Genomic DNA, 55952 nt, shown 5'->3' with positions numbered 1-55952 from the left:
ATACCCGAGGGTCAGGCCACGGTTCCAGAGGTCGATATGATCGCCGGTGCGACTTTCCGAGGACTCTCCCATTTGCGGGAAACAATCCTTGAAGAAAATCAGGCCGGTCTTGTCTTGCAGCTTGCGTCGGTCCGCGGCAGTTCCGCCGAGGATCAACGGGCGTCCCAGGTGATGTTTCCACAGCCAGTTCGCCAGCGATTCGGCGCCCCTGGCGTGTTCATGGGCACACTTGGGTTCGGTGTAGGTGGACTTGTTGACCTTGATGGTCAGCTCGGTATTGAGCGTGATGCTCATGCGAATCGCACATTGGTTTGCCCAGGGTCCGTCGCAAGGTTTTGCATCAGGATGGGCCACCAGCAGATCGGAATACGCTTTCCACAAATTGACAAACGAAGGCTTGGCCATGACTCAGATACCGGGTGGAAAAGAATTGGATTCGAGCAAGCACCAAACACCCCCGGCGCGTGGCGCCGGGGGCGCGTTCGATCAAACCTTGACGTTCTGACGGATGTTCCAGCCGAACTTGACCGGACCGCCTTCCTTGGTGCCATCGGCTTTCTGTGGCTGGTAGTCCACCAGCACCTTGGCGAAGTTCAGGGTGACGTTTTCGGTCAGGCGATCATCGCCACCCGAGCCGCCGGTGCTCAGGGAAGTGACCAGCACTTCTTCCAGGTTGATGATCATGTACTCGACCTGGCTTTCACCGCCGGCCTTGCGTACGGTCAGCTTGACCTTGTCGATGTGCTTGCCGCTGGCGCAGTGCATCATCAGGTTCGGCGACGCCTTGTCGACGTACTTGGTCAGGGACAGGTCCTGGACGTTGACCTTGCCCGCACCACCGCCGCTGCCCACGTGCATGTTGCCGGACTGGGACATGCCCCAGCTCCAGTTCAGGACATCGATCTCGTCCTTGTGGGCCTTGTCCATGGACTCGCCCTTGATGTCGCCGATCTTGATGAAAATATCAACAGCCATGTTTTCTCCCTGTGTGGTTTCTAACCACATTGTTTGGTTGACGCTGACCTTGCGAAATCTGTTTCTCCGAGCGGAGTCAGGGTGATCTCCAAACTGCTGAAGATCCCCTGTGGGAGCGAGCCTGCTCGCGATGGCGGCGTGTCAGGCAACGCATGTAGCGACTGATCCAACGCTATCGCGAGCAGGCTCGCTCCCACATTTCTTACTGCGTACCGTTCAACTGGTTGTTACGCGCCCTTGGCCGACGGCAGTTTCGATACCAGGCGCAGCGACACGGTCAGCCCTTCGAGCTGGTAGTGCGGGCGCAGGTAGAACTTGGAGTTGTAGTACCCCGGGTTGCCTTCGACTTCTTCCACGATCACTTCAGCGGCAGCCAATGGATGCTGGGCCTTGGTGGTCTCGGTGGAGTGCGCCGGGTCACCGTCGACGTAGTTGAGGATCCAGTCCTGCAACCAGCGCTGCATCTCGTCCTTCTCTTTGAAGGAACCGATCTTGTCGCGCACGATGCACTTCAAGTAGTGAGCGAACCGGCAGGTGGCGAACAGGTACGGCAGGCGCGCGGCCAGGTTGGCGTTGGCGGTGGCGTCCGGGTCGTCGTATTCGGCCGGTTTCTGCAACGACTGGGCGCCGATAAAGGCAGCGAAGTCGGTGTTTTTCTTGTGCAGCAGCGGCATGAAACCATTCTTCGCCAGTTCCGCTTCGCGGCGGTCCGAGATGGCGATTTCGGTCGGGCACTTCATGTCCACGCCACCGTCATCGGTCGGGAACGTGTGGGCCGGCAGGTTTTCCACTTCGCCGCCAGACTCAACGCCACGGATGCGCGAGCACCAGCCGAAGTGTTTGAACGAACGGTTGATGTTCACCGCCATCGCGTACGCGGCGTTGGCCCAGGTGTACTTGGAGCTGTCGGCGCCGTCGGTGTTTTCTTCGAAGGCGAAGGCTTCCACCGGATCGGTCTTGGCACCGTACGGCAGGCGCGCCAGGAAGCGCGGCATGGTCAGGCCGATGTAGCGCGAGTCTTCCGATTCACGCAGCGAGCGCCAGCCGGCGTATTCCGGGGTGGTGAAGATCTTGGTCAGGTCGCGCGGGTTCGACAGTTCCTGCCACGAGCCCATGCCCATCACGGTCGGCGATGCCGCCGCAATGAACGGGGAGTGCATGGCCGCGCAGACTTTCGAAAGCTCGCCCAGCAGTTCCACGTCCGGTGGCGACTGGTCGAAGTAGTAGTCGCCCACCAGGCAGCCGTAAGGCTCGCCGCCGAACTGGCCGTATTCTTCTTCGTACATCTTTTTGAAGATCGGGCTCTGGTCCCACGCGGTGCCCTTGAATTTCTTCAGGGTCTTGTGCAGGTCGGTCTTGGAGATATTGAGCACGCGGATCTTGAGCTGCTCATCGGTCTCGGTGTTGTTGACCAGGTAGTGCAGGCCACGCCAGGCGCTTTCCAGCTGCTGGAAGTCGGGGTGGTGGATGACCTGGTTGACCTGGGCGGTGAGCTTGGCGTCGATGGCGGCGATGATCGATTCGATCGACTTGATGGCGTCGTTGGACACCAGGTCGGTCTGCGCCAGGGCCTGCTCGGCCAGGGTGCGCACGGCCGTCTCGACGGCTTCGCGGGCGCGCTCGGTCTTGGGCTTGAACTCTTGCAGCAACAGCGAGGCGAACTCGCTGGTTTCTTCGGTGGCGCCCAGGTTTTGCACGCCTTCGCGGGCTGTATTGTCAGTCATGATCATTGGTCCTGTGCTGGCTTCGGCGCGCTCGCCAGGGCCTGCAACAGCGCTGGGTCCTTGATCGCCTTCATGATGATTTCTTCGGCGCCGGTCTTGCCGTCCATGTAGGTCAGCAGGTTGGCCAACTGGGTGCGCGCTTCGAGCAATTTGTTCAGCGAGTCGACCTTGCGGGCTACGGCCGCCGGACTGAAGTCGTCCATGCTTTCGAACGTCAGGTCCAGGCTCAGGTTGCCTTCGCCGGTCAGTTCGTTAGGCACATGGAACGCCACGCGCGGCTGCATGGCCTTGAGGCGCGAGTCGAAGTTGTCGACATCGATCTCGAGGAACTTGCGGTCGGCCACCGGTGCCAGAGGCTCGGCGGGCTTGCCGGCGAGGTCGGCCATCACGCCCATGACGAAGGGCAACTGGACCTTTTTCTCGGCGCCGTAGAGCTCGACGTCGTACTCGATCTGCACTCGAGGCGCGCGGTTGCGCGCGATGAATTTCTGAGAACTTTGCTTCGCCACGTTGCTGCTCCTGGTCGCTTGAGCGACGGTGTTGGCGTCATCGGGGGTACCGGTGACGTGACTGCGTGATCCGCTCGCTTTTTATTCGCTGTCTGGGCCGCGCAGGTTTTCAAATTGGCTCATGCCGTCGGGAATCAGGTTGCGCACGATGGCCGCGAAGTCGGCGTGCACCAGATTCTTGGCCCGGTTCAACAGCACCGGCAGCGGGCTGGAGGGCTCATGACGGGTGTAGTAAGCGAGAATCCGGTCCAGGCTGCGCAGCACGTCGTCGCGGTTGTTGATTTCGCCGCTGACGGTGCTGGTGCTGTTATTGGTGTTGCGCGGTGCGCTTGGCGCGCTGGCATATTCTGTTGTTGCGGTGCCGCTGTCGCTGACAGGCTCGGACAGGGCGCTGTCGCCGCTCTGTGGGGCGAACTGGCCGAGAATCTGCAGGGCTATCTTCAGCGGTTGCTTCAACGGGCCAAGGTCCACGCCTTGGGCGGAACCGACCTGGTCGCTGACCTGCTGCTCGATGGCTTCGGCGGCGCTGCGGGCTTCCAGCAGGGCGGCACGGGTGATTTCCAATTGCTCGGGGTCGCTGTCGAGCAGGGCCCCGGCGAGCTGTTCGGCGCCGAGGTTTTCATCCGGGAAACTTTGCAGGCCGCTGGCGTTGGCGGCGGCGCGCAGGCTGACGGCCCCGAAGGTCCGCGAACGGGCCAGGAGGCTTTCACGTAGCAGGCGAATGGTGACATCGGACGTCAGGCCGGCGAGGGCATTGATGCGCACGGTGGGGTCGTTGTCGTCATCGGCGTCCAGGCGCGGATGCAGCTCGGCCCAGTATTGCTTGAGCAATTCGCTGATCAACGTCAGCGAGCGGGCGAGCCCCGGAATGCCTTCCAAGGCCAGGGAGCTTTGCAGCAGGAAATGGGTGATGCGCAGGTCTTTGCTGCGTTGCAGCAAGTCCAGGCTCTGCTGCTGGATGCTGCGCCACTCAGGAGGTTCGGCAGGCAGGATCGAATCGCCCATGCTGCGCTCGGGTTGGCCCCGGGAGTCGCGTTCCAGGCGCAGGAAATCCGCGTCATATTCCAGATCTTCACCGCACGGCGAAGTCGCGGAAACGGCGGCGAGCAACAAAGGCACATCCACTTGGATCGATCTCCCTATCACCCGCTTGAAGAAGTCGGGCAGTTCACACGCAAGTTTCGGATGAAACTTCACATGTTCCTTGACGATAATGGCCCTTTAGATTCGCAATGATCTTAAAGTGCCATCATCTATATTCAAGAAGTTGTGCATTTTTGGTGTAGTACTTATCGCTTGTCAAGGTAAGCTATTTCACCAGTGTAGCCCCTCTGTAACAGTTGTGATGCGCTTAACAGCCTGCCCGACCCAGTGGTCGAAGCGGCAACTGACGTGGGGTTTTTGTCACGCAAGCCGGTTATGATCAGCAATCATGCTGGCAAAAAGCCGTTTCGCGGTGGTTGGCAAGGTTGTGGGTGGGTAGTCAGGGCATGAATCCTCACGTAACCCGCCCGCGCGCGATGTATTCAGCAAGGAGGCAAGATGCCGCTGTGTTTGACTATCACTAGTTATCACAAGATCACCCCAGGCCAGTGTTCTGAAAAGTCCATGGATCAGGGGGTGATGGCAATTGGCCGCAATATCGATAATGACTGGGTATTACCGGACCCCGAGCGTCTGGTTTCCGGCAAACATTGCGTTATCCAATACAAAGACGGGCGTTATTATTTAACCGATAACAGCACTAATGGTGTGGAATTGGTCAAGGCCGGCGTGCGCCTGCGCAAGGGCAACAGCGAGCCACTGCAAGACGGCGAAGTGATCCGCATCGGTGATTATGAAATCCAGGCGCGCGTCGATTTCAACCTGCCGGTCACCGACAGCAACCCGTTCGCCGAATCCCCCAGCAGTTTCGAGGCCTTGATGGGGCGCCAGGGCGCCGCCGCGCATACGCCGTCGCCGCTTCATACGCCATCGCCGATTCAAGTGGCTTCGCCTGCGCATTTCCAGGGTGGCTCGGCCATGGACACCTTGCCGGACCTGTTCGATTTCTTGAGCCCGTCCAGTGTCCCGCCCGCCACCCAGCCTGACCATGTTCCGGCCGAGCAACACGATTTCCGCCCACCGACGCCGATTTCCCGATCGGCCCCGCCGCCTGTGGTCGAACCCGTGATGCCGCCGCCTGCCTCGGTGATTCCGGATGACTGGGACCCGTTCAGCGACAAGCCTGTGCCTGCGCCAGTGGCGGTGGCCCCGCAGCCCGTGGCCCCGCCGCCTGTGCCGCTACCACCTGTGATTGAGCCGGTCGCGACGCCTGCTGCGCAGGCTCCGCTCGCCGACATCTTTGCTGAAATCAGCGCACCGCCGCCGGCCTCCGTGCCTGAAGCGTCGGTCACCCGCGTCGAGCCCCCGGTCGCAGCTCCAGTTGCTCCAGTTGCTCCAGTTGCTCCAGTTGCTCCGGTTGCCCCGGTCGAGGCCAACCAACCCGACTTGCTGCAGGCGTTCCTGCGCGGTGCCGGGCTGGACCAGTTGCGCCTGGACAAGGCCCAGGCCGAAGCGCAGATGGAAAGCATCGGCCGCAGTTATCGGTTGATGGTCGAAGGCCTGATCGATGTCTTGCGCGCCCGCAGCAGCCTCAAGGGCGAGTTCCGCATTCAGCAGACGATGATCCAGCCGGTGGAAAACAACCCGCTGAAATTCGCTCCCAATGTCGATGAAGCGCTGCTGTTGCTATTGCGCCACGGCAATCAGGCGTTCATGGCCCCGGACGCGGCGGTGCGTGACAGTTTCGATGACCTGCGTGCCCACCAACTGGCGGTGATGGCCGGTGTGGAAGCGGCGATCAAGCATCTGCTGGCGCGCTTCGAACCGGCGCAACTGGAAGAACGCATGGCCAAGCCCGGTGGGCTCTCGGGTATTTTCAGCGGCTCGCGACAGGCCCAGTACTGGCAGCAGTTCACCGAGCTCTACAGCAACATTTCCCGGGAAGCCCAAGAGGATTTCCAGGACCTGTTCGGTCGCGAGTTCAGCCGCGCCTACGAAGAACACAGTACGCGACAGCGACGCCGCTGAGCGGCGCCGTCCCATAACAAGATTGATCGACACACAACGGATAGCTCAAACGTCATTGAGGACGCAGGATGATTCCCAGGTTTTTACTCGCAGTCGCCACCGCGCTTCTGCTGACGGCGTGCGCCAAGGATGCGGCCAACCCCCAGCCCGAAGAAGCTGAGGCCGACACCGCCGCCATCGAGCTGCATTTCCATGCCATTGCCGGCCTCAACCCCGGCGCCACCGGCCAGCCGGCCCCGGTCCGGGTGCGCATTTTCGAGTTGAAAAATGCCGCGACCTTCGGCCGTTCCGATTATTTCGCCCTGGCCGAAAGGGCCCAGGCCACCCTGGGCGCCGACCTGATCGACCAGGACGAGGTGCTGATCCAGCCCGGCCAGCAACTGAGCCTGCAACGCGACCTCGACCCGGCCACACGGCACATCGGAATACTGGTGGGCTATCGCGAGCTGGACCAGTCGCTGTGGCGCACGGTGATGAACGTCCCGGCCCGCGAATACACCGAATACCAGATCAGCCTCGATGTGCGCGCCGTGCGCAGCGCCGTCGTCGTCCCCCCATCCAGCCCTGCCCAATAAGCAATCGGAGCCCCCATGTCCTGGAACAATCGCGTGGTCTGGTCGGAAGGCATGTTCATTGGAACGCAGCACTTCCAGCAGCATGACCGTTACCTGGAAAACCTCATCGACGCACGCAGCCGCCCATTGTCGGCCGGCGCCTGGGGTTTTTCCGAATTGCTGATCGACCAGGGCCTGCTGGCCCAGGGCAAGCTGGCGATCATTTCTGCCCGCGGTCTGTTGCCGGACGGCACGCCTTTCAACATTCCCCAGGATGACCTGGCGCCTACACCACTGAACGTCGACGACAACCTGCGCGACGGCCTGGTGTACCTGGCCTTGCCGCTCAAGCGCGCCGGCGCCCGTGACACCGTGGATGAAGGCGAAGACCTCGGCGCCGCGCGTTATGTGAGCCAGGTCTGCGAAGTGCGCGACGACAATGCACCGTTCGAAAACCGCGCGCCGGTCGCCCTCGGCTCCCGGGCCCTGCGGTTGTTGACCGAGCAGGATGGCATTGGCGACTACGCCGCCATCGGCGTGGTGCGCATCAAGGAAAAGCGCGCCGACCGCGCCCTGGTGCTCGACGATGCCTACATCCCACCGTTGCTGGATGTCATTGCCTCCAAGCCGCTGGCGGCGTTTCGCAGCGAACTGCTGGGCCTGCTGCATCAACGCGGCGAAGCCCTGGCCGGGCGGGTGGTGGCGTCCGGTGCCGGTGGCGCCTCGGAGATTGCCGACTTCATGCTGCTGCAACTGGTCAACCGTGCCCAGCCGCTGATCCAGCACCTGAGCCAGTTGAGCCCGCTGCACCCCGAGCGCTTCTACAGCGAACTGGTGAGCCTGGCCGGGGAGTTCTCCACGTTCACCGCGTCCGGGCGACGACCGCAGCAATACCCGCCTTACCAGCACGATGACCTGGCGCTCAGCTACGCCCCGGTGATGCAGGCCCTGCGCGAAGCCCTGTCGATGCTGATCGACAGCAAGGCGACGCCGATTCCGATTGTCGAGAAAGCCTACGGCATCCATGTGGCGATGCTGGCTGACAAGACCTTGCTCGACAGCGCCAGCTTCATCCTGGTGGTGCGCGCCGACGTGCCGGCCGAAACCCTGCGCGGCCGCTTCGGCCAACAGAGCAAAGTCGGCTCGGTGGAGCACATCCGCGACCTGGTCAACCTGCAACTGCCGGGCATCGGCCTGCTGCCGTTGCCGGTGGCGCCACGGCAGTTGCCGTACCACGCCGGCTCCACCTACTACGAACTCGACCGGGGCAGCGACCACTGGCAACAGTTGAGCAACTCCGGCGGCTTTGCGTTCCACATCGCCGGCCAGTTCCCAGGGCTGAACCTGGCTTTCTGGGCGATCCGAGGATAAACCGCGATGAGCAACGACGATCGTACCCAGTTCATGCCGACGCCCGGTGGCCGCGGCGCCGATCCATTTCGCCCGGACCCTGGCCGTCCGGATCCGGGTCGTCCACAGCCTGCGCCGCTGTCGATGCCGGCCGCGCCGGTCCTGACCGGCAAGGCCGAGGGCCTCAACCCGCTGGAGAGCGCCGCCGGCCCGCTGCTGGCCTTGCTGACGCGCCTGCGCAACACCATTGCCCATCCGGCACCGGCCAGTTTGCGCGCGCAACTGCTGGCCTATCTGCGCCAGTTCGAAGAGCGCGCCGAGGCCGCCGGCGTGGTGCGCAACGACGTGTTGCTGGCCCGTTACGCCTTGTGCACCGCGTTGGACGAAGCGGTGTTGAGCACCCCGTGGGGCGGCACCAGTGACTGGGGCAAGCAAAGCTTGTTGATCACCGTGCACAACGAAGCCTGGGGCGGCGAGAAGGTCTTCCAGCTGCTGGAGCACTGCCTGCAAAGCCCCCGCGAGCGCTTGTATTTGCTGGAGCTGTTGTACCTGTGCATGTGCCTGGGTTTCGAAGGGCGCTACCGGGTGATGAACGACGGTCGCAGCCAATTGGAAGCCTTGCGTGAGCGCACCGCTGGCGTGATCCGCAGCGCCCGTGGCGACTACGAGCGCGAGCTGTCGCCGCACTGGCGCGGCGTTACCGTGGCCCGCGACCGGTTGGCGCAATTCATGCCGCCGTGGATCGCCGTGGCCATCGGCGCGGCGCTGTTGCTGGCGCTGCTGTTCGGCCTGCGCATGAAGCTGGCTTCCGATGCCGAGCCGGTGTTCAAGAACATTCATTTCCTGGGCGAAATCCCGGTGCAGACCATCGACCGTCCCGTGGTGCAGCCCAAGGTGGTCGAGCGACCACGCCTGGCCGGTTTCCTCGCCGATGAGATCAGGGCCAACCGCATTGCGGTGGAAGACGCCGTCGATCGCTCGGTGGTGACCATCCGTGGCGATGAGTTGTTCGCCTCGGGCAGCGCCAGCATCAAGGACGATTTCCAGCCGTTGATGCTGCGCATCGCTGATGCGGTGCGCAAGGTCAAGGGCCAGGTCCTGGTGACCGGACACAGCGACAATCGGCCGATCGCCACCCTCCGGTTCCCGTCCAACTGGGCCTTGTCCGAAGCGCGGGCCCAATCGGTGCTGCAAATTCTTTCGGCCAAGACCGGGCAGCCCGAGCGCTTCAGCGCCGAAGGCCGCAGCGACACCGAACCGTTGGCGTCCAACGCCACCCCAGAGGGGCGTGCGCGCAATCGTCGGGTTGAAATCACAGTATTGGCGGAGGGGGTCGAGTGAAGGCGTTTTTCAGTTTTATGACCCGCTGGGTCATTCCGTTGCTGGGGCTGATCGCCCTGAGCCTGATCATCTGGTTCGTGGGCCCGCTGCTCGATTGGCTGGTGCCCGAAGGCCGGCGCTGGGCCTTGATCATCCTGGTGTTTGCGGTGTGGATCGCCTACCGGGTGTTCCGCATTATCCAGGCGCGCCGGCAGGCCGCCGAAGTGATGCGCAGCCTGGCCGCGCAAACTCCGCCCGATCCCACCAGCATCGCCACCGCCGAAGAGCTCGAAACCCTGCGCCAGCGCATGGACGAAGCCCTGGCCCTGCTCAAGAAAGCCAAGCTGGGCGGTGATGAGCGGCGCAACCTCTACGAGTTGCCGTGGTACGTGATCATCGGCCCGCCGGGTTCGGGCAAGACCACCGCGCTGGTCAACTCGGGGCTGCATTTCCCGCTGGCCGCGCAACTGGGCGCCGGTGCGGTACGCGGCGTCGGCGGTACGCGCAATTGCGATTGGTGGTTCACCGACCAGGCTGTCCTGCTCGACACCGCCGGCCGCTACACCACCCAGGACAGTGACGCGACCATCGACAAAGCCGCGTGGCTGGGTTTCCTTGGCCTGCTGAAAAAACAACGGGCCCGGCGCCCGATTGACGGTGCGTTTATCGCCATCAGCCTGTCCGACCTGTTGCTGGGCAGCGACGCCGAACGTGCCGCCCATGCCGCGGCGATTCGCTTGCGGATCCAGGAGCTGTACACCCAATTGGGCGTGCGTTTCCCGATCTACCTGATGCTGACCAAGCTCGACCTCGTGCCCGGGTTCATGGAGTACTTCGATACCCTGAGCAAGGAAGAGCGCGCCCAGGTCTGGGGCATGACCTTTGCCCTGGACGATGGCAAGAGCAACGACAGCCCGCTGGCGCACCTGCAAAGCGAATTCACCGGCCTTGAGCAGCGCCTCAACGACCGTCTGGTGGAACGCCTGCAACAAGAGCGCGACCCGGCGCGGCGCGACCTGATCTACGGCTTCCCGCAGCAGTTCGGTGCCTTGAAAGATTGCCTGCAAAGCTTCCTCGAAGGCGTGTTCAAACCCAACGCTTTCGAAGAGCGCGTGTTGCTGCGCGGCGTGTATTTCACCAGCGGCACCCAGGAAGGCAGCCCGATCGATCGCCTGATCGGCTCCATGGCCCAGAGCATGAACCTGGACCGTCAGCACCTGGCACGCCAGACCGGCACCGGGCGCAGTTACTTCATCGAAAAACTCTTCACCGCCGTGGCGTTCGCCGAGCGCGGGCTGGTGGGCGTCGATCCGAAAGTCGAGCGTCGGCGCAAATGGATTGCCCGCGGTGTGCTGGCTTCCACCGTGGTGTTGGTGCTGGTGGTCAGCACGTTGTGGTGGGTCAGCTATCGCGCCAACCAGGCCTACATCGCCCAGGTTGACCAGAAAGTCGCACCCCTGGGGCAAACCGTGCAGAACCTCAGCCCGGCGCAACGGGATGTCCTTGCCGTGTTGCCGTTGCTCAACGCCGTGAAACACCTGGCCGACGACGCCCCGAGCTGGGCCGAAGGCCTGGGCCTGTATCAGGGCGACATGCTCGAAGCCGAGTCCGGCAGCGTCTATCGCAAGTTGCTGATCGCCGTGTTCGCCCCACGCCTGCTGACGCGCATCGAAGAGCAACTGCACAGCGGCGGCAATTCGGACTTCCTCTACGAAGGCTTGAAGGCCTATCTGATGCTCGCCGACACCGAGCATTACGATGCCGACTTCATCAAGGCCTGGATCGCCCTGGATTGGGACCGCAGCCTGCCGCGCGACTTGCCGGCCGAGCAGCGCCAGGCCCTGACCGCGCATTTGCAGGCACTGTTCGAGCGGCGTCCGCCGCTGGCGCGCCTCGACCCGCGCCTGGTCGAAGACCTGCGCCGGCAGTTGCAGCAATTGCCGGTGGCCCAACGTGTGTATGACCGGATCAAACGCCAGAAACTGCCTGAAGGCATCCCGGACTTCCGCATCAACGAAGCCGCCGGACGTGACGCCGCGCTGGTGTTCAGCCGCAAGAGCGGCAAGCCGTTGGGCGAGCCGCTGAGCGGGTTCTTCACGGTCAAGGGCTATCGCCAGGGCTTCTTGCTCACCAGCCTGAGCCAGACCGGCACCCTGGCCGAAGAGCAATGGGTGTTGGGCCACGAAGAGGCCGATCAGCAGAACGTCGCCAGCCTGGCCGCCGATGTACGTCGCCTGTATTTCCAGGACTACCTGCGCCAATGGGACGCCTTGCTGGCCGACATCGATTTTGTGCCGATCACCAGTGTGGCCCAGGCCGCCGATGTGCTGCGGGTGATTTCCGGCCCGACTTCACCGTTGAAAAAACTGTTGGTGGCGGTGGCGAAGGAAACCGACCTGCAACAGGATGAACGCCTGCTGGCCGCCCAAGGTGCGCCAGTGGAAGGCGGTGTGGACAAGCTCAAGGAGCGCCTGGGCAGCTTGCTCGGCCAGGAGCAGGCAACGCAAAACGCACCGGCGCAAAGCGATGACCCGATCACCGCGCACTTCGCCGAGCTCAACAGCATTGTCAGCAAAAGCGAAGGCGAACCAGCGGCCATCGACGGCTTGCTGGCAGACATGAACGCCTTGTACGTGCAGGTCAGCGCCATGGTCGGTGCCAGTGGCGACGCCTTGCTCGGCGAAGCCAAGAACCAGGCAACAGCCGCCGCTACGCGCGTCAGCCTTAATGCCGAACGCCAGCCGCCGCTGGTGCAGGGCCTGGTCAAGTCGGTGGTCAATTCCACCACCAACAGCATGATGGGCGGGGTGCGCAATCAACTGAACGCCGCCTGGACCAGTGAAGTGGTGAACATCTATCGCCAGTCCCTGGCCGGGCGCTATCCGATGTCGCCGGGCAGTGCGCGGGACGCCACCCTCGATGACTTTGGTCAGTTCTTCGGCGTTGGCGGGGTGATGGACAACTACTTCCGCAAGTACCTGCAGCCCTACGTCGACACCTCGACCCCGACCTGGCGCTGGCAGCCGGGCGCGGCGCAGAAGCTCGGCATCGCCCCTGGCGTGCTGCAGACCTTCCAGCGCGCGGCGACCATTCGCGATGCGTTCTTCCGTTCCGGCGGCACGCAGCCGATGGTGCGTTTCGAGCTCAAGCCAGTGGCGATGGACTCGACCATCACCCAGTTCCTGCTCGACCTCGACGGCCAGCAACTGAGCTACGACCACGGCCCGAGCCGCCCGACCGCCATGCAATGGCCCAACCCGGGCAGCATCGGCGTGGTGCGGATCTCGATCATGCCGCCGTCGTCCAGCGGTCGCTCCGGCATCACCCTGGACGGGCCGTGGGCCTGGTTCCGGCTGCTGGAGCAATCGGACCTGACCGCCGGCAACTCGCCGGATCGCTTCAACCTGCGGCTGAGGGTCGATGGCGCCAGCGCCTCTTATGAGCTGCGGGCCAACAGCGCCTTCAACCCGTTCAAGAGCCGGGTGCTCAGCGGCTTCAGCCTGCCGGAGCGGCTATGAGTACGCCGGGCTTCTACGGAAAACTGGCCAGCCGCGGCGACTTCGTCAGCCGTGGCTTGCCCCAGGGGTTTATCGGCCCGTGGGATTCGTGGCTCGCGGCGGGTTTGCTCGCCAGCCAGAGCAGCCTCGGCGAGCGTTGGCTGGACGCCTATCTGGTCAGCCCGCTGTGGCGCTTCATGGTCGCGCCCGGGGTGTGTGGCCCGGACGCCGCCGTCGGTGTGGTGATGCCGAGCATCGACCGGGTCGGCCGTTATTTCCCGCTGACCGTCGCGGTATTGCTGGAGCCCGACGCGGACCCGGCGTCGGTGGTGGGCGGTGCGGACGAGTGGTTCGAGCGGGTCGAGAACCTGTTGCTGAGCACGTTGAGTGTGGAGGCCAGTTTCGAGGCGTTCAACGAACAGCTGGAGACCCTCGGCAGCCCGATGTATTTGCCGCGCACGTCCAGCAGCCGCTTTGCCAGCCTGCATCGCTTCGATGCCACCGACCCGCAGCAGCGCATGAGCGCCCTGGCCGAGGCGGCTTGCGAAGGTGTGAGCCTGTGGTGGGGCCAGGGATCGGAGCGCATTGCCCCGGGTTTGATGCGCTGCCAGGGATTGCCGGCAGCCGCTGATTTTGCGCAATTTTTGCTCGGCCAAGAAGGTGTTGTGTAGATGCGTCCAAGTGCCGGAAAAGCAATCAAGTCAGCAAGCAAGAGCCATGTCGGAATGGTCCGCCAGGTCAACGAAGACGCCTGCCTGGACCTGCCGGAAAACGGCCTGTGGGTCGTGGCCGACGGCATGGGCGGGCACGCGGCGGGCGATTACGTCAGCAGCCTGATCGTCGACAGCCTGCGCAGCATCGCCGTGGGCCGTTCGCTGGACGAATACGTCGCGGCGCTGCAAAGCGACCTGCTGCGGGTCAACGCCGCCGTGCGGGAAGAAACCGCCAACCGTGGCGTGACGATGATGGGCAGTACCGTGGTGGTGTTGGCCGTCCGCGATCTGCGCGGCATGTGCCTGTGGGCCGGTGACAGTCGTTTGTATCGCCTGCGCGACGGCGTGCTCGAAGGCATCTCCCGGGACCACAGCTACGTCCAGGACTTACAGGACAGCGGCCTGCTCAGCGAAGCCGAGGCGCGGGTCCATCCACGGGCCAACATCGTCACCCGGGCCATTGGCGTCGAGGCGCAACTGAACCTGGCGCTGACTGAACTGCTGCTGGTGCCTGGCGACAGCTACCTGCTGTGCAGCGACGGGCTGACCAAGACGGTGGAGGACGACGAAATCCGCGAAGTATTGAGCCACGACGAACCCGGTGAAATCGCCAGCAGCCTGGTGTCCCTGGGCCTGATGCGCGGCGCGCCGGACAACATCACCGTGGTTGTCGTGAAGGTGCCGTCATGAGCTTGACCCTGAACATTGTCATCCCCGGCTACGACATCGAAGGGCCGATCGGCGAAGGTGCGATGGCCAGCGTGTACCTGGCGACCCAGCGTTCGCTGGAGCGCAAGGTGGCGTTGAAGGTCATGGCCGCCGCGCTGGCCGCCGACCCGACGTTCTGCGAGCGTTTCCTGCGCGAAGGCAAGACCCTGGCGCGCTTGTCGCACCCGCACACCGTCACCATCCATGACATCGGCAACGTCGGTGAGCTGTATTACATGGCGATGGAATACCTGCCCAACGGCACGCTCAAGGAGCGTATCGCCGATGGCCTGTCGCCGGAGCAGGGCCTGACCTACATTCGCCAGATCGCCTCGGCCCTGGGTTATGCCCACGGGCTGGGCCTGGTCCACCGTGACGTCAAGCCAGCCAACATCCTGTTCCGCGCCGACGGCACGGCGGTGCTCTCGGACTTCGGCATCGCCAAGTCCCTGGACGACCGCACCCAGTTCACCCAGGCGGGATTCGCGGTCGGCACGCCCAGCTACATGAGCCCGGAACAGGCCCGCGGGCAGGACATTGATGGCCGCGCCGACCTGTATGCCCTGGGCGTGGTGCTCTATGAAATCCTCGTCGGCAAACTGCCGTATACCGGTAACGATGCGCTGTCCACGGCCCTGGCCCACCTGACCGAACCGTTGCCGGAATTGCCGGTGCACCATGGCCGTTACCAGGATGTGCTGCGCAAGCTGCTGGCCAAGGATCCGGCGGAGCGTTTCCCGGATGCGGCGGCGTTGCTGCGGGCGCTGGATAACCTGCCTCAGGAATCGGAAGCGACGCTGATCCGGCCGTTGTCGTTGCAACTGCCGGAAACCCCCAAGCCGGTTGATGACTTGGCGGGTTTGACGCCAATGTCCATCGACATTCCCAGTGGCCCGGCTTACTCACCGCCGCAGTCTCAACCGCAGCCCAAGCCCGTTCCGCCGCCAGTAAAACCGGTGGTTCAATCCTCGGTGTCGGAGCAGCGCAAGGGGCCGGTGTTCGCCCTGGCCGCCGTTGCGGTTGCCGTGGCGCTGGCGTTGGGGGGCGCGGGGTATTGGTGGTTGGCCGGTGACGATGGCAAAGAGGCGAAGACGCCAGTGGCCACGAACACTTCGGTCAAGCCGCCGGAAGTGAAGCCGCCGAAGACCCCGGAAGTGCCAGCGGTCAAGCCACCCGTTGCCCCTCCGGCTCAGCCGCCCGTGGCGACCGAGGCCGATGGCGGCCAGCGTCCGCTGTTGATGGCCGGCAAGAAAACCCTGTTCCAGCGCGTGCTCAGCAAACCGGGGGCGAAGCTCGCCGACGCACCGGGCGCTGCGCCGGGTAAGGCGCTGCCGGCGTTTTCCGTGCTGTACGTGTATCAGCGCAAGGATGTGGACGGCAGCGCGTGGGTGCGTGTCGGCGCCGCCACCGATGGGCGCAGCGACGGCTGGTTGCCCGCGGCCCAGGTCAGCGACTGGAAGCAAAGCCTGGTGCTCAAGTTCACCGAACGTTCCGGCCGGGCGCCGGTGATGTTCCTGCGTCAGCCTGGCGAAGTGGAAAAACTGCTGGCTAACCCTTCGGCGGCCAAGAACGTGCTGCTCAAGGCCCAGCAGAGCCCGCAGGAGGACCAGCAAGTGCTGGCCCTGGAACCGGCCGCCAGCGCCGTGCCGCAGAGCCAGTTCTATCTGTTGCCGATCTTCGATTCCCGCGAAAGCATGGATGAGAACGGCCAGCCGGTGCAGTTACTGAATGTCGCTTCCATCGATCCTGGCAACACCCCCAAGGCTTCGAGCAACACGCCGATCACCACCGCCAACGCCGACGCGTTCCGTACCGCCGTGGTGCTGGTGGTGGACACCACGGTGTCGATGCAGCCCTATATCGACCAGGTCCGCGACGTAGTCCACGAGCTGCAGACCCGCATCGCCGAGCGTGGCGAGTTGGACAGCGTCAGCTTCGGCATGGTGGGTTTCCGCAGCAGCATCAAGAAAACCCCGGGCCTGGAATACGTCGCCAAGACCTTGATCACCCTGGAACAGGGCCGCGACCCGCAACGCTTCATGGAGCTGGCGCGGCAGGTCAAGGCGTCGACAGTGTCGAGCCATTCGTTCAACGAAGATGCGTTTGCCGGGGTCATGGAAGCCGTCGAAGGCATGGACTGGTCCGGTTACGGCGGGCGCTTGATCCTGCTGGTCACCGACGCCGGTGCCTTGCGCAAGAACGATCCGTTTGCCGCCACGCAAATGAACGAGGCCGAAGTGCGCCAGGCGGCGCTGGGCAAGCAGATCAAGATATACGCTTTGCACCTGCTCAGCGACGCCGGCAAGAAAACCCATGCCGGCGCCCAGAGCCAATACCGCACCCTGACCGCCGACGCCAACCCGCAGATCGGCGACCTGTACATTCCAGTGGCGGGCGCCGACGTGCGCAAGTTCGGCGAGCGGGTCGACGAGATCGGCTCGGTGTTCGCCGACCTGGTCCATCAGGTGCGCAGCAACAAGCCGCAAGCCGTGCCGCTGCTGAGCGCCGCGCCGAGCCTGGCCGACAAGTCGGCCGCGGTCGGCTACGCGATGCACATGGACTTTCTGGGGCGTAAATCTGCCAGCCAGGCGCCGCAACTGGTCAGTGCCTGGACCGCCGACCGTGACCTGACCAACCCGGCGCTGCCAGCGTTCCAGGTCTGCGTGATGCTGACCAAGCTGCAACTCAACGACCTGCAGCAATCGCTGAAGCTGATCGTCGACGCGGCCCGCAAGACCCAGAGTTCGCCCAAGGATTTCTTCCAGGAAATCGCCAGCGCCAGTGCCTACATGAGCCGCGATCCGTCGGCCTTGCGCAAGGGCGGCAACCTGGCCGACGGCGGGATTCTCGGCGAGTACCTCGAAGGGCTGCCGTACCGCAGCAAGTCGCTGAACATGACCCAGGACTTGTGGCTGTCCTTGAGCGTGGCCGAGCAGGAAGATTTCATCGACGAGTTGGATTCGAAAATCCGTCTCTACGAAACCTTCCACAACGACGTGGCGAACTGGGTGCGCTTCGGTGATGCCGAGCCGGGTGACGCCTTGTACCGCGTTCCGTTGTCGACGCTGCCGTGATGCTGGACATGAGCGCAGTGCACAAAAGCCGGGGCGCCGGCAGCCAGCGCTACAGCCTGGTGATTCCACGGCTGCAACTGCGCGGCGGTGAACAACTGGCGGTGGTCGGGCCCAGTGGCTGTGGCAAGAGCACTTTGCTGGATCTGCTGGCGCTGGTGCTGGCACCGGATCAGGCTGGGCGGTTCGACTTCAGCCCTGCCAATGCGCCCCTGGACATCGCCAAATTGTGGCGTGGGTCGCAACAGGGCACCTTGGCCGAGCTGCGCAGTCGTCACCTGGGTTATGTTCTGCAAACCGGCGGCCTGTTGGGCTTCCTGGACGTGCGCGACAACATCGAGTTGTCGCGAAAACTGTTGGGTTTGAAGGATGACGGCAGCGTGATGCGCCTGGCTGGGCAGTTGGATATTGCCGATCAACTGGACAAGAAACCGGCGGATTTGTCCGTCGGCCAGCGCCAGCGGGTCAGCTGTGCCCGGGCGCTGGCCCATGCTCCGCGGCTGTTGCTGGCCGATGAACCGACCGCCGCCCTCGATCCGCTGAACGCCGAGCGCGTCATGCAGTTGCTGGTGGCCCAGGCCCGTGAACACGGCGTGTGCTGCGTGGTCGCCACCCACGACGAAGCGCTGGCCCGTGCCAGCGGTTTGCAGGTGCGGCGGATCAGTTGTCGCCGCGATGCAGACGGCGGTGTCACCGCCACCCTCGGGGAGGCTTGCTGATGCGCGGCGCGCTGGTGGCTTCCCTGGCCTGGCAGGATTACCGCAACGATGCCTGGCTGTCGGCCTGTTCGGTGTTGGCTTTGGTGGCCGTGGTGGCGCCGTTGCTGGTGCTGTTCGGCCTGAAGTTCGGTCTGGTCAGCAGTCTCACCGAGCGCTTGCAGAACGATCCGGCCACCCGGGAAATCATCCCCTTGGGCGGCGGTCGCTTCAGTGCCGAGTTCGTCGAGCAATTGAGCCAGCGCGGCGACGTTGCGTTTGCCTTGCCACGTACTCGGCAGATCGCCGCCACGGCAGATTTGAGCAGCGATGCTTCGGTCGTCACGGTCGAGATGATTCCCACCGCGGCCAACGATCCGTTGTTCGATCACCTGCCGGTGCCTCAGGGTTTGGATCAAGTGGTGCTCAGCCAGACTGCCGCTGAAAAGCTCGGGGCCAAGGCCGGCGATTGGGTGCAGGCCAGTTTTGGCCGGCAGGTGGCCGGTCGCAGCGAGGCGCAGCGTACGCGGGTGCAGGTGTTGCACGTGTTGCCGTTGGAAGCCTTTGCCCGGGACGGCTTGTTTGCGCCGCTGGCGTTGCTGGAGGCGGCCGAGGATTACCGCGACGGTCGTGCCGTGCCCGCGTTCGGCTGGCCGGGGGATGCGGTTGGCGTGAGCGGGCAGCGGGTCTACCCGGCGTTTCGTCTATACGCCCGCAACCTCGGCGACGTCGAGCCGCTGCGCCAGTATTTCGCTGGGCAGAACCTGCTGGTGTCGACCCAGGCCCAGACCATCGCACAAGTGCAATCGTTGAGCCGCAATCTGTCGATCGTCTTCTGGATCATTGCCGGGTTGGCGTTGGCCGGTGCGTTCGCGGCGATTTTTGCCGGCGCCCTGGCGGCGGTCGAACGCAAGCGCAGGGAGCTTTCAGTGTTGCGCCTGCTGGGGGTTTCCACGGCGGCGCTGTTGTTATTTGTAGTGTTGCAGGCGCTCTACAGCGCCACCTTTGCGGCCCTGCTGAGTGCCGGCCTGTACGGTCTGGCGCAGTCGGGCCTGAACCATTTATTTGCGCAGATGCCCGGCGAGTACGCCAGCCATCTGCTGGTGCGTCATTACGCGTTGGCCCTGGTGGCCGTGCTCGGCGTCAGCGCCGTGGCGGCGGCTTGTGGTGGCTGGCGCGTGGCGCGCATCCAGGCGTGTGAAGGAATTCGCGATGTATAAGTTATTGGGCGCCGCCGTGGCGCTGAGCCTGGCCGGTTTGGTCTGGGCCGATGAAGGCAGCGACAAGCTCGACAATCCCAAGCCGTTGCCCGATGACGTCAGCCTGCCGCTGCCGTGCGAAGGGCAGATGGTGTTCCGCTACGTCTATATCCTCGCCCAGGGCACCCTGGATGACCGTGAAATCAGCCTCGGCTATCCGTTCAGCGAGGGCGAGGCCGGTTACCAGCAGTCGTTCATTTCCGGCTACCGGCGCGACTTCATCAACGGCCAGTTCACCCTCAAGGACCTGCCCACGGACTGGAACAAAACCATCACGCCGTTGATGCCCAAGACCGACGCCAAGACGCCGCTCAAACCGATGCTGTACTTCATCGGCAAGTACGAAGTCACCGTTCGTCAATACGCCCAGGTCATGGCCCAGGCGCAATCGTTGGCCAGTGGCGAGCCGGCCCCGGCCTGCGAAACCTTGCAAGCCGATTTGCCTCAAGGCGTGGCCGGGCGTTTGCCCAAGGTGAAACTGTCGAAGTTCGAGGCTGAGCGTTTCTCGGCGGTGTACAGCGCCTGGCTGATGAAATACCACAAGGACCTGCTGCCGGTGAGCGGTCGCGGCACCTCCGCCGAAGACGGCGGGCTGGGTTTCGTACGTTTGCCCACTGAAGTGGAGTGGGAATTCGCCGCCCGTGGCGGTCAGGCCGTGAGCCGTCAGGACCTGGAAGGGCGCCTGTTTCCCCGGCGCCTGGAAGGCAGCGAAAGCGACGGGCCGCTGGCCGATTGGGCGGTGTTCAACCAGGTCGCCGGCGGCACCGGCCAGGCCGCGCGGCTGATGCCCATCGGCACCAAGCTGCCGAACCCCATTGGCCTGTTCGACGTGGTTGGCAACGCCGCCGAAATGGTCCAGGAATCCTTCCAGTTGGTGCACGCTGGTCGCCGCCAGGGCGCCTATGGCGGCTTCGTGGTCAAGGGCGGCAACTACCTGGAAGGCGAGGGCACGCTGTTCACCGGCATGCGCCGCGAATACCCGCTGTTCGCCGCCGATGGCACCGAGCAAAGCAACGAAACCACGGGCTTCCGGGTGGCGGTCGGGGCGTTGTCGGCGCCGCGTTCGCGCTACAAGGAATTGTTTGCCCAGTGGCAGAAAGAAGGCCGGCTGGCGTCGCTGACCGATGCCATCGACGATGCCGAGGACCCGACCAAGCGCCTGGACAGCATCATCGCCGCCAGCGTCGACCCACGCCTGCAAGCCGAACTGGGCCTGGTCAACGAAGAACTCAAGCGCAACGTCTCGCTCATCGCCCAGCAGCGCGAGGAAGCGGCGGGCAACCTGATTCAGTCGTCGGCCCTGGTGGCCGAGACCGTCAACAACTACAACATTCGCCTGACCAATCTGCAGAACAGTCGGCAAGTCGCCCTGGATGCCAAGGACGAGGCCAGCGCCCAACTGTTCGCCACGGCCATCGACAACGGTCGCAGTGCGCTGGATGGCGCGGTGGCGATCTACATCGACAACCTGGCCACCGGCACGCGCTACACCGATGCCGTGATCCAGGCGCAGTTTCAACGCATCAAGGAGGAGCTGGAGCGCAAGCCGGTACTGGGCAAGAGCCTGGTGGCGCGCGCAACGTTATTCGTTCGTCACGTCGGGGACTATCGTCAGCAAAAACGCGCCGACCCGGCGGTGATATTGAAGGAATTGCTCGCATCGAACGCTCAGCGGTCTTGAGTATTCGTTGTCAGCGAGCTTGGAAGGGACTCAGGCGGCGATAGGGCCGAGCTGAGCTGGTCAAAACTTAAAACGAGAACACAACTATGCTTTTCTCCCGTAAACCTTTTGCTTCGGGTTCCAAGCGTCACTTGCTGATGGTCGCTGTCGGCTTCAGTACCGTACTGACCGGCTGCGCCACGTCGCCGACCTCCAAGGTCGCCTCGAGCACCAAGGTCGAGTACTACCCTAACTGCTACGAGCCGGTGCAGCACCTGCGCTCCACCGAAGGCAACATGACCAAGTCCGTGGTCACCGGCGCAGCCGTCGGCGCGGTGGGTGGTGCGCTGCTGGGCGTCCTGACCGCCGACAAGGAAGATCGTGGTCGCAACGCCGCCATCGGCGCTGCTGGCGGCGCCCTGGCCGGTGGTGCAGCCGGTTACTACACCGAGCGCCAGAAGCAGATCGCCGATGACAACCAGCGCATCGCGTCCTACGCCGCCGACGTCAACAAGAGCGTCTCCGACATCGACCGTAGCACCGCCTACGCCCGGACTTCGCAGCAGTGCTACCAGAATGCGTTCAGCAAACTGGTCGCCGATCGCAAGGCCAAGACTGTCAACGACACTGAAGGTCGCAAGCGCCTGGCGGAAATCGTCGCTGGCCTGAAAGAGTCGAACGACCTGATCGTTGCGGTCAACGGTAAAGCTTCCGAAGACTTGAACAATTACACCCAGGCCTATGAGAAAGATCTGCAGCAAGTGGGTGTGCAGCGTACTGACGTGGTGACTGTGGCTACTGCTGACACTACGCCGGTCGTGGCTCCGACCAGCACCAAGAAAAAGAACAAGAACGTACAACCGGCGAAGAAGAAAGACCTGCCGACTGTACCTAAGGAAGCGGTGACCACCGAGAAGACCCTGCAGACCGCCAAGGCCAAGCAGGATGAAAGCAAGCAGGTTGCCAGCGCGGGTACCACTCAGGTCAACAGCATGTGCAAGAACCCGGACCTGGGCGATTGGGCGCCGGTTCCTTGCCCGAATGTTTGATTGAGTGACTGTGGCTGATCATTGATCAGCCGCCAAAACCTGTGGGAGCGAGTTTGCTCGCGATAGCGTTGGTTCAGTTGGCATTGATGTCGACTGACACTCCGCCATCGCGAGCAGGCTCGCTCCCACTTTTGTTTTGTGCTGGCTGAAATATCTGTGCCATCTCCTCAATCCCCTGTGGGAGCAAAGCTTGCTCGCGAGGCGGCCTGATAGCCGGCCTGTCTCTCCCGGTTGTACTTCGATCAAACTGTGGGAGCGAGCCTGCTCGCGATGGCGGCCTGACAGCCGGCCAGGATTTTGTTGACCGGGTACATATCCATTGCTGCGGTAACGGCCACTTATGGTTCCGCTCTTACAGCGGGTCACTTTCGAAAAGCCCGGAAGCCGGCCCAGTCGAAAGTAACCAAAGCGCTCATGCCCCACCACTCGGCACCTCGCCTAGGCTCGGTGTGCCCTCACTCCGGCATTGCTCCGTGGGCCCGCCGCGAAGGGCCATCCATGGCCCAGCGCGGCTATCCCGGCATCCATGCCGGGATGCCCACTCCGCAATACCTGCGTTCGGCCATCGTGGTTAACGGGGCGCCGAGATCAACGTCCACCACGAGGCGGCCTTATAGCCGGCCTGGCTCTTGTGGGGTGTACACCCATCAGACTTGTTTGAGCTGGACCTGTGGGAGCAAAGCTTGCTCGCGAGGCGGCCTGATAGCCGACCTGCTCTTGCGGGTGTACCCAGTCCAATTGTGGGAGCGGGCTTGCTCGCGAAGGTGGCCTGACAGCCGACCTGTTTTTCCCGGATGTACCCCGATCCATTTGTGGGAGCGAGCCTGCTCGCGATGGCGTCGGCTCAGCCTGCCTCAATGCAAAGCTCTACCCGTTGGCGCCAGGCGCCGCCGTTTCCTTTGCTTCCAAATGATCCAACGCCCGCTCAACCAACAACTGCACCCCATCGGCCATGCGGCTGATTGCCAGGGCGACGCAGCGGCGTGAGTCATCCACGTCGTCAGCCAGGTCGGCGGCGATGGTGCTGATTGATTGCAGGTCTTCGGAGGCGTTGGCCAGCAGGGTTTCGGTGTCGATGTGAGGGGAGACGATGAAGAGCTGGTTTTTGTCGGGTTCAGGTGGGGAGGAGGGCTGGGGCTTGAGGTAGTAGTCGAGGGCGCGGGTGGCGGCGTCTTCGAGCTTTTTTTCTTCCTGCGCTTCGACGCGGGATTTGTGGCCGCTTTGCGGGGGATTCGGAGTTGCTTTGAACATAATGAAGCTTCCTGGAAGTGGAGCCGGCACCCTCCGATTGCACGTCGAAAAATAGGTGGCAGCTGTACGTAGGTGTGCAAGACCGGTCCAGGAACCCGGCAGACCCGAAAGTCTCCCACGCGCAGCCGCCATAACAGTCGGCGAGCATAAAAAAATGCTCGGCGAATAGCCATAACGAATGCGTTCCTAGATCGGACTTGCACGTCCGTGTCACCGTTTTTTGCGATGACGAACAGAGGTTAGCCGCACCTCAAAGCGCTGCCTAGTTCATGAACAGCCCGGCGTGTTGAAGGAAATGTCCGAGGGTTTGGCGGGGAAAAAGGGTCAAAAGATCGCAGCCTTCGACAGCTCCTACGGAAATTGATGTAGGAGCTGCCGAAGGCTGCGATCTTTTGATTTTTTCGTGACTTGGCAGTCATCTTTCGCGAAAACAAGCTTATCTTCCGCTAAAGCGATCCGATGATGGCGTTACGCCGAAGAATCGCTAAACTGCCAGCCATTCATCTTTCATCACGAGGCGGTGCCCATGAAATTTCGTTTTCTGTTGTGGATGCTGGGGTTGTTGATGGGCAAGGCCAGCCGGACCAATCCGGCGTTCCAGCAGCAGTTGGGCGATAAGGAACTGGTGTTTCAACTGCAAACCCTGGACGGCAAGGTCGCCCGGCATTTCACCGTGAAAAACCAGCGCATCACCAGCCGGTCCGGCACTTACCCGGAGCCTGCCTTCGCCATCGCCTTCAAGGACGCCGCCTATGGCTTCGCCACGATGCAGGCCAAGAACAAGCAACTGGCGTTCATGACGGGGATTCAGGACAAGTCGATCCAGATCAAGGGCAACCCGGCGTTGGTGATCTGGTTTCAGGGGCTGACCAAGTATTTGAAGCCGAAGAAGGCGAAAGCGAAGGTTTGAGCGGTTGCTGACATCTGTGGCGAGGGGATTTATCCCCGCTGGGCTGCGAAGCAGCCCTGAAACCTGCTATCCCGGTTATGCAGGCTCACCACAGTCAGTCTTTTGGGCCTGCTTCGCAGTCCAGCGGGGATAAATCCCCCTCGCCACAAAGCTCAGTTGCCTGCATCAGCGGTCAGTGGCTGAACTGCGAAGCCAGTTCCCGCAACAACACTTCAGCCTCGAGCACTTTGCTGACCACGTCATTGACCTTGTCCCGAGACAGGCCTACGCGTTCGAGCAGTGCATCGGGGATTTCCTCGTCCGGGCCGGAGCCGATACCGCGCGAGCGCAGCAGGCGCACGGCCAGGCACACCAGGTTCGGGTAGGCGGCGTATTCGCCGTCGTAGTGCGGGTCGTGCTGGAAGCGCAGGGCGGTGGCCAGTTCGTCGGGCATGTCCCAGTAGCGCATCAACCAGGCGCCGATCTGCTCGCGACTGATGCCCAGCAGGTGCTGTTCCACGTAGCTGTGGCACAGGTGCGGGTTGACCTCCAGGTGCCGGCAGATCAGCGAGAAGTGCGGTGGGAAGACGTGGGCCAGCAACAGGTAGCCGAAGTTGTGCAGCAGCCCGGACAGGTAGGTCAGGCCGCCTTCCGGGCGCTGGGCGCGGGGCATGGCGCGGGTCAGGCCTTCGATGACGGCGGCGGTGTAGATCGACTGGTGCCAGTACGGCGTGGTGTGTTGCGGGTGGTCCTTGGGCAGGCTCAGGGTCTTGCCCAGGGCCAGGCCCAGCGCCAGGTTGATCACCAGGTCGAAGCCCAGGACGCGGACGATGGCGTCTTCTACCGAGCGAATCTTGCCGGGCGAGGCGTAGTAGGGCGATGCGGCCCAGCTCACCACTTGCGCGGCCAGGGCCGGGTCGGTTTCCACGACACCGGTGATGTCGTCGATGGTGGCGTCGGGGTCGACCCGCAGCTTGATGATTTTTTGCGCGGTTTCGGCCAGCGGCGGGATCTCGATGGTTTCTTCCAGCCGTTGCTGGATGCGCCGCGCGGTAAACGCTTGCACAGCCTGGGTGATTTCCGCGCGGTCGTCGTGCGGGCGGTCCAGGTTGGGGGTGATGTTGCTCACGGCTTCGCCGAATGTCGCGGCGCTGGCCTTGGTGAGCATGGTCTTGAACGCTTCGCTGGTGACTTCCAGCAGCAATCCTGGCTCGCCGGAGTTGATCAACAGCTTTGGTTCGCGCAGCAGGCTTTCTTCGTACAGGCACGGCGAGCTGGTCAGTGCCGGCAGGCCGGGCAGCAGGCTCAGGCTGTGTTTGCCGAGCATGCGCTCCAGGCGTTCGGTCGGCACCGCCGTGAGCTTGCGGCCGGTGAGTTCGGCCAGGCGATTGAGGTCCAGCAGCTGGCTTTGCGGAAACAGCACCATGAGCGCGCCAACGGCATCGTGCAGCAACACTGCCTGCACTTTGCGGGCGGGGTTGAGGCCGGGGCGTTCGAGCACTTCGTCAAAGCCGATGCCTAATTTCTCGAGCAGCAGCCGAATAACAGACGGAGCGTGCGGGGATTCGGGGACGAGGGCAGCTTCTGTCATGGTCTGTATCCGTTTTCCTACAAGTTGGTCAGTATAACCAGCTTGTCCAGTACGCGCGTCCGGAAAACTGAGCGCGTGCTCACACTTGGCCGTATTGCTGCCCATGACGCAGCCAGCGATCCAGCAGCGGGCTGACGTGGTCGGGCCAGCGTTCCAGTAGCGCCTGGGCGGCGTCGCGTACGGCAGGGAGCAGATCGGCGTCGCGCATCAGGTCGGCTACCTTGAATTGAAGCAGACCGGTCTGGCGTGTGCCGAGCATTTCACCGGGGCCGCGCAATTCGAGGTCTTTTTCGGCGATGACGAAGCCGTCGTTGGTTTCGCGCATGATGCCCAGCCGCTGCCGACCGATCTGCGACAGTGGCGGGTGATACAGCAGCACGCAATGGCTGGCGGCGCTGCCCCGACCGACGCGGCCGCGCAACTGGTGCAACTGCGCCAGGCCCAGGCGCTCGGGGTTCTCGATGATCATCAAGCTGGCGTTGGGCACGTCCACGCCCACCTCGATCACCGTGGTGGCGACCAGCAGTTGCAGGGCGCCGGCCTTGAATTCAGCCATGACGGCGGCTTTCTCGGCGGGTTTCATGCGCCCGTGGATCAGCCCGACCTTCAACTCGCCGAGGGCGGCGGTGAGGTCTTCATAGGTGGTTTCAGCGGCCTGGCAGGTCAGTTCTTCCGACTCTTCGATCAGCGTACACACCCAATAGGCCTGGCGCCCTTCGGCGCAGGCGCTGCGTACGCGCTCGATCACTTCGACCCGCCGGGTATCGGTGACCAATACGGTATTGACCGGCGTGCGGCCCGGCGGTAGTTCGTCGAGGATCGAGGTGTCGAGGTCGGCGTAGGCGCTCATGGCCAGGGTTCGCGGGATCGGCGTGGCGGTCATGATCAACTGATGTGGACACATCCGGCCGCCCACGCCTTTCTGCCGCAGGGCCAGGCGCTGTTGCACGCCAAAACGGTGCTGTTCGTCGATGATCACCAGGGCCAGGTTCTTGAACTGCACTTCGTCCTGGAACAGCGCATGAGTACCGACCACCATGGGTGCGCCTTCAGCGATCTGTGCCAGGGCGGCTGCGCGATTCTTGCCCTTGAGCTTGCCGGCCAGCCAGGCGACTTCGATACCCAGCGGTTCGAGCCAGCGTTGGAAGGTGATGAAATGTTGTTCGGCGAGAATCTCGGTGGGCGCCATCAACGCCACCTGGTAACCCGCCTCCAGAGCCTGGAGCGCGGCGAGGGCGGCGACCACGGTCTTGCCGGCGCCGACATCGCCCTGGATCAGCCGCAGCATGGGCTCGGGCTGGCTCAGGTCGTAGGCGATTTCGTTGCCGACCCGCTGTTGGGCGCCCGTGGGGGTGAAACCAAGGTTGGCCAGGTAGCGAGCCGGCAGATCCTGGGCCTTGGGCATGGCCGGGGCGTGCAGGGAGCGCAGGCTTTCCCGTAGGCGCTGCTGCGACAGCTGGTGGGTCAGTAGTTCTTCGAACGCCAGGCGATGCTGGGCCCAGTGATGGCCGAGGGCGAGCTCGTCCACGTCGGCATCGGCGGGCGGGTGGTGCAGATAGCGGATCGCATCGGCCAACGGCGCCAGTTGATAATCCCGGGCCAGCTCCGTGGGCAGCCAGTCGGGCAGGCTGCTGGGGCCGAGCAGGGTCAGGGTTTGCTGGCAGAGCTGGCGCAGGCGTTGTTGAGTCAGGCCTTCGGTGAGCGGATAGACCGGGGTCAGGGTCTCGTCCACCGGTGGCGGCTCGTCGCCGGTGATGCTGCGGTATTCCGGATGATAGATCTCCAGCCCCGAGGCACCGGGTCGCGCCTCGCCGTAGCAGCGCACGCGGGTGCCGCGCTTGAGACCTTCCTTTTGTGCATTGCTGAAGTGGTAGAAGCGCAGGCTGAGACCGCCGGTGCCGTCCTGCAGGCGCACCACCAGGCTGCGGCGCCGGCCCATGACCACATCGGCGCCGCTGACGGTGCCTTCGATCACCGCGTCCTGCCCTGGCCGCAAATGGCCGATGGGCACCACGCGGGTGCGGTCCTGGTAACGCAGGGGCAGGTGGAACAACACGTCCTGGAGATTTTCCAGGCCGACCTTGGCCAGTTTCTCGGCCATGGCTTCACCGACACCCTTGAGTGCCGTGACCGGCACTTTCGACAGCTCAGTCATGGCCGTGGCTTACTTGCCAGCGGGCGGCTTGGCCACAGAGCACAGGCGAATCGAGTCCGCGAGGATCTCGATGGCCTTGGGCCGTGGGAAACTGGCGCGCCAGGCGATGGCCACGGTGCGGAATGGCGCCGGTGGCGTCAGCGGGCGGACTTCGATCACGCCGGGGGCATAGTGATGACTGTCCACCGCCGACAACGGCAGGATCGAAATGCCCAGGCCCGAGGCGACCATGTGACGGATGGTTTCCAGGGAGCTGGACTCCACCGTGGTGTGCTTGGCGCCTTCGCCGCCCTTGGTCAGGGTCGGGCAGGCTTCGAGCACCTGGTCGCGGAAGCAGTGGCCTTCGCCCAGCAACAGCAGGCTCTTGTCGTTGAGCAGGGCAGCGTCGATGTTCTTTTTCTGAGTCCAGGGGTGCTGGGCCGGCATCAGGACGTAGAACGGCTCGTCGTAGAGCGGCAGGGTCAGGACGTCGGCTTCGTTGAACGGCAGGGCGATGATGATCGCGTCCAGCTCGCCGTTGCGCAGCTTGTCACGCAGCACATGGGTGAAGTTTTCTTCGATGTACAACGGCATCTGCGGGGCAACCCGGTGCAGTTGCGGGATCAGGTGCGGGAACAGGTACGGGCCGACGGTGTAGATCGCGCCGACTTTCAACGGGGCGGTCAGTTGGTTCTTGCCGGCCTGGGCCAGTTCGCGAATACCCTGGGCCTGCTCCAGGACCTTTTGTGCCTGGGCGACGATGCCTTCGCCCACGGGGGTCAGGCGCACGGCGCTTTTACTGCGCTCGAAAATCAGCACACCGAGTTCGTCTTCAAGCTTTTTCACACCCACCGACAGCGTCGGCTGGCTGACATGGCAACGCTCGGCCGCATGGCCGAAATGCTGCTCTTGGGCGAGGGTCACGATGTAGCGTAATTCTGTGAGGGTCATGGCGAGCGTCCGTGAAGTTGCGAGCCAAGCATACCGGCTGCAATCGATAGACGCACGTTATCAGACTGGGGGCGCGGTGTGACACTGTCTAATGCGTATTACCTGTGGGAGCGAGCTTTGCTCCCACAGGTAATACCTTTGCCCTCGATTGCCAGCCCTATTGCAGGGGCTGGTAATCGAGATCAACGCCGGCGCTTGTCGATGGAGTACACGAACGGAGCCGTCAGTTCGATGGTGCCGTTGGTCAGCAGCTCCGCCGGCGGCTTGGGCAGCGGTTGGGCTTTGCGGATCATTTCCAGGGTGGCCCGGTCGAGCAAGTCGGTGCCGGAGCTGCCCACCAGTTCGAATGACAGCACGTTGCCTTCGGCGTCCACCACGAAACGCAGGCGGTTGGTGCCTTCCTTGTTCATCTGCTGGGCCCTGGGCGGGTACTTCTTGTACTTGCCCAGGTGCGCCAACAGCGTGCCTTGCCAATTAGCCTTGGCAGCCGATTGCGCAGGCGACGGGCCAGGCGCCGGTTGCGCGGACTTCTCGGCCAGTGACTGAGTCGGCGGGGTGTCGCTCGGCTTCTGCTCCGACGGCTGTTCCTTCGGCGGCTCGGGCTTTTTCTCCACCGGTTTGGGCTTGGGCGGTTGCGGCTTGGGCTTGGGCTTGACCGGCTTGGGCACGGAAATCTCCGGCTTCGGCGCTTCGGCCAGCTTGGGCAGCGGCAATTCTTCGACCGGCTCGGGAGGTTGTGGCGGTGTGACGACTTTCGGCGGTGCCGGCGGTGGCGGGGCCGGCACTGGCGCCAGCTCGACCATCATCGCCTGGGGAGGCAATTCAATGGGCGGGCGCGAGGTCCAGTTCAGCGCCAGGGCGATGGCGAGCGCATGCACGCCCAGCACCACCACCAGGCTACCGCTGTAGCGCGTCAGCTTTTGGCGCATCGTGATCATTTCTGCCGCGCCGTCTCGAGTCCGACCAGACCGACCTTCAGGTAGCCGGCGCTGCGCAGCGTGTCCATCACGCTCATCAGGTCGCCGTAGTCCACGCCTTTATCGGCCTGGAAGAAGATCGTCGTGTCTTTCTTGCCTTGGGTCCTGGCGTCGAGGGTCGCGCCGAGGGTTTCGGCCTTGACCTCGTCTTCGCCCAGGAACAGGCGCTGGTCGGCCTTGACGCTGAGGAACACCGGTTTTTCCGGCCGTGGCGAGGGCTTGGCCGTCGATGCCGGCAGGTCAACCTTGATGTCCACGGTGGCGAGCGGGGCGGCGACCATGAAGATAATCAACAGCACCAGCATCACGTCGATGAACGGCGTGACGTTGATTTCGTGGTTTTCGGCCAGATCGTCGTCTGCGCCTTCTTTCAAATGCAGGCCCATGGCCGATTACCCCACTTTCACCATGTGCGGTTGCGAGCCGCGCTCGGGCGGCAGGTGGTCGAGGTCGCGGCTGACCAGCAACAGGACTTCGGCCGAGGCGTCGGAAACCTGGGCCTTGTAGCCGGCAATGGAGCGGGCGAAGACGTTGTAGATGACCACGGCCGGGATCGCCGCGACCAGGCCCAATGCCGTTGCCAGCAGGGCTTCGGCGATGCCGGGCGCGACGACGGCGAGGTTGGTGGTCTGGGTCTTGGCGATGCCGATGAAGCTGTTCATGATGCCCCACACGGTGCCGAACAGGCCGACGAACGGCGCGGTGGAGCCGATGGTGGCGAGCACCCCGGTGCCGCTGCTCATGTTTCGACCGCAAGCGGCAACCAGGCGCTCTAGGCGGAAGCTCACGCGCTCCTTGATGCCTTCTTTCTCGCGGCTGTTGGCCGACAGGCGCATCTCTTCGAGCGCGTCATGCACCAACAGGTTGGCGAGAGTGCCTTCCTTCGCGGCGGTGGCGCTGGCTTCCTTGAGGGTGGTGGCTTTTTTCAGGGCGGCGATTTCGCCGCGCAAGCGACGCTTGGCCCCCAGCAGCTCGAAGCCTTTGGCAATCCAGATGGTCCAGGTGATGATCGAGGCGATGGCCAGGCCAATCATCACGATTTTCACGATGATGTCGGCGTTCTTGTACATGCCCCATGGCGACAGGTCATGGGCCATGCCCAGGGAGTTGTCGGCTTCGAGCACTTCAGGTGCATCGGCCTCGACGGCCTGGGCCGGGTCGGTGGCGACAGGCGTCGCAACGGGAGCGGCCGGGTCGGCAGGCGTCTGTACCGCCGCCGGCGCGGTGGCCGGGTTCGTGGCAGGTGTCTGTGCATCGGCGAAGGCGGCGGTGGGAGCCAGCAGCAGGCTGAACAGCAGGGCGGCTACCGTGCTCCAGGCACGAGGTCGATTGGTTGGCGAAGCGGGGGATAGAGAGCGTTTCATGCTGGCCGGACCTGAGAGGAAAAAGAAGGTTGATGTTCTTCCAGGCCTCGTGGGCCGAGAACAAAAGTGGTGGGCATTATTGCAATTAATTCTTGTTAACAAAAGTAATACAGTTACTTTTTTTGTCGCATGGCTAGCCGCTCGTCCCCTGCGAAGGCTAGTCTGAGGCTTTGCCAGAGGAGTTCTTGATGTCCGCGCCTTCTGTTTTGATCGCCGGCTGCGGTGATATCGGCGGCCGCCTGGCCAGCCAGTTAGTGGCCGAACACTGGCAGGTCCATGGTCTGCGGCGTACGGTTTCGAGCCTGCCTACTGGCGTCATCGGGGTGGCGGGGGATTTGTTCAGCGAGCAATGCCCCGACGACTGGCCCACGGGGTCGCTGAATTACCTGGTGTACAGCGCCGCGGCCACCGACCATGACGAAGCGGGCTATCGCGCGGCTTACGTCGAAGGTTTGCAGCATGTGTTGGGTTGGTTGAAGCAGCACGGCCAGCGGCCCAAGCGTCTGCTTTTTGTGTCCAGCAGCAGTGTTTATGGGCAGCAGCAGGGCGAATGGGTGGATGAAACCTCGCCAACCGTCGCTGGCGGTTACTCCGGTCGGCTGATGCTCGAAGCCGAGCAAGTGGCGCTGGACAGCGGCATCCCGGCCAGCCGCGTGCGCCTGACCGGCATCTACGGCCCGGGGCGTGAATGGCTGTTGAGCCAGGTGCGTCAGGGCTATAGCGTGGTGGAAGATCCGCCCCTGTACGCCAACCGCATCCACGCCGACGACGCGGCGGGGCTGCTGGCCTTCCTGCTGGAGGCCGATCGCCAGGGCAAAGCCCTGGAAGACTGCTATATCGGCGTCGACGACGCCCCCGCCGCGCTGGCCGACGTGGTGGGCTGGTTGCGTGAATACCTGGGCGTTACCCAATGGGCCGAAAACGCCAGTGTCCGCCGCGCCGGCAGCAAGCGCTGCAGCAATGCCCGGGCGAAGGCCTTGGGCTGGACGCCGCGTTATCCGAGTTTTCGCGAGGGGTATGCGGCGATTCTCGAAGGGCGCTGCTGACACGGGCCCGCTCGGCGTGTGCTCGATGATGTGGTTCGGCGCCAAGGGCTAGTCCTCTATGGGCTCTTGCCGTCCTGAGTACTTTCCAGGCCTTGACTTGGTTCATCGAGCTCGCCGAGCATTATCCGTTGCTTGCCAAAACCAAGAGTGATCTGCAGGCCACCCGCAACCGTTTCAGTCATCTTTTGCGTCGTCGATGTGGGCCAACATCCTATCGAACGACCTAGCAGCGACAAGGACCGTCATCAATGCAAGCCAGTTTCAGCAAAGGCGTTATCTTTGCACTCTCCGCCGCCGCACTTAACGCCACGATAGGCGTGCTCAGCAAAGTGCTCATGAGCAATGGTTTCACCGCCAGCAGTGTCGCCGTCATAAAGACCGTCCTGGGTTGTCTGCTGCTCTCGGCCTTGCTGCTGTTTATCAAGCGTCCGGCGACGAGGGCCAAATGGACCCAGGCGGCGATCTGCGCGTTTCTCGGTATCTTTGTGCTGTTCCACTTCGAAACGGCTGCCTATCGGCATTACGCTGCGGCGGGTGTAGTCGTGATGCTGATGGCCAGTGCTTCCATTTCCTCGATTGTGCTCGGACGCATAATCCTCAAGGATGCGATCACCGCGAACGCCACTGTGGGTGCCGCCTTGGCGATCGCCGGAATCGCGGTGATCTTTGGTGCCGATCTGCGGCAGGGCTTCACGCTCCAAGGCGTTGCGCTCGCGTCCATGGCGGGCTGCGGCTATGGGGCGTTTTCGGTAGCCATGAAACGGATGGGCGTGTCCGGTGGGCTGCACTTCACTCGTCAGTTGCTGTTCTTCGGCAGTCTGTACTTGCTGATGCCGGCTTCGGCCGACGGCTTCGTGATCGGTGAGCTGTCGCCCTGGGCGATTGCCGCATTGCTGGCGCTGGCCGCGCTGCCAACTATCCTCGGCTTTTTCTGCACCACCAAGGCAATCGAGTACCTCAAGCCATCCCAGGTGCAAGCCTTGGAGCTGACCGAGCCGCTGTTCGCCGCACTGCTGGCATTTGTTGTGCTCAATGAAGTGCCGCGCGAAAGCCTGTACCCGGGTGCACTACTGATCATCATTGGGCTGTGTTTCTCCAATGAGCTGATCCGCCTGGGTAGAAAAAAACCTGTTCCGTCTCGCGCGTGAACCTTTGCCGGGAGGGGGCGCTCGTACAGTTATTTCAAAGCGCCCTATCTCTTACTGCTTTTCCAGCAACCACTGCCGAGTGCCCGGTGTGAACGAAGGCATTTCATCGGCCAGCGCCGCGTTGACGGTCTGGAAGATTTCCAGCTTCTTGCCATCGCGGGCGAAGATCCAGGTGTTGCCCTGGCCGTTCTGTTGCAACCAGATGTTGTCGTTGCCACCGCTCATGGAGGCGCAATCGCCGGCCAGGCACAAGGCGTAGCGATCGGCACCCGGCAGGCCGCTGACCCGGCCGTCGGGTTGGAATTGCACGCTGGCGCCTTGGCCGGGGCCGTTGACGATGTTCCAGGTGCCACCGAGGTAGGCAGCATACAGCGCGCGCTCGAAACTGGCGCCGATTGGTGCGCCTTCCGGCACTTGGATTGTCGCGCGGTCGAACACTTGCTGTGGCTCGTTCTCGGTGGCGGCCTGGCTCAACTGGTTGCCGTCACGCTTGAGTTCGCTGGCGGAGCTGCCGTAGAAATCGACTTTCCACGCGCCGTCTTCTTCGCCCAGCAATTTGCCTTCGACGTTTTCAAAACCGTTGGTGTAGCGCGCCTGACCGGCCCGGGTGTTGACGTCCCATTCCAGGTTCGGGCCATAGCCCTGCAGCGCTTCGCGAAGCGGGCCGCCCTTGGCGGCAGCGTCGATGGCTGCCTGGTTGATCCAGGTGCCGCTGATGTCACGGTCGGCTGGGTCGCTGGCGCAGCCGCCCAGAAGCAGGGCTGCCAGCGAGAGAGCAAGCGCTTTGCGCATGGTGGAATCCTTTCAAGACGAAAACGGCGCAGCGGGAGACGCTGCGCCGGCCTTATTACTCGATGACCAGGATGGCATCCATCTCAACCTGCGCACCCTTTGGCAGGGCTGCCACGCCGATGGCGGCACGGGCAGGGTAAGGTTGGTCGAAGTACTTGCCCATGATCTCGTTGACCTTGGCGAAGTGGCTCAGGTCGGTGAGGAAGATATTGAGCTTGACGATGTCCTTGAACGAACCGCCAGCTGCCTCGGCCACGGCCTTGAGGTTTTCGAATACCTGCACGGTCTGGGCTTCGAAGCCTTCCACCAGCTCCATGGTTTTCGGGTCCAGCGGGATCTGGCCCGACATGTACACGGTGTTACCGGCCTTGATCGCCTGGGAATAGGTGCCAATGGCGGCTGGGGCCTTGTCGCTGGTGATAACGGTCTTGGTCATTGATGACTCCTTGTAAGCAATAGGCCTGTACGCGACGCTATGCGCGCATCCGGGTGATGCGGATGACGCCGGTCAGGGCACGCAGTTTCTTGATCACGCGGGCCAGGTGCACACGGTCGTGCACGCTGACCACCAATTGAACGACGCTGATGCGGCCATCGCGCTCGTCCATGCTGATTTTTTCGATGTTGCCGTCGGCGGCGTTGACGCTGCTGGCCAGCAGGGCGATCAGGCCGCGCTGGTGTTCCAGCTCGACCCGCAGCTCGACGTTGAATTCGCCGGTGACATCCTTGGCCCAGGAGAGCTGGATGCATTTTTCCGGGTTGTGGCGGATTTCGCTGATGTTGCGGCAGTTGTCCAGGTGCACCACCATCCCTTTGCCGGCAGACAGGTGGCCGACAATCGGGTCGCCCGGGATCGGCGTGCAACACTTGGCATAGCTGAGCACCAGGCCTTCGGTGCCGCGAATCGCCAGCGGGCCTTCGGGGCTTGGCAACTGTTCGCCCTCGCCGAGCAGGCGGCGGGCGACGACATAGGCCATGCGATTGCCCAGGCCGATGTCTTCCAGCAGGTCTTCGATCAGTTCGAGGCGGTATTCGTGGAGCATCGCTTGCACGCGCTCGGCCGGGATCTTGTCCAGCGCGCTGTCGAAACCGTTCAGCACCTTGTTCAGCAGGCGCTCGCCAAGGCTGATGGATTCGGAGCGGCGTTGCAGTTTCAAGGCATGGCGGATGTGTGTGCGGGCTTTGCCGGTGACCACGAAATTGAGCCACGCCGGGTTCGGCCGGGCGCCGGGCGCGCTGACGATTTCCACCGTGGAGCCGCTTTGCAGCGGTTCGGACAACGGCGCCAGGCGGCGGTTGATCCGGCACGCGATGCAGCTGTTGCCGACGTCGGTGTGTACCGCATAGGCAAAGTCCACGGCGGTGGAGCCTTTGGGCAGCTCCATGATCCGGCCCTTGGGCGTGAAGACGTAGACCTCGTCCGGGAACAGGTCGATCTTCACGCTCTCGATGAACTCCAGGGAATTGCCGGCCCGCTGCTGCATTTCCAGCACGCCCTTGACCCATTGCCGGGCGCGGGCGTGGGTGCTCTTGGGCTGTTCGTCACCGCTGGATTTGTAGAGCCAGTGGGCGGCGATGCCGTTGTTGGCCATTTCTTCCATTTCACGGGTGCGGATCTGGATTTCGATCGGTACGCCGTGCATGCCGAACAGCGTGGTGTGCAGCGACTGATAGCCGTTGGCCTTGGGAATTGCGATGTAGTCCTTGAAGCGCCCCGGCAACGGTTTGTACAAATTATGCACAGCGCCGAGTACGCGGTAGCAGGTATCGACCTTGTCGACGATGATCCGGAACGCATAGACATCCATGATCTCGTTGAAGGCCCGACGCTTGCCGCGCATTTTCTTGTAGATGCCGTAGAGGTGTTTCTGCCGCCCGCTGACTTCGCCTTCGATGCCGTCGATCGCCAGGCAGTGGCTCAGGGACTCTTCGATCTTGTTGACGATTTCCTTGCGGTTGCCCCGGGCGCGCTTGACGGCCTGGTTGATCCGCGCCGAACGCATCGGGTGCATGGCCTTGAAACCGAGGTCTTCGAACTCGATGCGGATCGCATGCATGCCCAGGCGATTGGCGATGGGCGCATAGATTTCCAGGGTTTCCTTGGCAATGCGCCGGCGTTTTTCGCCGGAGAGGACTTCCAGGGTGCGCATGTTGTGCAGGCGGTCGGCGAGCTTGACCAGGATCACGCGGATGTCGCGCGCCATGGCCATGGCCATTTTCTGGAAGTTCTCGGCCTGGGCCTCGGCCTTGGTCTCGAAGTTCATCTGGGTCAGTTTGCTGACCCCGTCGACCAGTTCGGCCACGGTTTCGCCGAACTGCGCTTGCAGCGCTTCCTTGGCAATGCCGGTGTCTTCGATCACGTCATGCAGCATCGCCGCCATCAGGCTCTGATGGTCCATGTGCATGTCGGCAAGAATGTTCGCCACCGCAAGCGGATGCGTGACGTACGCCTCGCCGCTGCGGCGGCGCTGGCCGTCGTGGGCTTGTTCGGCGTAGAAGTAGGCTCGGCGGACCAGATTGACCTGGTCCGTGCCGAGGTAGGCCGATAAGCGATCGGCGAGGGCGTCTATGCTCGGCATGATGATGACTCCTGCCGTTTGCTGTGACCCCGCGCCGTGCTACGTCGACCAGGCATAGGCTTAGACCGCCTCGTTGGACTCGTCCTCGAACGCTGCGAACAGCGGTTCGTCTTCGACGATTTCAGCGTTGGCGATGAACTCGTAGCTCATCAGGCCTTCGGCGATTTCACGCAGCGCTACCACGGTAGGCTTGTCGTTTTCCCACTGGACCAACGGCTCTTTGCCACCGGTGGCCAGTTGACGGGCACGCTTGGTAGAGAGCATGACCAGCTCAAAGCGGTTTTCCACGTGTTCTAGGCAGTCTTCAACGGTTACGCGGGCCATGGTATTCCTCGGAGCGAATGCAATATGCGCGCTGCCCGGTTGGGCGAGCGGACTCGACAGTTTAAAAAAACACCAGCGTTTAGGGAAGCGCTGATTTTTTAACCAAACCCCTCGGCGCGCTGCGAGTACCAATGTAAAGCCGTCGCAGCGGTTTTGGGAAGGGCTGTTCAGCCCAGCAGTTCGGCCAATAGTTTGCCGAAACGTTGCTGTTGGCGTTTCTGCTGCAACTGGCTGGCGCGGAAAATCGCCTTCAGGTCGTCCAGTGCATGGGCGAAATCGTCGTTGATGATCAGGTAATCATAGTCGACGTAATGGCTCATTTCGCTGACCGCTTCGCGCATCCGGCCTTCGATGATTTCGTCACTGTCCTGGCCACGGTTGGTCAGGCGCTGGCGCAAGGCCTGCTGGCTCGGCGGGAGGATGAAGATCGAACGGGCCTGGGGCATCAGCTTGCGCACCTGCTCGGCGCCTTGCCAATCGATCTCCAGGATCAGGTCGTGGCCTTCGTCGAGGGTCTGCTGCAGATAGCTTTGCGAAGTGCCATAGAGGTTGCCGAAGACTTCGGCGCGCTCCAGGAAGTCGCCGTGCTCGGCCATCTTCACGAATTCTTCGCGATCGACGAAGTGATAATTCACGCCGTTGACTTCGCCCGGGCGCATGGCGCGGGTGGTGTGCGAGACCGAGACGCGGATCTGCGGCTCGGCATCGATCAGTGCCTTGACCAGGCTGGTCTTGCCGGCGCCCGAGGGCGCGGAAATGATGTAGAGAGTGCCGGTGCTGTGGGTCATGTCGGGTTAGCCTTACTCAATGTTCTGCACTTGTTCGCGCATTTGCTCGATCAACACCTTGAGGTTGACCGCCGCCTGGGTGCTGCGCGGGTCGAAGGCTTTGGAGCCCAGTGTATTGGCTTCGCGGTTGAGTTCCTGCATCAGGAAGTCCAGGCGGCGACCGGCCGCACCACCGGACTTGAGCACCCGGCGAACTTCGATGATGTGGGTGCTCAGGCGATCCAGTTCTTCGGCCACGTCGCTCTTTTGCGCGAGCATGACCATTTCCTGCTCCAGGCGCTGCGGATCCAGCTCGGCCTTCATGTCGGCGAAGCGATCGAGGACTTTCTGGCGCTGGGTAGCGAGCATCTGCGGGACTAGCTCGCGCAGGGTGCTGACGTCTTCCTCAATGGAGGTCAGGCGCTCGTTGATCAGCCGGGCCAGCTCCGCGCCTTCACGCTCGCGGCCGGCCTTGAGTTCCCTGAGCCCTTCATTGAACAACGCCATCGCCTCGGCGTTCAGCGCTTGCGGGTCGCTCGCATCACCCACCAGCACGCCGGGCCAGGCGAGGACTTCCAACGGATTCAGGGCCGCAGGGTTCTTGATCAGGCTGGCAACGGTTTCGGCTGCTGCGACCAGTTGCGCGGCGCGCTCGCGGTCCACTTGCAGGGCTTTGCCAGTGCTTTCTTCGGTGAAACGCAGGGTGCATTCCAGCTTGCCCCGGGACAGGCCCTGGCGCAGTGCCTCGCGCACGCCGCCTTCGAGGTCGCGAAAGGATTCGGGCAGGCGCAGGTGCGGCTCCAGGTAACGGCTGTTGACCGAGCGCAGTTCCCAGCTCAGCGTGCCTTGGACCCCGGCCTTTTCGACGCGGGCGAAGGCGGTCATGCTGTGCACCATGGAGGTTCCTCGCAATGCAGGCCGGCACGACGGTGGTCGTGGGCCTGGGATCTGTAAATAAAAGCCCAAGGGCAGCAAAGGCGCAGGATTGTAGCGCAGTGAGCCCCTGGCCCCAAACCGGGCATGTGACAAAGCGCTGCAACCCGTCGGGCGGGCCTTTGAGGAGCTTCGCTCGTGTCGGCTTTTAGAGCTGCGCTACGTTTAACTGCCCTATGACGGTTCACGGCTCTATAATGCTCGGCAGTTTTCCGTCCTCTGTACAGGTGTTCCCTATGAAACGTCCAAGTGGTCGCGCTGCCGATCAGCTTCGCTCGATCCGCATTACCCGCAACTACACCAAACACGCCGAGGGATCTGTACTGGTCGAATTCGGTGATACCAAGGTCATCTGCACCGTCAGCGTCGAAAACGGCGTGCCACGGTTCCTCAAGGGCCAGGGCCAGGGCTGGTTGACCGCCGAATACGGCATGCTGCCGCGCGCCACAGGCGAGCGGAACCAGCGCGAGGCCAGCCGTGGCAAGCAGGGCGGTCGTACCCTGGAAATCCAGCGCCTGATCGGCCGTTCGCTGCGCGCCGCGCTGGACATGTCCAAGTTGGGCGATGTGACGCTGTATGTCGATTGCGACGTGATCCAGGCTGACGGCGGTACGCGTACCGCGTCCATCACCGGGGCCATGGTCGCCCTGGTCGATGCCTTGAAAGTGATCAAGAAGCGCGGCGGCCTCAAGGGCGGCGACCCGCTCAAGCAAATGATCGCCGCCGTTTCCGTGGGTATGTACCAGGGTGAACCGGTGCTGGACCTGGATTACCTGGAAGATTCCGCCGCCGAGACCGACCTGAACGTGGTCATGACCAGTGCCGGCGGCTTCATCGAGGTTCAGGGCACCGCCGAGGGTGCACCGTTCCAGCCGGAAGAATTGAACGCTATGCTGGAGTTGGCGAAGAAAGGCATGAACGAGATCTTCGAACTGCAAAAAGCCGCGTTGGCTGACTGATCGATCCACGCTTCAGACAAGGAGAGTGTCATGAGTGATGAGCAAGTCCTGCTGCCCCAGCCGAGCAAAGAGGCACGTCAATGGGCAATGTTTTGTCACCTGTCCGCCTTGTTGGGGATCTGGATTCCGTTCGGTACGCTGATCGGGCCGCTGGTGCTCTGGCAGCTCAAGCGCGAGTCCGACCCGTTCATCGACGCCCAGGGCAAGGAAGCGTTGAACTTCCAGATCACCGTTGCCATTGCTTCGGCGATCTGCCTGTTGCTGATGGTCGTGGTGATCGGCTTCTTCCTGTTCGGCCTGGTGGCCATCGGTGCGTTGGTGTTGACCATCATCGGTGGCGTGAAGGCCAATGAGGGGCATCCGTATCGGTATCCGTTTACCTGGCGCTTGGTCAAATAACGATCAACGCTGCGATTCAAGAACAATGCCCCGACTTATCGGGGCATTGTTTTTTATAAAAAATGTTTCTCTCCATATACGGCATCCAATTGCCTGGCGCGTTATCGTGCGCGTATATGTATTGCTCTTAAACTTTTAGTCACAACTCACGAAGTTCCAATGCGGTCCATGTGCTTGGCAATAGCGCTCGTCGATTGATAGAGTTGCTCCACGTTATATTCCCTCAGAAATATTTCGATATATTCAGACCATTGAAGGTCCTTGAATTCAAAGCCAATCAATGCTGAGGCAATCAACCTGTTCAAGCGGCGTGCCCAGGTAAAAAGTTCGCCCCTGAATATATACCCGAAGATAAACATTCATGTTTCAACTCGATTTCTATGGAACACTTGTCGCCGCCTCTTTAGTGCTGTTACTGGGGCGTGGGCTTGTTACGCGTGTTGGTTTTCTACGCGCCTACAATATCCCTGAGCCTGTGGCGGGTGGCCTGGTAGTTGCCTTGGCCCTGTTGGCTTTGCGGGGGCTTGAAGTTGAAGTTCGATTCGATACTTCACTGCAAACACCGTTGATGCTGGCGTTTTTTGCCACCATTGGCCTGAGTGCGGACTTCGCCAGCCTGAAGAAAGGCGGGCGGGTCGTGGGCATTTTCCTGTTAGCGGTTGTCGGGCTGCTGCTGGTCCAGAACGCCATGGGTATCGGGCTCGCAAAAGCGCTGGGGCTCGATCCGCTGATGGGGTTGCTGACAGGCTCGATCACCTTGTCGGGCGGTCACGGGACCGGCGCAGCGTGGGGGACGGTGTTCAGTGAGAAGTTCGGCCTGGCCTCCGCCTCCGAGTTGGCGATGGCTTCTGCAACGTTCGGCTTGGTGTTGGGTGGCTTGATCGGTGGTCCGGTCGCTCGCCTGCTCATCAAGCGTGTCCAGTCACCCGGCTGCCTTGAGCCAGAAAAGCCCCGGGTGCCCAAGGGCTTCGAGCAGCCGAACAAAGAGCGCTCGATCACGCCGTTTTCGTTCATCGAGACGCTCGCCCTGATCGCGGTCAGTCTGTTGGCCGGTACGCTCTTGAATGATCAGCTCCACGAAACGGCTTTCGAATTGCCGACGTTCGTTTGCGTCTTGTTCGTGGGAGTGGTCCTACGTAATGGGCTTTCGGCACTGGGCCTGTATCAAGTATTCGAGCGAGAAGTGTCCGTGCTCGGCAATGTCAGCCTGTCGCTGTTCCTGGCGATCGCCTTGATGTCACTCAAGTTGTGGGACCTGGCCTCACTGGCCTTGCCGATCTTTATTATCCTGGCGGCCCAGACATTGGTCATGGCGCTATTCGCGATTTTCGTGACGTTCAGGCTCATGGGCAGTCATTACGATGCCGCGGTATTGGCGGCAGGGCATTGTGGTTTCGGGTTGGGTGCCACGCCGACGGCCATCGCCAACATGCAGGCAGTGACGCAGCGCTACGGACCTTCGCAGATAGCATTCCTGGTGGTGCCCATGGTGGGGGCGTTCTTCATCGATATCATTAACGTCATCGTCATCAAGTTGTACCTTGCCCTGCCGTTTTTTGCCGCGGCTTGATGTTCGACGCGCTAGCGTGCTCCATGAAAAATGCCCGTCTCTTGCGAAACGGGCATTTTCTTTAGGCAGTCGACCTGCGGGATGTCGCGGATAGACTTAGATGGTCAGGGTCCAGTCGTAATCCACGATCAGCGGCGCATGCTGCGAGAACCGTGGCTGGCGCGGCAGGCGGGCGCTGCGTACGAAACGGCGCAGCCCAGGCGTCAGCAACTGGTAGTCGAAACGCCAACCGAGGTTGAGCATCTCGGCCTGCTCGTTGTCCGGCCACCAGCTGTACTGATCACCTTCACGGCTGACTTCACGCAGGGCATCGACATAGCCCATGTTGCCAATGATCTCGTCCATCCAGGCCCGTTCCGGCGCCAGGAAGCCAGGAGATTGTTGGCTGTCGCGCCAGTTCTTGATATCCAGCTTCTGTTGCGCCACGTACAGCGAGCCACAATAAATGTACTCGCGACGTTTGCGCCGCTGTTTATCCAGGTAACGGGCGAAATCGTCCATCAACTTGAATTTCTGATTCAAATCTTCATCGCCGTTCTGCCCCGAAGGGAGCAGTAAGGTCGCGATGCTGACCTTGTCGAAATCGGCTTGCAGGTAGCGCCCGTAGCGGTCCGCCGTCTCGAAACCAAGACCGTTGATGACAGCCTTCGGTTGCAGCCGCGAGTACAAAGCCACGCCACCCTGGGCGGGGACTTCGGCATCGCAGGCATAAAGGAAGTAACCATCCAGTTGGAAGGCTGCATCGTCAAGTTCAAAGGCGGAGGCGCGGGTGTCCTGCAGGCAGATGACGTCGGCATTCTGTGCTTGCAGCCAACTGAGCAAACCACGCTCGACTGCAGCCTGAATACCATTGACGTTCACACTGATGATCCGCATAAATGGCCCCAAAAATCACGTGCGTGTATGATACACGGCGTGTACCTATTTAGCTAAATCCGCGGTATTTGAGGCTTTTTTTCATGCAGGCGTATCAGCGCGATTTCATTCGTTTTGCCATCGATCGCGGCGTTTTGCGCTTCGGTGAGTTCACCCTCAAGTCTGGGCGCACCAGCCCGTACTTCTTCAATGCCGGCCTGTTCAACACCGGTACAGCCCTGGCGCAGTTGGGCCGTTTCTATGCGGCGGCCATCGTCGAGAGCGGCATCCCGTTCGACGTGCTGTTCGGCCCGGCCTACAAAGGCATCCCGCTGGCCGCCACTACTGCCGTCGCCCTGGCCGAACACCACGGCCGTGACTTGCCTTGGTGCTTCAACCGCAAGGAAGCCAAGGCCCATGGCGAAGGCGGCAGCCTGGTGGGCGCGCCACTGACTGGCGAAGTATTGATCATCGACGACGTGATCACCGCCGGCACCGCGATCCGCGAAGTGATGCAGATCATCGGTTCCCAGGAAGGCGCCAAGGCCGCCGGCGTGCTGATCGCCCTGAACCGTCAGGAGCGCGGCAACGGTGAACTGTCGGCGATCCAGGAAGTGGAGCGCGACTTCGGCATCCCGGTGATCAGCATCGTGTCGCTGAACCAGGTGCTGGAGTTTTTGGCCGACGATCCGCAGCTCAAGCAGCATTTGCCGGCGGTCGAGGCTTATCGGGCGCAGTTCGGCGTCTAATAGACCTGCGCAATCTCCCTGTGGGAGCGAGCAAGCTCGCTCCCACAGGGAGGAAGGCAAAAAAAGACCCCGCTCAACCAGGTTGAACGGGGTCTTTTTTTACAGGAATCGCTTAAGGACGCTTGCGATTACTGATCAATGTACCCACGCCGGTATCAGTGAAGATTTCCAGCAGGATCGCATTCGGCACCCGGCCGTCGATGATCAGCGAGCTGCCGACGCCGCCCTGTACCGCTTCCAGCGCGCAACGGATCTTGGGCAGCATGCCGCCGTAGATGGTGCCGTCGGCGATCAGGTCGTCGACCTGCTGGGTCGACAGCCCGGTCAGGACCTTGCCCGACTTGTCCATCAGGCCGGCGATGTTGGTCAGCAGCATCAGCTTTTCAGCTTTCAGCGCTTCGGCAACCTTGCCGGCCACCAGGTCAGCGTTGATGTTGTACGACTCACCGTTGGCGCCCACGCCGATTGGCGCGATGACCGGGATGAAATCGCCCTTGACCAGCAGGTTCAGCAGGTCGGTGTTGATGCCGACCACTTCGCCCACGTGACCGATGTCGATGATTTCCGGCTGGGTCATTTCCGGGGTCTGGCGGGTGACGGTGAGTTTTTTCGCCCGGATCAGCTCGGCGTCCTTCCCTGTCAGGCCAATGGCGCTGCCGCCGTGGCGGTTGATCAGGTTGACGATGTCCTTGTTGACCTGGCCGCCCAGGACCATTTCCACCACATCCATGGTCTGCGCGTCGGTGACGCGCATGCCATCGATGAAGTGGCTCTCGATCGACAGGCGCTTGAGCAGGTCACCGATCTGCGGGCCGCCGCCGTGTACGACCACCGGGTTGATGCCCACGGCCTTCATCAGCACGATGTCGCGGGCGAAGCCGGTTTTCAGCTCCTCGCTTTCCATCGCGTTGCCGCCGTATTTGATCACCAGGGTCTTGCCGACGTAGCGTCGGATATAAGGCAACGCTTCGGACAGGACCTTGGCGGTGTTGGCGGCGGCTTCGCGTTCGAGGGTCATTCAGGGCTCCGGTAGTGCTTCAAAAAATCAAAACGGTAGTTGGAGATCAGGTGCAACACGTTTGAGTTGGCTGTGGAACACATCCTTGATGCGCTGCAGCTCGGTTTCGTTGTCGGCCTCGAAACGCAGCACCAGCACCGGTGTGGTGTTGGATGCGCGAACCAGGCCCCAGCCGTGGGGATAGTCGACCCGCACACCGTCGATGGTGGTCAGTTCGGCGCCTTCGCCCCATTGAGCGTCGTGCAGTGCATCAATGATGCTGAATTTGCTCTCTTCGGTCACATGGATATTGATTTCTGGCGTAGAAATATCGTTCGGGAAGGTCGCGAACAGCTCTTCGGCCGTGGATTTCTCCTTGCTGAGGATTTCCAGCAGGCGCGCGGCGCTGTAGATACCGTCGTCGAAACCGAACCAGCGCTCCTTGAAGAAGATGTGGCCGCTCATTTCGCCGGCCAGCAGGGCGCCGCTTTGTTTCATTTTCTTCTTGATCAACGAATGACCGGTTTTCCACATCAATGGACGACCGCCATATTCCTTGATCAACGGCACCAGGCGACGGGTGCACTTAACGTCGAAGATGATTTCGGCGTTCGGATTGCGCGCCACCACGTCGCGAGCGAACAGCATCAGCAGGCGGTCGGGGAACACCACGCTGCCGGTATTGGTCACCACGCCCACGCGGTCGCCGTCACCGTCGAAGGCCAGGCCCAGGTCGGCGTTGGTTTCCTTGACCTTGGCGATCAGGTCTTCGAGGTTTTCCAGCTTGCCCGGGTCCGGGTGGTGGTTAGGGAAGTTGCCGTCCACGTCGCAGAACAGTGGGATGACTTCGCAGTTCAGGGCTTCGATCAGTTGCGGGGCGATCACGCCGGCCGCGCCGTTGCCGCAGTCGACCACCACTTTCAGGCGGCGGGCGAGTTTCACGTCCTTGACGATTTCGTCGTTGTAGCGCTCGAGGATATCGACTTTGGTGATGCTGCCCTGGCCGCTGCTCAGGTCGTTGGTCTTGAGGCGGGTGTGCAGGGCCTGGATCTGCTCGTTGGCGAGGGTGTCGCCGGCGATGACGATCTTGAAACCGTTGTAGTTCGACGGGTTGTGGCTGCCGGTGAGCATCACGCCGGATTTACCGGCCAGCACGTTGGCGGCGTAGTACAGCGCCGGGGTCGGCACCAGGCCCACGTCGCTGACGTGGCAGCCGCTGTCGGCAACGCCTTTGATCAGTTGTTCGACCAGCTCGGGGCCCGACAGACGGCCGTCACGGCCGACACACACGTTCGGTTCGCCCTGGGCCAGGCTCTGGGAGCCAATGGCGCGGCCGATCCAGTAGGCGGTTTCGGCGGTGAGGGTTTCCGGTACCACGCCACGGATGTCGTAGGCGCGGAAAATGCTTTCAGGGAAGATCGGGGCGATTGCGGCTGGGGTGTTCATGGGCGGGGCGCTCTATCAGGAAGGTGACTGGACAGGCCGACGATGGGCGTCGGCAGGCTCAAGCTGAAGGGTATGACGGCGTTTTTGACAGAGAGTTCGTGGTGGGAAAATGCCATGAGACAGCGTTACCCCGGCCTCGCTCGCCTAATACATTGATTCCGGGTGGGAAACCTAGCAGAAAGCCATTGCGCATTTTTTGTCCTGAAATAGAAGCTTAATAAACGGGCCGGGCAGGACGCCCGGCCTGAAACCGCCGGTCAATGGCTGCCGGAATGCCCGAAACCACCGGCACCGCGCTGGCTTTCGTCGAATTCTTCGACCAATTCGAAGTGGGCCTGGACCACCGGAACCAGCACCAACTGCGCGATGCGTTCGCCCACGGCGATGTTGAACGCCGTCTGGCCGCGGTTCCAGCACGAGACCATCAGTTCGCCCTGGTAATCGGAGTCGATCAGGCCTACCAGGTTGCCCAGTACGATGCCGTGCTTATGGCCCAGGCCCGAGCGTGGCAGGATCAGCGCGGCCAGGCCCGGGTCGCCGATGTACACCGACAGGCCGGTAGGGATCAGTAGGGTCTGGCCCGGCTCCAGGATTGTGTCCTGCTTGAGCATGGCCCGTAGGTCGAGGCCGGCGGAGCCCGGTGTGGCGTATTGCGGCAGCGGGAATTCGTTGCCGATGCGTGGGTCGAGAATCTTGGCTTGTAGAGCGTGCATGAAAATTAAACCTGGTTCAGCCGTTCGGCGATAAAAGTGATCAGTTGGCGAGCGATCTTGCTCTTGCTGGTCTGGGCGAAAAGTGTGGCATGCAACTGACGATCGATCACGCTGCAGGCGTTTTCTTCGCTGTTGAAGCCGATGCTCGGGTTGGCGACGTCGTTGGCGACGATCAAGTCCAGATTCTTGTCCTTGAGCTTGCGCGCGGCGTAATCGAGCAGGTGTTCGGTCTCGGCGGCGAAGCCGACACTGAACGGGCGGTCGGGGCGGGTGGCGATGCTGGCCAGGATGTCCGGGTTGCGCACCATTTGTAGTAGCAGGCCGTCGCCGCTTGTAGGGTCTTTCTTCAATTTTTGCGGGGCGACTACTTCCGGGCGGTAGTCCGCTACCGCCGCCGAGGCGATGAACAGGTCGCACGGGATGGCTGCTTCGCAGGCGGCGAGCATGTCCCGGGCGCTGACCACGTCGATGCGGGTGACCCGGTCCGGGGTCGGCAAATGCACGGGGCCGGTGATCAGCGTTACCCGGGCGCCGGCTTCCACGGCGGCTTCGGCCAGGGCGAAGCCCATTTTTCCGGAGCTGTGGTTGGTGATGTAGCGCACCGGGTCGATGTTTTCCTGGGTCGGCCCGGCGGTGATCAGCACGTGCTTGCCGGTCAGGGCCTGGCGCTGGAAGCAGTCGGCGGCGCACTGGGCCAGGTCGGTGGCTTCAAGCATGCGGCCCATGCCGACATCGCCGCAGGCCTGGCTGCCAGAGGCCGGGCCGAAGACTTTCAGGGCGCGGCTTTGGAGCAATTGCAGGTTGGCCTGGGTGGCCGGGTCGCGCCACATGGCCTGGTTCATGGCCGGCGCCACGGCGACTACCGCGTCGGTGGCGAGCACCAGGGTGGTCAACAGGTCATCGGCGATGCCCTGGGCCAGGCGGGCGATCAGGTCGGCGGTAGCCGGGGCGATCAGCACCAGGTCGGCCCACTTGGCCAGTTCGATATGGCCCATGGCGGCCTCTGCCGCCGGGTCGAGCAAATCCAGGTGGACCGGGTGCCCGGACAGGGCCTGCATAGTCAGCGGGGTGATGAATTCAGCGCCGCCGCGGGTCATGACGACCCGTACTTCCGCGCCCTGGTCGATAAGCCTGCGAACCAGCTCGGCGCTCTTGTAGGCGGCAATGCCGCCGCCGACGCCCAGAACGATGCGTTTCCGATACAGCCGCTGCATAGGCCTGCCTTTCGATTTCAGTGGTCAGTGCGAGGTGACCCCCTTGGCCGCTGCCAGGGGCAAATCGCCTGCAAAAAAGATGGGCTACGATATCACAGCGACCGCTATGGAACAGCGGTGCCACAATCAGGGAGATGTCATGAGTATTCGGGATTGGCCGACGGCCGAGCGGCCGCGGGAGAGGTTATTGGAGTGGGGGGCGGCGAGTCTTTCGGATGCCGAGCTGTTGGCGATTTTCCTGCGCACGGGGGTGTCCGGGAAAAGTGCGGTGGACCTGGCGCGACATCTGCTGCATCAGTTCGGCGGCCTGCGGATTCTCCTGGAGGCCGATCTGCGCACCTTCAGCGCGCACCTGGGCCTGGGGCCGGCGAAGTTCGCGCAGTTGCAGGCTGTGCTCGAAATGGGCCGTCGGCATCTGGCCGAAAACCTGCGACGAGATTCTGTACTGGAAAGTCCGCTGGCAGTGCGGGACTACCTCAAGGCCATGCTGCGCCACGAGCCCCATGAGGTATTTGGATGTCTTTTCCTGGATTCCCGGCATCGGGTGCTGGCATATGAGGCGTTGTTTCGCGGCTCCATCGACAGCGCCAGCGTCTATCCCCGGCAGGTGGTCAAGCGTGCCCTGGCCCATAACGCCGCTGCATTGATCCTGTGCCACAACCATCCCTCCGGCAATACCGAACCCAGCCAGGCCGACCGGGTGCTCACTGAACGGCTTCAGGAGGCGCTGGAGCTGATCGATGTGCGGGTGCTCGATCATTTCATCGTTGGCGAGGGGGAGCCGCTGTCGATGGCGGAGTATGGGTGGATGTAGGCCCGGTCAGGCTTGAATAATCCCTTGTGGGAGCAAAGCTTGCTCGCGATAGCGGTTTTACAGCCAACACAAGGGTTGTATGTGATGGCGTCATCGCGAGCAAGCTTTGCTCCCACAGGCTCCCCCGGCGGGGCTCTGGGGGCCGGGGTTACTTGAGGCTGACTTTGGAGTAATCCTGCCGCCCAAACGGGCTGACCGCATAACCCTGCACATCCTTGCGGGTCAGCGCGAACGCCGTTGGGTGGGCCAGCGGCAGCCACAGGGCCTGTTGCTGGATCTGCGCCTGTGCCTGTTCGTAGAGCTTGGCACGCACACCCTGTTCGCCGGTGGTCTTGCCGGCGCTGATCAGTTTGTCCAGGTCCGGGTTGCAGTAGCGGGCGAAGTTGGTCCCGGACTTGACCGCTGCGCAGGAAAACTGCGGTGTGAGGAAGTTGTCCGGGTCGCCGTTGTCGCCCGCCCAGCCCATGAACAGCAGGTCATGTTCGCCGGCTTTGGCGCGGCGGATCAGTTCGCCCCATTCGATCACGCGGATTTCGGCCTGGATGCCAATTTCCGCCAGGTCGGACTGCAGCAGTTGCGCGCCGACGCTGGGGTTGGGGTTCAGCAGGCTGCCGGATGGACGAGTCCAGATGGTGGTCTGGAAACCCTCCTTCAAACCGGCCTTGGCCAGCAATTCACGAGCCTTGGCTGGGTCATGGGTGTAGCCCGGCAGGCTCTTGGCATAGCTCCAGGTGTTCGGCGGGTAGGGGCCATTGGCGGCTTCGGCGGTGCCTTCGAAGACAGTCTTGAGGTAGCTGGCCTTGTCGAATGCCAGGTTGATGGCTTGACGCACCTCAGGTTTGTCCAGCGGCGGATGCTGGCTGTTGATCGCCACGAACGCGGTCATGAAGGCGTCGGTCTGGGCCACGCTCAGCGTGGGCTCCTGGCGGGCGGCCTGTACATCCAGTGGCTTGGGTGACAAGGCGATCTGGCATTCATTGCGCCGCAGTTTCTGCAGGCGAACGTTGGCATCCGGCGTGATCGCGAAAACCAGCGGGTCCACTTGGGGCTTGCCGCCAAAATAATCAGCGTTGGCCTTGTAGCGAATTGAGGCGTCTTTCTGGAATCGGTTGAAAATGAATGGGCCGGTACCGATCGGTTGGCTGTTGAGTTTTTCCGGTGTGCCGGCCTTGAGCAACTGATCGGCGTATTCGGCCGAATAGATGGAGGCAAAGCCCATGCTCAACGTCGCCAGGAAGGTCGAGTCCGCGTGATCGAGGGTGAAGCGAACGGTCAACGGGTCCAGTGCGTCGATTTTCTTGATCAGAGCGGGTAGCTGCATGGACTGGGCGTGGGGGAAACCACTCTGCGCAACCTTGTGCCAAGGATTCGCCGGGTCGAGCATGCGTTCGAAGCTGAATTTCACATCTTCGGCGGTCAGGTCGCGGCGCGGCGTGAAGTACTCGGTACGATGGAACTTGACCTGTGGGCGTAGCTTGAACAGGTAGGTCAGGCCGTCGGTCGAGACTTCCCAGTGCTCGGCCAGGCTGGGGACCACCTTGCCGCTGGCGGTGTCGAAATCCACCAGGCGGTTCATCAGCACGTCGGCAGAGGCGTTGGTAGTCGTCAGGGAGTTGTACTGGACGACATCGAACCCTTCCGGGCTGGCTTCGGTGCAGACGCTCAGGGCGGCGGCCAAGGCCTGCGGGGTAATCAGCAGAGGGGCGAGCAACAATGGTAGGGCAGCGAGGCGCATGGTCGGTTTCCTGTGCAAGTCGAAGGCCCATCTGCGAGTGCAGTCTGGAAAAGGCCTACCCTAGTGGGCTCGTCGCTAAATGACTATCCCCTTTTTGCATTTTCCGGCACTCTGCGCCGGCGCGTTGATGGCTCAAAACCGTCGCGGGTGAAAAAAACCTGCGCGCAGCGACGAGTGGTAACGGGCCGCGCCGGCCTTTACTCCAGCCGTCCGGGGCGGTTGGTCGAGCATTCCCGGTGAAGACAAATCACATCGGCTGTTGTTGCGCTGTGGTCTTTCTGGTATAAAGCAGCGCTCTTTTCTAGGGGCCCGGTTCCTTCACTGTAGGTGTAGCCGGTAAGACCCTTAAAGAAACGCGGCGCCTGGCGCCAAATGACTGAGAGATTAAGCGGCCAACCCATGCCGGGTTGGGCATGTGGTTTTAGAGGGCTGAGGCATGTCGAGAGTCTGTCAAGTTACCGGTAAGGGTCCGGTGACTGGGAATAACATTTCCCACGCAAACAACAAAACCCGTCGTCGTTTCCTGCCGAACCTGCAGCATCACCGCTTCTGGGTTGAAGAAGAGAAACGTTTTGTGCGTCTGCGCGTATCTGCCAAGGGCATGCGCATCATCGACAAGCGTGGCATCAGTGTCGTGCTGGCCGAACTTCGTCGCGATGGCAAGGTTTAAGGGAGCTAATCATGCGTGAATTGATTCGTTTGATCTCGAGCGCCGGTACTGGTCACTTCTACACTACCGACAAGAACAAGCGTACTACCCCGGACAAAATCGAGATCAAGAAATATGATCCGGTTGTTCGCAAGCACGTGATCTACAAGGAAGGCAAAATCAAGTAATTGATTTTTCCCTTCTTACGAAAAAGGCCCGTATCGCGAGATACGGGCCTTTTTTGTTGTGCGTGTGAAGTCGATCAGCCGCAGTTGATGCTCACAATGATCCTGTCGGCATTGGTGTGCAGGTTGATGCGTCGCGGGCGCAGATCCCAGCTCGTAGGATACTTCGGGCCCGTGGCGCGCACGGGAGCCCCATTGGCCAGGGCGCGAACTTCTTCAAGCAGTTCAGGGGTGCATTTTTGGCCGATGGTGTATTGGGCGATGGCGAGATCGCATTGATCGGTCGGCATGGGAATGACGACGGTGTCGCCTTGATCGGGTAAGACGGGCATGTTGCCTCCTTGCAAATAGTCATAGAGTTGGGGCGCTCACCTGTCGGCTCGGCCGCACGTCCTGTGCGTTGCCGTTGTGACGATAAAATGCGTGGCGCCCGGGGGGCAGTTTCATCTGCAGTGGTGGTCACCGACCAGCGAAAGAGTGTCAGCGGCTTTTTCAGCGGGGCTCAAGCCTTCTGCTCGAAGACCACATAGATCTTGCGGCACGACTCCAGCACTTCCCAGGTGCCCTTGAACCCCGCTGGAATGACAAAACGGTCGCCGGCCCGCAAGGTCTTGGCATTGCCATCGTCGTCGCGCAGCACGGAAACGCCCTGGACGATCTCGCAATATTCATGCTCGGTGTAGTTGACCATCCACTGACCGACGGCGCCTTCCCATACGCCCGCATTCATTTGCCCGCAGGGGCTGCTGTAGTGGTTGAACACGGTTTGTTCGGGATCGCCCTTGAACACTTTGGCCGCGTCCGGGCGATAGCGTTCGGCAGGGGTATTGGCCTGGCTGAAATCGACGATGTCCTGAATGCTCATGCGGTAGATCCCGGTGATGGCTTGGAAGGTTTCGAGTCTATGTTTATTAAAACGAACATCGCAAGGCCGTTTACCGGCGTTATGTCAAATATATTGAAACATGACCAGCCGCTGGTTTAGGGTGGCGGGTGCCCTGTGCCGAAGATAGCGCCGAAAACAGCGCGGGAAACAGGCTGGCCGGGCAGAATTCGTTGAGCGCTGCGCATTGCGCGGCGTTCTTACTCAATAAGAGGAGGACACACGCATGACCACCCTGACTCGTGCCGATTGGGAACAACGCGCCCGCGACCTGAAGATCGAAGGCCGTGCCTTTATCAACGGCGAGTACACCGATGCGGTGTCCGGCGAAACCTTCGATTGCCTCAGTCCGGTCGATGGCCGCCTGCTCGGCAAGATCGCCAGCTGTGACGTTGCCGACGCCCAGCGTGCCGTCGAAAACGCCCGCGCCACTTTCAATTCCGGCGTCTGGTCGCGCCTGGCGCCAAGCAAGCGCAAAGCCACCATGATTCGTTTCGCCGGCCTGCTCAGGCAGAACGCCGAAGAGTTGGCCCTGCTCGAAACCCTGGACATGGGCAAGCCGATCAGCGACTCGCTGAACATCGACGTCCCAGGCGCAGCTCAAGCGTTGAGCTGGAGCGGCGAAGCCATCGATAAGCTCTACGACGAAGTGGCGGCCACCCCGCACGATCAGTTGGGCCTGGTAACCCGTGAGCCGGTGGGCGTCGTGGGCGCTATCGTGCCGTGGAACTTCCCGCTGATGATGGCCTGCTGGAAGCTTGGTCCGGCGCTGTCCACCGGCAACTCGGTGGTGCTCAAGCCGTCGGAAAAATCCCCGCTGACCGCCATCCGTATCGCTGCCCTGGCGATCGAAGCCGGCATTCCGAAAGGTGTGCTGAACGTACTGCCGGGCTACGGCCATACCGTCGGCAAGGCCCTGGCCCTGCACATGGACGTCGATACCCTGGTGTTCACTGGCTCCACCAAGATCGCCAAGCAACTGATGATTTACTCCGGCGAATCCAACATGAAGCGTGTCTGGCTGGAAGCCGGCGGCAAGAGCCCGAACATCGTGTTTGCCGATGCCCCGGATCTGCAAGCCGCTGCCGAATCCGCCGCCAGCGCCATCGCGTTCAACCAGGGCGAAGTCTGCACTGCCGGTTCGCGGCTGTTGGTGGAACGCTCTATCAAGGACACCTTCCTGCCGCTGGTGATCGAAGCCCTCAAGGGCTGGAAGCCCGGCAACCCCCTGGACCCAGCTACCAATGTTGGCGCACTGGTGGACACTCAGCAGATGAACACTGTGCTGTCCTACATCGAGGCCGGTCACAGCGACGGCGCGAAGCTGGTGGCCGGTGGCAAGCGCATTCTTGAGGAAACCGGCGGCACGTATGTCGAGCCGACGATTTTCGATGGCGTGAGCAACGCGATGAAAATCGCCCAGGAAGAGATTTTCGGCCCGGTGCTGTCGGTCATCGCCTTCGACACGGCCGAGGAAGCCGTGCAGATCGCCAACGACACGCCGTACGGCCTGGCTGCGGCGGTATGGACCAAGGACATTTCCAAGGCCCACCTGACGGCCAAGGCCCTGCGTGCCGGCAGCGTTTGGGTCAACCAGTACGACGGTGGCGACATGACCGCGCCGTTCGGTGGCTTCAAGCAGTCGGGCAACGGCCGCGACAAGTCGCTGCATGCGTTCGACAAGTACACCGAGCTGAAGGCGACCTGGATCAAGCTGTAACGGTGATGGCCCCCAGGGTGACCGGGGGCTTCATGCAGTGTTGATCTCCCTGTGGGAGCGAGCCTGCTCGCGATAGCGGTATGACAGTCGACGATTCAGTTGAATGTTGCTCCGCATCGCGAGCAGGCTCGCTCCCACATTGTTTTGTAGTGATGCCTGAAAAATCGATAACTCTCCACAGGAGCGTGGAAATGCGTTGGGCGACTTATTTCGCCGTGTTGGCGTCTGTCCTGAGTGTCGGCCTGGCCCTGGGCGTAAGCATGCCGCTGGTGTCGCTGCGTCTCGAGGGCTGGGGCTATGGCTCGTTCGCCATTGGCGTGATGGCTGCGATGCCGGCTGTCGGGGTGTTGCTCGGGGCCAAGGTGTCGAGTCGGTTGGCGACGCAGTTCGGCACGGCGAGGTTGATGCGCCTGTGCCTGTGGGGTGGGGCGCTGTCCATCGGATTGCTGGCGCTGTTGCCCAGTTATCCGGTCTGGTTGGTGCTGCGCCTGGTGATTGGCGTGGTCCTGACCCTGGTGTTCATTCTCGGCGAGAGCTGGATCAACCAACTGGTCATTGAGCAATGGCGCGGACGGCTGGTGGCGCTTTATGGCAGTAGCTATGCCCTGAGCCAGTTGGCCGGCCCGTTGCTGCTGGGAGCGCTTGGAACCGATCATGACTACGGCTTCTGGGTGGGTGTCGGCCTGCTGTTGATCGCACCCTTGCTGTTGCTGGGCCGCAGCGGGGCACCGAGTAGCGAGGCCGGCAGCGTCACGTTTGGCGATTTGTGGACGTTTTGCCGAGGTTTGCCGGCGATTGCCTGGGCGGTGTCGTTGTTCGCTGCGTTCGAGGCGATGATCCTCACGTTGCTGCCGGTCTACTGCTTGCGCCAGGGCTTCAGCGCTGACATTGCGTTGGCGATGGTCAGCACCGTGGTGGTCGGCGATGCCTTGCTGCAATTGCCCATTGGCGCCCTGGCCGATCGAGTGTCTCGCCGGGCGCTGTTGACGGGGTGCGCGGTGGCACTGACGTTATCGAGCCTGGCGGTTCCGCTTTTGATCGATACCCTGTTGATCTGGCCGCTGTGGGTGCTGTTCGGCGCCAGCGCGGGAGGTTTGTTCACCTTGTCGCTGATCCTGATCGGCGAGCGTTACCGCGACGATGCACTGGTACGGGCCAACGCTCATGTCGCGCAGTTGTGGGGGCTCGGTTGCCTGATCGGCCCGCTGGCGGCGGGAGCGGGCAGCCAATGGATCAGTGGGCATGCGCTGCCTTTGTTCATGGCGGCGGGGGCGTTCGGCTTGGTGATCCTGCTGTTGCGCCAAGGGGCATTCGGGGCGACACAAACGGCCTGAACATCCTTGCCACAAAAGCGGCCCGGGCCTAAAGCATCCGCTCCAACCCGATGGTCGTGGCGAACCAGGCATTGAACCGGCGCCACCAACTGCCCGGTTCGCGGCCCAGGTCGTGGGTCTGGCCGTTGTCTTCGGTGGTCCATACGAGCTTGTCATTCTCCAGCCGAGCCTGATAACTCAGCGCTGGCGCCATGCCCTGCAAGGCCAGCTCGCGGACTTGGCCGGCAAGCTCCGGGCTGTCCACCAATACGCCGACCTCGGTGTTCCACAGCACCGAGCGCGGGTCGAAATTGAACGAGCCAATGAAGGACTTTTGCTGGTCGAAGATGATCGCCTTGCTGTGCAGGCTGGAATCCGATTCGCCGTAGGATTTGCTGTAGAACAGGTGAGGGCTGCTGCCTTTGTCGCCCGGTTGCCGTCGCAACTCGAACAGGCGCACGCCATGTTCCAGCAGCGCCCTGCGATACGGCGCATAGCCGCCATGCACCGCTGGCACATCGGTCGCTTCCAGGGAGTTGGTCAAGAGACTCACCGACACCCCGGCATCGGCGCGGCTGGTCAGGTACACCAAACCTGGCTGGCCGGGGACGAAGTAGGCGGAAATCATGATCAGTTCCTTGCTGACCCCCGTCAGTTCGGGCCCCAGTTGCGTGGTCAGCAACAGTTGCGGATCCGGCTCGTCCTTGGCCAGCACTTTGCTGGGCGCGTCCCACAGCGCCTGGTTCCAGGCCCAGATCAACTGGTCACGCCAAGTATCCAGGCGCGGCTGGGTCTTGTAGGCGGTCAGTTGCTGGTAGAGCGCGTGGTTTTCCTTCTGGGTCTGCTCCA

At 62.3% G+C, this 55952-nt stretch carries 50 protein-coding genes and 1 pseudogene (2 of these 51 cut by a window edge); 24 read left to right on the top strand and 27 right to left on the bottom strand.

Annotated elements, in window-relative coordinates:
• From PSH86_RS29925 to tssA, 5 genes are all read right to left on the bottom strand, one after another.
• Positions 1–405: the 5' portion of a T6SS effector amidase Tae4 family protein gene (locus PSH86_RS29925; RefSeq protein WP_109752744.1), read on the bottom strand. The gene continues 51 nt to the left of window position 1, outside the view; 405 of the gene's 456 nt are visible here — the first part of the coding sequence; its start codon is at positions 403–405; its stop codon lies off the left edge, out of view.
• An 81-nt stretch (positions 406–486) separates the two neighbouring features.
• Positions 487–975: a type VI secretion system tube protein Hcp gene (locus PSH86_RS29920; RefSeq protein ID WP_003206927.1), complete on the bottom strand. Its 489-nt coding sequence runs from the start codon at positions 973–975 to the stop codon at positions 487–489.
• Positions 976–1202: 227 nt separating this feature from the next.
• Positions 1203–2699: a type VI secretion system contractile sheath large subunit gene (gene tssC / locus PSH86_RS29915; protein ID WP_063323773.1), complete on the bottom strand. Its 1497-nt coding sequence runs from the start codon at positions 2697–2699 to the stop codon at positions 1203–1205.
• A 2-nt stretch (positions 2700–2701) separates the two neighbouring features.
• Complete coding sequence (gene tssB / locus PSH86_RS29910; RefSeq protein WP_003177230.1) at positions 2702–3208, bottom strand: type VI secretion system contractile sheath small subunit; 507 nt, start codon at positions 3206–3208, stop codon at positions 2702–2704.
• Between the two features lie 81 nt (positions 3209–3289).
• Positions 3290–4333, bottom strand: a complete 1044-nt coding sequence (gene tssA / locus PSH86_RS29905) for a type VI secretion system protein TssA (protein ID WP_305486812.1) — start codon at positions 4331–4333, stop codon at positions 3290–3292.
• Between the two features lie 417 nt (positions 4334–4750).
• Here tssA and tagH point away from each other — a divergent pair, with 417 nt between their 5' ends.
• From tagH to tagQ, 12 genes are all read left to right on the top strand, one after another.
• A complete protein-coding gene (tagH, locus tag PSH86_RS29900) occupies positions 4751–6280 on the top strand; it encodes a type VI secretion system-associated FHA domain protein TagH (RefSeq protein WP_305486810.1) in 1530 nt (509 codons plus the stop codon).
• Positions 6281–6348: 68 nt separating this feature from the next.
• Positions 6349–6855, top strand: a complete 507-nt coding sequence (gene tssJ / locus PSH86_RS29895; RefSeq protein WP_060740022.1) for a type VI secretion system lipoprotein TssJ — start codon at positions 6349–6351, stop codon at positions 6853–6855.
• Between the two features lie 15 nt (positions 6856–6870).
• Positions 6871–8205: a type VI secretion system baseplate subunit TssK gene (gene tssK, locus PSH86_RS29890; RefSeq protein ID WP_003206916.1), complete on the top strand. Its 1335-nt coding sequence runs from the start codon at positions 6871–6873 to the stop codon at positions 8203–8205.
• Positions 8206–8211: 6 nt separating this feature from the next.
• Complete coding sequence (locus PSH86_RS29885; RefSeq protein ID WP_116833752.1) at positions 8212–9525, top strand: DotU family type VI secretion system protein; 1314 nt, start codon at positions 8212–8214, stop codon at positions 9523–9525.
• Positions 9522–13022 carry a type VI secretion system membrane subunit TssM gene (tssM, locus tag PSH86_RS29880; protein ID WP_116833751.1) on the top strand — a complete coding sequence of 1167 codons (3501 nt, stop codon included), beginning with the start codon at positions 9522–9524 and terminating at the stop codon, positions 13020–13022. Before PSH86_RS29885 ends, tssM begins: the two co-directional genes overlap by 4 nt.
• Positions 13019–13672: a type VI secretion system-associated protein TagF gene (tagF, locus tag PSH86_RS29875; RefSeq protein WP_109752739.1), complete on the top strand. Its 654-nt coding sequence runs from the start codon at positions 13019–13021 to the stop codon at positions 13670–13672. Before tssM ends, tagF begins: the two co-directional genes overlap by 4 nt.
• Positions 13673–14404, top strand: coding sequence for a PP2C family serine/threonine-protein phosphatase (locus PSH86_RS29870; protein ID WP_109752738.1), 732 nt, complete (start codon positions 13673–13675; stop codon positions 14402–14404).
• Positions 14401–17496 carry a serine/threonine-protein kinase gene (locus tag PSH86_RS29865; RefSeq protein ID WP_305486807.1) on the top strand — a complete coding sequence of 1032 codons (3096 nt, stop codon included), beginning with the start codon at positions 14401–14403 and terminating at the stop codon, positions 17494–17496. Before PSH86_RS29870 ends, PSH86_RS29865 begins: the two co-directional genes overlap by 4 nt.
• A complete protein-coding gene (locus PSH86_RS29860; RefSeq protein ID WP_305486805.1) occupies positions 17496–18212 on the top strand; it encodes an ABC transporter ATP-binding protein in 717 nt (238 codons plus the stop codon). Before PSH86_RS29865 ends, PSH86_RS29860 begins: the two co-directional genes overlap by 1 nt.
• On the top strand, positions 18212–19408 hold the full coding sequence (locus PSH86_RS29855) for an ABC transporter permease (protein WP_249015719.1): 1197 nt from the start codon (positions 18212–18214) through the stop codon (positions 19406–19408). Before PSH86_RS29860 ends, PSH86_RS29855 begins: the two co-directional genes overlap by 1 nt.
• Positions 19401–21128 carry an SUMF1/EgtB/PvdO family nonheme iron enzyme gene (locus PSH86_RS29850; protein WP_305486801.1) on the top strand — a complete coding sequence of 576 codons (1728 nt, stop codon included), beginning with the start codon at positions 19401–19403 and terminating at the stop codon, positions 21126–21128. The genes PSH86_RS29855 and PSH86_RS29850 overlap by 8 nt, the downstream gene beginning before the upstream one ends.
• Positions 21129–21214: 86 nt before the next feature.
• Entirely contained in the window at positions 21215–22156 is a 942-nt protein-coding gene (gene tagQ, locus PSH86_RS29845) for a type VI secretion system-associated lipoprotein TagQ (RefSeq protein WP_109752733.1), read from the top strand.
• Positions 22157–23023: 867 nt separating this feature from the next.
• On the opposite strand, the gene PSH86_RS29840 is transcribed toward tagQ, so the two are convergent.
• Entirely contained in the window at positions 23024–23407 is a 384-nt protein-coding gene (locus tag PSH86_RS29840) for a DUF6124 family protein (protein WP_116833747.1), read from the bottom strand.
• Between the two features lie 526 nt (positions 23408–23933).
• Here PSH86_RS29840 and PSH86_RS29835 point away from each other — a divergent pair.
• Entirely contained in the window at positions 23934–24317 is a 384-nt protein-coding gene (locus PSH86_RS29835; RefSeq protein ID WP_109752731.1) for a helicase, read from the top strand.
• A 172-nt stretch (positions 24318–24489) separates the two neighbouring features.
• Here PSH86_RS29835 and PSH86_RS29830 read toward each other — a convergent pair whose 3' ends face one another.
• From PSH86_RS29830 to exbB, 6 genes are all read right to left on the bottom strand, one after another.
• Complete coding sequence (locus tag PSH86_RS29830; protein ID WP_109752730.1) at positions 24490–25887, bottom strand: aminoacyl-tRNA deacylase and HDOD domain-containing protein; 1398 nt, start codon at positions 25885–25887, stop codon at positions 24490–24492.
• 79 nt (positions 25888–25966) lie between these two features.
• Positions 25967–28042, bottom strand: a complete 2076-nt coding sequence (gene recG / locus PSH86_RS29825; RefSeq protein ID WP_305486796.1) for an ATP-dependent DNA helicase RecG — start codon at positions 28040–28042, stop codon at positions 25967–25969.
• A gap of 9 nt (positions 28043–28051) precedes the next feature.
• Positions 28052–28972 carry a hydrogen peroxide-inducible genes activator gene (locus PSH86_RS29820; RefSeq protein WP_109752728.1) on the bottom strand — a complete coding sequence of 307 codons (921 nt, stop codon included), beginning with the start codon at positions 28970–28972 and terminating at the stop codon, positions 28052–28054.
• A gap of 182 nt (positions 28973–29154) precedes the next feature.
• A complete protein-coding gene (locus PSH86_RS29815) occupies positions 29155–29910 on the bottom strand; it encodes an energy transducer TonB (protein ID WP_109752727.1) in 756 nt (251 codons plus the stop codon).
• Positions 29907–30335: a TonB system transport protein ExbD gene (gene exbD / locus PSH86_RS29810; RefSeq protein ID WP_163856170.1), complete on the bottom strand. Its 429-nt coding sequence runs from the start codon at positions 30333–30335 to the stop codon at positions 29907–29909. Before exbD ends, PSH86_RS29815 begins: the two co-directional genes overlap by 4 nt.
• Positions 30336–30341: 6 nt before the next feature.
• On the bottom strand, positions 30342–31313 hold the full coding sequence (gene exbB / locus PSH86_RS29805; protein WP_163856171.1) for a tonB-system energizer ExbB: 972 nt from the start codon (positions 31311–31313) through the stop codon (positions 30342–30344).
• Positions 31314–31501: 188 nt separating this feature from the next.
• On the opposite strand from exbB, the gene PSH86_RS29800 reads away from it, so the two are divergent.
• Positions 31502–32359 (top strand): SDR family oxidoreductase, encoded by an 858-nt coding sequence (locus tag PSH86_RS29800; protein ID WP_305486790.1) that lies wholly within the window; start codon positions 31502–31504, stop codon positions 32357–32359.
• A gap of 248 nt (positions 32360–32607) precedes the next feature.
• Positions 32608–33507 (top strand): DMT family transporter, encoded by a 900-nt coding sequence (locus tag PSH86_RS29795; RefSeq protein WP_176688923.1) that lies wholly within the window; start codon positions 32608–32610, stop codon positions 33505–33507.
• A gap of 51 nt (positions 33508–33558) precedes the next feature.
• Here PSH86_RS29795 and PSH86_RS29790 read toward each other — a convergent pair whose 3' ends face one another.
• The 6 genes from PSH86_RS29790 to PSH86_RS29765 form a co-directional block, all read right to left on the bottom strand.
• Positions 33559–34299, bottom strand: a complete 741-nt coding sequence (locus PSH86_RS29790) for a hypothetical protein (protein ID WP_109752722.1) — start codon at positions 34297–34299, stop codon at positions 33559–33561.
• Between the two features lie 55 nt (positions 34300–34354).
• Positions 34355–34735 carry a RidA family protein gene (locus tag PSH86_RS29785; protein ID WP_014340863.1) on the bottom strand — a complete coding sequence of 127 codons (381 nt, stop codon included), beginning with the start codon at positions 34733–34735 and terminating at the stop codon, positions 34355–34357.
• Positions 34736–34772: 37 nt separating this feature from the next.
• On the bottom strand, positions 34773–36878 hold the full coding sequence (spoT, locus tag PSH86_RS29780) for a bifunctional GTP diphosphokinase/guanosine-3',5'-bis pyrophosphate 3'-pyrophosphohydrolase (protein ID WP_109752721.1): 2106 nt from the start codon (positions 36876–36878) through the stop codon (positions 34773–34775).
• Between the two features lie 60 nt (positions 36879–36938).
• Positions 36939–37202, bottom strand: coding sequence for a DNA-directed RNA polymerase subunit omega (rpoZ, locus tag PSH86_RS29775; RefSeq protein ID WP_003177259.1), 264 nt, complete (start codon positions 37200–37202; stop codon positions 36939–36941).
• Between the two features lie 167 nt (positions 37203–37369).
• Complete coding sequence (gene gmk, locus PSH86_RS29770) at positions 37370–37990, bottom strand: guanylate kinase (RefSeq protein WP_053126561.1); 621 nt, start codon at positions 37988–37990, stop codon at positions 37370–37372.
• Positions 37991–38002: 12 nt separating this feature from the next.
• Complete coding sequence (locus PSH86_RS29765) at positions 38003–38866, bottom strand: YicC/YloC family endoribonuclease (protein ID WP_305486785.1); 864 nt, start codon at positions 38864–38866, stop codon at positions 38003–38005.
• A 272-nt stretch (positions 38867–39138) separates the two neighbouring features.
• On the opposite strand from PSH86_RS29765, the gene rph reads away from it, so the two are divergent.
• The 3 genes from rph (at position 39139) to gltS (ending at position 41830) form a co-directional block, all read left to right on the top strand.
• Complete coding sequence (gene rph / locus PSH86_RS29760; RefSeq protein ID WP_003177262.1) at positions 39139–39861, top strand: ribonuclease PH; 723 nt, start codon at positions 39139–39141, stop codon at positions 39859–39861.
• Positions 39862–39891: 30 nt separating this feature from the next.
• Entirely contained in the window at positions 39892–40260 is a 369-nt protein-coding gene (locus tag PSH86_RS29755; RefSeq protein WP_305486783.1) for a DUF4870 domain-containing protein, read from the top strand.
• 361 nt (positions 40261–40621) lie between these two features.
• The gene (gene gltS, locus PSH86_RS29750) at positions 40622–41830 is read left to right on the top strand and encodes a sodium/glutamate symporter (protein ID WP_109752716.1); all 1209 of its coding nucleotides are present in this window, start codon (positions 40622–40624) and stop codon (positions 41828–41830) included.
• A 96-nt stretch (positions 41831–41926) separates the two neighbouring features.
• Here gltS and PSH86_RS29745 read toward each other — a convergent pair whose 3' ends face one another.
• Complete coding sequence (locus PSH86_RS29745; protein ID WP_013694557.1) at positions 41927–42706, bottom strand: exodeoxyribonuclease III; 780 nt, start codon at positions 42704–42706, stop codon at positions 41927–41929.
• Between the two features lie 83 nt (positions 42707–42789).
• Here PSH86_RS29745 and pyrE point away from each other — a divergent pair, with 83 nt between their 5' ends.
• A complete protein-coding gene (gene pyrE / locus PSH86_RS29740) occupies positions 42790–43434 on the top strand; it encodes an orotate phosphoribosyltransferase (protein WP_109752715.1) in 645 nt (214 codons plus the stop codon).
• A gap of 112 nt (positions 43435–43546) precedes the next feature.
• Here pyrE and argB read toward each other — a convergent pair whose 3' ends face one another.
• The 4 genes and pseudogenes from argB to coaBC all read right to left on the bottom strand — a co-directional run bounded on the left by argB (position 43547) and on the right by coaBC (position 47804).
• Positions 43547–44452 (bottom strand): acetylglutamate kinase, encoded by a 906-nt coding sequence (argB, locus tag PSH86_RS29735; protein WP_003206871.1) that lies wholly within the window; start codon positions 44450–44452, stop codon positions 43547–43549.
• Between the two features lie 27 nt (positions 44453–44479).
• Positions 44480–45883 (bottom strand): annotated as a pseudogene (locus PSH86_RS29730) (phosphomannomutase/phosphoglucomutase); the annotation flags it as partial.
• A gap of 251 nt (positions 45884–46134) precedes the next feature.
• Complete coding sequence (gene dut / locus PSH86_RS29725) at positions 46135–46590, bottom strand: dUTP diphosphatase (RefSeq protein ID WP_003206867.1); 456 nt, start codon at positions 46588–46590, stop codon at positions 46135–46137.
• 5 nt (positions 46591–46595) lie between these two features.
• The gene (coaBC, locus tag PSH86_RS29720) at positions 46596–47804 is read right to left on the bottom strand and encodes a bifunctional phosphopantothenoylcysteine decarboxylase/phosphopantothenate--cysteine ligase CoaBC (RefSeq protein ID WP_305486778.1); all 1209 of its coding nucleotides are present in this window, start codon (positions 47802–47804) and stop codon (positions 46596–46598) included.
• Positions 47805–47943: 139 nt separating this feature from the next.
• Between coaBC and radC the strand changes: the two genes are divergently transcribed.
• The gene (radC, locus tag PSH86_RS29715; protein ID WP_116833744.1) at positions 47944–48618 is read left to right on the top strand and encodes a DNA repair protein RadC; all 675 of its coding nucleotides are present in this window, start codon (positions 47944–47946) and stop codon (positions 48616–48618) included.
• A gap of 148 nt (positions 48619–48766) precedes the next feature.
• Here the strand turns inward: radC and PSH86_RS29710 are convergent, their stop codons facing one another.
• Positions 48767–50353, bottom strand: a complete 1587-nt coding sequence (locus tag PSH86_RS29710) for an ABC transporter substrate-binding protein (RefSeq protein WP_109752711.1) — start codon at positions 50351–50353, stop codon at positions 48767–48769.
• A 436-nt stretch (positions 50354–50789) separates the two neighbouring features.
• On the opposite strand from PSH86_RS29710, the gene rpmB reads away from it, so the two are divergent.
• Positions 50790–51023 carry a 50S ribosomal protein L28 gene (gene rpmB / locus PSH86_RS29705; protein WP_003177273.1) on the top strand — a complete coding sequence of 78 codons (234 nt, stop codon included), beginning with the start codon at positions 50790–50792 and terminating at the stop codon, positions 51021–51023.
• 11 nt (positions 51024–51034) lie between these two features.
• Complete coding sequence (rpmG, locus tag PSH86_RS29700; RefSeq protein WP_003177274.1) at positions 51035–51190, top strand: 50S ribosomal protein L33; 156 nt, start codon at positions 51035–51037, stop codon at positions 51188–51190.
• A 74-nt stretch (positions 51191–51264) separates the two neighbouring features.
• On the opposite strand, the gene PSH86_RS29695 is transcribed toward rpmG, so the two are convergent.
• Entirely contained in the window at positions 51265–51519 is a 255-nt protein-coding gene (locus PSH86_RS29695) for a peptidase inhibitor (protein WP_232199874.1), read from the bottom strand.
• Positions 51520–51689: 170 nt separating this feature from the next.
• Positions 51690–52052: a cupin domain-containing protein gene (locus tag PSH86_RS29690; protein ID WP_305486773.1), complete on the bottom strand. Its 363-nt coding sequence runs from the start codon at positions 52050–52052 to the stop codon at positions 51690–51692.
• A gap of 244 nt (positions 52053–52296) precedes the next feature.
• On the opposite strand from PSH86_RS29690, the gene PSH86_RS29685 reads away from it, so the two are divergent.
• The gene (locus PSH86_RS29685) at positions 52297–53790 is read left to right on the top strand and encodes an aldehyde dehydrogenase (RefSeq protein ID WP_109752709.1); all 1494 of its coding nucleotides are present in this window, start codon (positions 52297–52299) and stop codon (positions 53788–53790) included.
• A gap of 191 nt (positions 53791–53981) precedes the next feature.
• Positions 53982–55124, top strand: coding sequence for an MFS transporter (locus PSH86_RS29680; RefSeq protein ID WP_163856183.1), 1143 nt, complete (start codon positions 53982–53984; stop codon positions 55122–55124).
• 28 nt (positions 55125–55152) lie between these two features.
• On the opposite strand, the gene PSH86_RS29675 is transcribed toward PSH86_RS29680, so the two are convergent.
• A protein-coding gene (locus PSH86_RS29675; protein ID WP_109752707.1) for a phospholipase D family protein crosses the window boundary here: on the bottom strand, positions 55153–55952 show its 3' portion. It continues 766 nt past the right edge of the window; only the last 800 of its 1566 coding nucleotides appear in the window; its start codon lies off the right edge, out of view — the gene reads right to left on this strand; its stop codon occupies positions 55153–55155.

This window comes from Pseudomonas sp. FP2300, from assembly GCF_030687595.1.
GTDB lineage: Bacteria > Pseudomonadota > Gammaproteobacteria > Pseudomonadales > Pseudomonadaceae > Aquipseudomonas > Aquipseudomonas bijieensis.
Note: the sequence above shows the minus strand (reverse complement) of the source record. Positions and strands in the feature narration are given on the sequence as shown.

What these genes read in the sequence shown, in the direction of transcription:
- radC (WP_116833744.1), top strand. Translation starts at nt 47,944, where the DNA reads ATGAGTATTCGGGATTGGCCGACGGCCGAGCGGCCGCGGGAGAGGTTA.
- PSH86_RS29685 (WP_109752709.1), top strand. Translation starts at nt 52,297, where the DNA reads ATGACCACCCTGACTCGTGCCGATTGGGAACAACGCGCCCGCGACCTG.
- tagQ (WP_109752733.1), top strand. Translation starts at nt 21,215, where the DNA reads ATGCTTTTCTCCCGTAAACCTTTTGCTTCGGGTTCCAAGCGTCACTTG.
- tssC (WP_063323773.1), bottom strand. Translation starts at nt 2,699, where the DNA reads ATGACTGACAATACAGCCCGCGAAGGCGTGCAAAACCTGGGCGCCACC.
- argB (WP_003206871.1), bottom strand. Translation starts at nt 44,452, where the DNA reads ATGACCCTCGAACGCGAAGCCGCCGCCAACACCGCCAAGGTCCTGTCC.
- PSH86_RS29790 (WP_109752722.1), bottom strand. Translation starts at nt 34,299, where the DNA reads ATGCGCAAAGCGCTTGCTCTCTCGCTGGCAGCCCTGCTTCTGGGCGGC.
- coaBC (WP_305486778.1), bottom strand. Translation starts at nt 47,804, where the DNA reads ATGCAGCGGCTGTATCGGAAACGCATCGTTCTGGGCGTCGGCGGCGGC.
- PSH86_RS29785 (WP_014340863.1), bottom strand. Translation starts at nt 34,735, where the DNA reads ATGACCAAGACCGTTATCACCAGCGACAAGGCCCCAGCCGCCATTGGC.
- PSH86_RS29680 (WP_163856183.1), top strand. Translation starts at nt 53,982, where the DNA reads ATGCGTTGGGCGACTTATTTCGCCGTGTTGGCGTCTGTCCTGAGTGTC.
- exbD (WP_163856170.1), bottom strand. Translation starts at nt 30,335, where the DNA reads ATGGGCCTGCATTTGAAAGAAGGCGCAGACGACGATCTGGCCGAAAAC.
- gltS (WP_109752716.1), top strand. Translation starts at nt 40,622, where the DNA reads ATGTTTCAACTCGATTTCTATGGAACACTTGTCGCCGCCTCTTTAGTG.
- PSH86_RS29815 (WP_109752727.1), bottom strand. Translation starts at nt 29,910, where the DNA reads ATGATCACGATGCGCCAAAAGCTGACGCGCTACAGCGGTAGCCTGGTG.
- PSH86_RS29755 (WP_305486783.1), top strand. Translation starts at nt 39,892, where the DNA reads ATGAGTGATGAGCAAGTCCTGCTGCCCCAGCCGAGCAAAGAGGCACGT.
- PSH86_RS29795 (WP_176688923.1), top strand. Translation starts at nt 32,608, where the DNA reads ATGCAAGCCAGTTTCAGCAAAGGCGTTATCTTTGCACTCTCCGCCGCC.
- PSH86_RS29690 (WP_305486773.1), bottom strand. Translation starts at nt 52,052, where the DNA reads ATGAGCATTCAGGACATCGTCGATTTCAGCCAGGCCAATACCCCTGCC.
- rpmB (WP_003177273.1), top strand. Translation starts at nt 50,790, where the DNA reads ATGTCGAGAGTCTGTCAAGTTACCGGTAAGGGTCCGGTGACTGGGAAT.
- PSH86_RS29835 (WP_109752731.1), top strand. Translation starts at nt 23,934, where the DNA reads ATGAAATTTCGTTTTCTGTTGTGGATGCTGGGGTTGTTGATGGGCAAG.
- PSH86_RS29830 (WP_109752730.1), bottom strand. Translation starts at nt 25,887, where the DNA reads ATGACAGAAGCTGCCCTCGTCCCCGAATCCCCGCACGCTCCGTCTGTT.
- PSH86_RS29885 (WP_116833752.1), top strand. Translation starts at nt 8,212, where the DNA reads ATGAGCAACGACGATCGTACCCAGTTCATGCCGACGCCCGGTGGCCGC.
- tssK (WP_003206916.1), top strand. Translation starts at nt 6,871, where the DNA reads ATGTCCTGGAACAATCGCGTGGTCTGGTCGGAAGGCATGTTCATTGGA.
- recG (WP_305486796.1), bottom strand. Translation starts at nt 28,042, where the DNA reads ATGACTGAGCTGTCGAAAGTGCCGGTCACGGCACTCAAGGGTGTCGGT.
- PSH86_RS29840 (WP_116833747.1), bottom strand. Translation starts at nt 23,407, where the DNA reads ATGTTCAAAGCAACTCCGAATCCCCCGCAAAGCGGCCACAAATCCCGC.
- tagF (WP_109752739.1), top strand. Translation starts at nt 13,019, where the DNA reads ATGAGTACGCCGGGCTTCTACGGAAAACTGGCCAGCCGCGGCGACTTC.
- tagH (WP_305486810.1), top strand. Translation starts at nt 4,751, where the DNA reads ATGCCGCTGTGTTTGACTATCACTAGTTATCACAAGATCACCCCAGGC.
- PSH86_RS29695 (WP_232199874.1), bottom strand. Translation starts at nt 51,519, where the DNA reads ATGCCCGTCTTACCCGATCAAGGCGACACCGTCGTCATTCCCATGCCG.
- rph (WP_003177262.1), top strand. Translation starts at nt 39,139, where the DNA reads ATGAAACGTCCAAGTGGTCGCGCTGCCGATCAGCTTCGCTCGATCCGC.
- pyrE (WP_109752715.1), top strand. Translation starts at nt 42,790, where the DNA reads ATGCAGGCGTATCAGCGCGATTTCATTCGTTTTGCCATCGATCGCGGC.
- PSH86_RS29870 (WP_109752738.1), top strand. Translation starts at nt 13,673, where the DNA reads ATGCGTCCAAGTGCCGGAAAAGCAATCAAGTCAGCAAGCAAGAGCCAT.
- rpoZ (WP_003177259.1), bottom strand. Translation starts at nt 37,202, where the DNA reads ATGGCCCGCGTAACCGTTGAAGACTGCCTAGAACACGTGGAAAACCGC.
- PSH86_RS29710 (WP_109752711.1), bottom strand. Translation starts at nt 50,353, where the DNA reads ATGCGCCTCGCTGCCCTACCATTGTTGCTCGCCCCTCTGCTGATTACC.
- PSH86_RS29745 (WP_013694557.1), bottom strand. Translation starts at nt 42,706, where the DNA reads ATGCGGATCATCAGTGTGAACGTCAATGGTATTCAGGCTGCAGTCGAG.
- exbB (WP_163856171.1), bottom strand. Translation starts at nt 31,313, where the DNA reads ATGAAACGCTCTCTATCCCCCGCTTCGCCAACCAATCGACCTCGTGCC.
- PSH86_RS29850 (WP_305486801.1), top strand. Translation starts at nt 19,401, where the DNA reads ATGTATAAGTTATTGGGCGCCGCCGTGGCGCTGAGCCTGGCCGGTTTG.
- PSH86_RS29920 (WP_003206927.1), bottom strand. Translation starts at nt 975, where the DNA reads ATGGCTGTTGATATTTTCATCAAGATCGGCGACATCAAGGGCGAGTCC.
- PSH86_RS29800 (WP_305486790.1), top strand. Translation starts at nt 31,502, where the DNA reads ATGTCCGCGCCTTCTGTTTTGATCGCCGGCTGCGGTGATATCGGCGGC.
- PSH86_RS29860 (WP_305486805.1), top strand. Translation starts at nt 17,496, where the DNA reads ATGCTGGACATGAGCGCAGTGCACAAAAGCCGGGGCGCCGGCAGCCAG.
- PSH86_RS29855 (WP_249015719.1), top strand. Translation starts at nt 18,212, where the DNA reads ATGCGCGGCGCGCTGGTGGCTTCCCTGGCCTGGCAGGATTACCGCAAC.
- gmk (WP_053126561.1), bottom strand. Translation starts at nt 37,990, where the DNA reads ATGACCCACAGCACCGGCACTCTCTACATCATTTCCGCGCCCTCGGGC.
- dut (WP_003206867.1), bottom strand. Translation starts at nt 46,590, where the DNA reads ATGCACGCTCTACAAGCCAAGATTCTCGACCCACGCATCGGCAACGAA.
- spoT (WP_109752721.1), bottom strand. Translation starts at nt 36,878, where the DNA reads ATGCCGAGCATAGACGCCCTCGCCGATCGCTTATCGGCCTACCTCGGC.
- PSH86_RS29865 (WP_305486807.1), top strand. Translation starts at nt 14,401, where the DNA reads ATGAGCTTGACCCTGAACATTGTCATCCCCGGCTACGACATCGAAGGG.
- tssJ (WP_060740022.1), top strand. Translation starts at nt 6,349, where the DNA reads ATGATTCCCAGGTTTTTACTCGCAGTCGCCACCGCGCTTCTGCTGACG.
- PSH86_RS29765 (WP_305486785.1), bottom strand. Translation starts at nt 38,866, where the DNA reads ATGGTGCACAGCATGACCGCCTTCGCCCGCGTCGAAAAGGCCGGGGTC.
- PSH86_RS29820 (WP_109752728.1), bottom strand. Translation starts at nt 28,972, where the DNA reads ATGACCCTCACAGAATTACGCTACATCGTGACCCTCGCCCAAGAGCAG.
- rpmG (WP_003177274.1), top strand. Translation starts at nt 51,035, where the DNA reads ATGCGTGAATTGATTCGTTTGATCTCGAGCGCCGGTACTGGTCACTTC.